Source organism: Acidocella sp. KAb 2-4 (assembly GCF_020567705.1).
In the GTDB taxonomy this organism is placed as follows: Bacteria; Pseudomonadota; Alphaproteobacteria; order Acetobacterales; family Acetobacteraceae; genus Acidocella.
In genome coordinates this window covers 54,524-110,508 of sequence record NZ_JAJDJU010000003.1, presented here as the reverse complement: position 1 = coordinate 110,508, position 55,985 = coordinate 54,524, and the positions used below count along the sequence as shown (strand labels likewise).

The window sequence follows — 55,985 nt, the reverse complement described above, 5'->3', positions numbered from 1 at the left end:
CACCTGGACAAACTACGCCGATAAGCGCCTCAATATCGGTGCGGTGCGGTAAAAAGCGCCGCCAGCGACCTCGGTCACAGGAAAAACAATGCGCGGAAACGTTCATTCGCTGATGCAATCGCGCCAGCCCCAGCCAGCCAAAGGCGCGCGCTGATGGCGGCAAGCCACAAGATTACCGTCGAGGGCGCTGGCGAGGCGACGTGCTATGAGGGCGAGCGCGCGCTCGTGGCGATGGAGCGTGCCCAGGGATTCGGCCGGTTGAAAAATCTGCCCTACCGGCTGCCGGTGGGGTGCCGGCGTGGCGGCTGCGGGGTGTGCCGGGTGCGCGTCACCGCTGGCGAATTCAAGGCGGACCCCATGAGCCGCGCCCATATTTCAGAGGCGGATGAAGCCGCGGGACTGGTTCTCTCCTGCGCCATCTACCCTCTGTCCGACATCGAACTGCGGATCGAGCCGCCGCATTTCGTCAAAAAGGCAAAAACGGCCGCAACAGAAAGTCAGGAGACAGCATAACAATGGCTATGACCGGAGTTTTACGTCCAGGGTTTGCGCAGGTGCGCGTGCTGGACATGGAGAAGTCGCTCGATCACTACATCAAGCGCATCGGCATGCATCACGTGACCACCGGCACCGATGGCCGCGTCTACCTGAAATGCGGCGATGAGTTCGACCATCACAGCTTGGTGCTGCGCAAGGCGGATCATGCCGGCATCGACGCTTTCGCCTTCAAGGTTGCCTCCGAGGCCGATCTCGACTCCTTTGAGAAGCGCGTGATCGCCTATGGCTACCCGGTGGACCATGTCGCGGCTGGCGAGCAGCCGGGCCTCGGCCGCCGCATCGGCTGGACCCTCTCCTCTGGCCACCGCATCGAGCTGTACGCGCATGCCGATCTGTCGGACCCGAAGCCGATGATCCACAACCCGGATGTGTGGACCGTGGAGCCGCACGGCATGGGCGCGCGCCGCATGGACCACTGCCTGCTTTACGGCCCGGACATCGAGAAGACGCTCGACTTCTTCGAGAAGGTTCTCGACTTCAAGTGCGCCGAGCGCGTGGACATGCCGGACGGCCTGCTGGCCATCTGGATGAGCTGCGGCATGAAGGCGCATGACATCGCCTTCGTGAAGCACCCGGAGCCGGGTAAGCTGCACCACGTCTCCTTCGAGCTGGAAAGCTGGGCGGATGTTGGCCATGCCGGCGATATCATCACTCGCTACGACATCTCGGTGGATATCGGGCCGACGCGCCACGGCATCACCCGCGGCCAGACGATCTATTTCTTCGATCCATCCGGCAACCGTTGCGAAGTGTTCGCCGGCGGTTATACCTATTACCCCGACAGCCCGACCCGCACCTGGGACGAAACCCAGATCGGCAAAGGTATATTCTATTATGAGCGCCAGCTGAACGCGGCGTTCCTCTCCGTCGTCACCTAACCCCCAACCAGCAGGCAGGTCATGAGCATTTCCCGCAGCATCCCCACCATTACCGCCGAGGCGGCGCTGAAGGCCGTCCTCGCGGCGCAGGACACCGCGAAGGCGCGCAACGTGCCCGTGGTGGCCGCGGTGGTCGATGCCGGCGGGCATCTCCTGGCCTGCCTGCGCGGCGACGGCGCCTTCGTGGCGTCGATCGACATCGCCCGCGATAAAGCCTGGACCGCCGCGATCTTCGGCGCCAGCACAGATCAACTCGCTTCCGGCCTGAGCCACAGCCAGGTGCTGCTGGACGGCATCGCCTCCCGCCCCAATGTCGTGCTGTTTGGCGGCGGCATGCCTGTCAGGCAGAACGGCACCGTGATCGGCGGCATCGGCGTGTCCGGCGGCTCTGAGGATGACGACCGCGCTTGCGCCGCCGCCGGTCTCGCCGCGCTCGGCCTCGCGCCTTAAAGTTTTCCGCCGCTGGCGTTGCGGCCGCGTCCAACGCCACAACCATCCGGCTTCGGCTCCGCTTCCGGCGTTACGCGCTGGGGCATGGTTTTTTCTTTTTTGCCACTCACTCGAGGATAGCAACATGAACGCTCCATCACATCCGCGCCGCTCGCTGGCTGAGAGCCCCGCCCGCCGCGACGCCGCGCATTTCATCAACGGCGAGTTCACCCAGGGCACGAGCGGCAAGAGCTACGACAATATTTGCCCGATCGACGGCTCGCGCATCGGCGCCGTTCCCGAGGCCGGCCAGGCCGAGGTGGATGCCGCGGTGAAGGCCGCGCGCGCCGCGCTGGACGGCCCGTGGGGCAAGCTCACCGTGGTCGAGCGCACCAACATGCTCGCCGCCGTCGCCGCCGAGATCAACAACCGCTTCGACGACTTCCTGGAGGCCGAGTGCCTGGACACCGGCAAGCCGATGTCGCTCGCCTCGCATATCGACATTCCGCGCGGCGCCGCCAACTTCACCATGTTCACGGACGTGGTGAAGACCGTCTCCACCGAGACCTTCCCGATGGCCACCCCAGACGGCAAGGGCGCGCTGAACTACGCGCTGCGCCGCCCGCGCGGCGTGATCGCCGTGATCTCGCCCTGGAACCTGCCGCTGCTGCTGATGACCTGGAAGGTCGGCCCGGCGCTGGCGCTCGGCAATACCGTGGTGGTCAAGCCCTCCGAATCCACCCCGCTCACCGCCACGCTGCTCGGCGAGGTGATGAACAAGGTTGGCGTGCCCAAGGGCGTGTATAACGTCGTCCACGGCTTCGGCGGCAACTCGGCCGGCCAGTTCCTCACCCAGCACCCGGGCGTCAACGGCGTGACCTTCACCGGCTCCACCAAGTCGGGTGAGCAGATCATGCTTGCCGCCTCGCATGGCATCCGTCCCGTCTCGCTGGAGCTGGGCGGCAAGAACCCCGGCATCGTGTTCGCTGATTGCGATATGGAGAAGGCGATCGAGGGCACCATGCGTTCGGCCTTCGCCAATTGCGGCCAGGTCTGCCTGGGTACAGAGCGTGTGTACGTGCAGCGCCCGATTTTCGATGAATTCGTCGCCCGCCTGAAGGCCGGCGCCGAGGCCATGAAGCTCGGCCGCCCCGAGGACCCCGCCACCGGCATGGGCCCGCTCATCCATGAGACCCACCGCAAGAAGGTGCTCTCCTACTACGCCAAGGCCGTCGAGGGCGGCGCCACGGTCGTCACCGGCGGCGGCGTGCCCGACATGCCCGCCGATCTGGCCGGCGGTTCCTGGGTGCAGCCGACCATCTGGACCGGCCTCGCGGACGATCACCCGGTGGTGACCGAGGAGATCTTTGGCCCGTGCTGCCATATCCGCCCGTTCGACACCGAGGAGGAGGTCATCCACCTCGCCAACAACACCCCGTATGGCTTGGCCGCGGCGGTATGGACGGAGAATGTCTCGCGCGCCCACCGCGTCGCCTCCAAGCTGGAGGTCGGCATTTGCTGGGTGAATTCCTGGTTCCTGCGCGACCTGCGCACCGCCTTCGGCGGCGCCAAGGCCTCGGGCATCGGGCGTGAGGGCGGCGTGCACTCGCTGGAGTTCTACACCGAAATGACCAATGTCTGCGTGAAACTCTAAGCGCCAGACCTTACCGAAGACTGGCGCTGATCCGCGCCGCGCAATTCTGCAGATGCGGCAGCAGCGCCAGTCTCATCAACTCCGCAGAGCGGGAGGAGACCGAAATGGCATACTCCACCCCGCCCTGCCGCCGCACTGGCACCGCCAGGCAAAAAAGATTGTCGTCGACCTCGGCCTCGTCCACCGCATAACCCCGTTCGCGGACCATTTGCAGCTCAGCGGCGAGCACCGCCGGATCGGTGATCGTCTTGCGAGTAAAAGGCACAAACGGCCCATTGGCGAGATAGGCGCTCTGCGCGGCCTCGCTCAAATAGGCGAGCAGCACCTTGCCGATGGCCGAGCTGTAGCCTTCAAGCTGATTGGTTTCCCGCGTCCAGATATCTGGCCCGGCCCCGCGTTCCTTCACCAGATAGGTGACCATGTCGTCCTCGAATACGCCCAGATGCGCGATCACGCCATGATCCAGAGCCAGTCTGCGCAGCACCGGACGGCTGGCCTCGATCACGGCCGCGCGCTCTTCCCCCCTTGCCAGCCTGGCGCCCGCCGCGTAACGCCCGCGCCCCGCGCGCGCCAAAAGCCCGGCCCGCACATATGCCGCCACCAGACGATGCGCCGTGGAGACCGGCACGCCCGCCCGGCGCGCGATCTCGGACAATGGCGCGCTGCCGCCCGCATCGAGCACCGCCAGAAACAATTCGATGCCCTTCTCGACGGCGCTGGCGCCCTGTCCTTCACTCGCCTCCATTTTCTCACCATATGGAAAACCAATGACATCGTAAATTGCAAATTCCGCCGCTGGGGGCGTAAACAGGCTTGGGCAAACCGCTACCAAGAAGACGCCCCAGGAAACCCGCATCTTCAACCCGAGCAGCGCTTTTGCCCAGTGGCTCACGGATTCGCCGCCACTGCCGCAACAAGCCGTAAGGTACCCGTATGACCCAGAGTACACCCGAAGCCATCCAAAAAGCCGCCGACGCGCTGCATGAGGCAGCGCGCAGCGGCACGCCCTCCACCCCGATCCGCACACTGCTGGCGGAAGGCGATGTCGAGGCCGCCTACGCGGTGCAGGCGATCAACACGCAGCGCGCGCTCGATGCCGGGCGGCGCTTGGTCGGACGCAAGATCGGCCTGACCTCGCTGGCCGTGCAGCGCCAGCTCGGCGTTGGCCAGCCGGATTACGGCATGCTATTCGCCGACATGGCGCGCGGCGACGCCGAAGAAGTGGCGCTCTCCGACGTGCTGCAGCCGAAAGTAGAGGCGGAGATCGCCTTCGTGCTCGGGCGCGACCTGGCCGAGCCGGAGTTGACGGCGGCGGATCTGTTCCGCGCCGTCGAATACGCCGTGCCGGCGGTCGAGATCGTCGGTTCGCGCGTCGCGAACTGGGATATCCGCATCACCGACACCATCGCCGACAACGCCTCGTCCGGCCTCTATGTGCTGGGCTCGCGCCCGGTGCGGCTGACCGATTTCGACCCGCGCATGTGCGGCATGGTGATGGAAAAAGCGGGCGAGCCGGTGTCGGTCGGCGCTGGCGCGGCCTGCCTGGGCTCGCCGCTCAACGCGGCGCTGTGGCTGGCCAAGGTGATGGCCCGTCTGGGCCGTCCCCTACTGGCGGGCGACACCATCCTCTCCGGCGCGCTGGGCCCGATGGTCTCGGTGCAGCCCGGTGATGTGTTCGACATTCGTATCGAAGGCCTGGGCGCGGTGCGCGCGGCCTTTGCAAAGGAGTAAATCATGGCAAAGATCAAAGCTGCGATCATTGGCTCGGGCAATATTGGCACCGACCTGATGATCAAGATCATGCGCAACTCCAAGAATTTGGAGATGGGCGCGATGGTCGGCATCGACCCGAACTCGGATGGCTTGGCGCGCGCCGCGCGCCTGGGCGTGCCGGTGACGCATGAGGGCATCGAGGGGCTGCGCAAGCTGCCGAACTATGCCGACATCAAGGTGGTGTTCGACGCGACCTCGGCCGGCGCCCATATCAAGAACAACGCGATCCTGCAGGCTGACGGCAAGAAGGTGATCGACCTCACCCCCGCCGCCATCGGCCCGTTCACCATCCCCGCGATCAACGGCGACGCTAACATCAGCGAGCCGAACGTGAACATGGTCACCTGCGGCGGCCAGGCCACAATTCCGATGGTTTACGCCGTGAAGCGCGCGGTGGAGCGGGTGGTCTATGGCGAGATCGTCGCCTCGATCTCCTCGAAATCCGCCGGCCCTGGCACGCGCGCCAATATCGACGAGTTCACCGAGACCACCTCGCACGCGATCGAGAAGCTCGGCGGCGCTGAGCGCGGCAAGGCGATCATCATCCTCAACCCGGCCGAACCGCCACTGATCATGCGCGACACCGTGTTCGTGCTGTCGCAGGGCGGCTCGCGCGAGGCGATCGAAGCCTCGGTGCTGGAGATGGAGAAGACCGTGCAGGCCTACGTGCCCGGCTACCGCCTGAAGCAGAAGGTGCAGTTCGAGAATATCGGCGACAACGCGCCGGTGCGCATTCCCGGCATCGGCTTCTGCACCGGTCTGAAGACCACGATCCTGCTCGAGGTCGAGGGCGCGGCCCATTACCTGCCCGCCTATGCCGGCAATCTCGACATCATGACCTCGGCCGCGCTGATCACCGCCGATCACTGGGCGGCGCGCGAACTGCTCAAGGAGGCTGCATAACATGGCACGTCCGAACAAGAACAAGCTGTATGTGCAGGACGTCACGCTGCGTGACGGCATGCACTCGATCCGCCACCAATATTCGCTGGATACGGTGACGGCGATCGCCCGCGCGCTGGACGCCGCGAAGGTCGACGCCATCGAGATCACGCATGGCGACGGTCTGACCGGCTCTACCTTCAACTACGGCTTCGGCGCGCATGACGACGCCGAGTGGATCGCCGCCGTGGCCAGCGTGTGCACGCACGCCATCCCGACCATCCTGCTGCTGCCGGGCATCGGCACCGTGCACGACCTGAAGATCGCCTATGAGGCGGGCGCGCGCTCGGTGCGCATCGCCACGCACTGCACCGAGGCGGATGTCTCGAAGCAGCATATCGAGGCGGCCCGCGGCCTGGGCATGGACACGGTCGGCTTCCTGATGATGGCGCACATGGCGCCAGTCGAGAAGCTGGTGGAGCAGGCCAAGCTGATGGAGTCCTACGGCGCCGAGTGCGTCTATGTGACCGATTCCGCCGGCGCCCTGCTGCCCGAGCAATATGCCGAGCGCGTGAGCGCGGTGCGCGCGGCGCTGAAGCCGGAGACCGAGATCGGCGTGCATACCCACCACAACCTGACGCTGGGCGTGGCCAACGCCGTGGCTGGCATCAAGGCCGGCGCGGTGCGCGTGGACGCCTCGCTGGCGGGCATGGGCGCGGGTGCGGGCAACGCCCCGCTGGAGGCGCTGATCGCGGTGCTCGACCGCTACGGCATCGAGAGCGGCTGTGATCTGTTCATGCTGATGGACGCGGCTGACGACCTCGTCCGCCCGCTGCAGGACCGCCCGGTGCGCGTGGACCGCGAGTCGCTCAGCCTCGGCTATGCGGGCGTGTACTCGTCCTTCCTGCGCCACGCCGAGAACGCCTCCAAGACCTACGGCGTCGATACCCGTGATATCCTGGCCGAGCTGGGCCGCCGCCGCATGGTCGGCGGGCAAGAGGATATGATCATCGACGTCGCCCTCGACATCCTTAAACAGCGTGGAGAAGCCGCATGAGCGCGAACCTTTCCGTCCTGGCGGCTATGCTGGACGATGCCGCCCGCAACGCCACCGAGGCAACCCAGCTAATCGAGACGCACCCAGATCTGACGATCGAGGACGCGTATGCGATCCAGCTGCTTAACGTGCAGCGCCGCTGGGCGCGCGGCGAGCGCCGGGCAGGCTACAAGATGGGCCTCACCTCGCGCGCCAAGATGCAGCAGGTGGGCGTGTCCGAGGTGATCTGGGGCCGCCTGACCGACGCCATGCGCCTGGAGGAGGGCGGCGTGCTCTCCCACCAGCGCTATGTGCACCCGCGCGTCGAGCCGGAGATTGCCTACATCATCGGCAAGCCGCTGGCGGGCGATGTGTCGGCGGCCGAGGCGCTGGCGGCGGTGGAAGCCGTCGCCCCGGCGCTGGAGATCATCGACAGCCGCTACAAGAACTTCAAGTTCTCGCTGCCCGACGTGATCGCCGACAACTCCTCCTCCTCGGGCTTCTATGTGGGCGCGTGGGCGAAGCCGGACACGGACGTGTCCAATCTCGGCATCGTCATGGAAGTGAACGGCCGCGCCGTGCAGGTTGGCAGCACCGCCGCCATCCTGGGCAACCCGATCCGCTCGCTGGTCTCGGCCGCCCGCCAGATCGGCCGCGCCGGCGAGAGCCTGATGCCGGGCGATATCGTACTTGCTGGTGGCGCCACCGCCGCGCATTCGCTCAGCGTTGGCGAGCACATCCGCACCGCGTTCCAGAATCTGGGCACGGTGTCGTTTACCGTGGGGGCCTGATCATGCCGATCGTCAACGTCACCATGATTGAGGGCCGCTCTGTCGAGCTGAAGGTGAAGATGGTCAAGGCCGTCACCGAGGCGATCGTCGAGAGCATCAACGCACCGCGCGAGTCCATCCGCGTCATCATCAACGAAGTGCCGGCCTGGCACTTCGCCGCTGGTGGCGAGGTTAAGGGCTTGCCAAAGTCATGAACCCCGAACTCGGGAAAAGCGTCAACGCGGGCGGCATCCTCACCAATTACCACGACCAGGGTGAGGGTTTCCCGGCGGTGCTGATCCACGGTTCCGGCCCAGGCGTCTCCGCCTGGGCCAATTGGCGCCTGAATATCGGGCCGCTGGCCGCGCAACGCCGCGTCATCGCGCCGGACATGGTGGGCTTCGGCTTCACCGAGCGTCCGGCCGGCGCGGTGTATGGCAAGGCGCTGTGGTTGCAGCACCTCGCCGATTTCCTCGATGCGCTCGGGCTGGACCAGGTTGATCTCGTCGGCAACTCCTTCGGCGGCGGGCTGGCCCTGGCTTTCGCCATCCGCCACCCGGCGCGCGTGCGCCGCCTGGTGCTGATGGGCAGTGTTGGCGTCAGCTTCCCCATCACGGCGGGGCTGGACGCGGTTTGGGGCTACCAGCCCTCGATCGAGACCATGCGCTCTCTGCTCGACATCTTCGCCTATGACCGCGCGCTGGTGAATGACGAGCTGGCGCAGCTGCGCTACCAGGCCTCCATCCGGCCGGGCTTCCAAGAGAGTTTCTCCGCCATGTTCCCGGCGCCGCGACAGGCTGGGGTCGATGGCCTTGCCTCCGCCGAGGAGGAGATCGCCAAGCTGCCGCACGAGGCGCTGGTCATCCATGGCCGCGAGGACCAGGTGATCCCGCCAGAGGCGAGCCTGCGGCTGTTCAATCTGCTGCCCAAGGCCGAGTTGCACATGTTCGGCCGCTGCGGGCATTGGACGCAGATCGAGCACACTGACCGTTTCAACCAACTCGTCAGCGAATTCCTGTAATCTGGTCCGGGGCTGAGGTCTTCACGGCGGAGCTCAGCCCCGCGCCGCTTTCTGCCTAAGGCGTTGAGCCTCGCTCCGTCTCCATAAAAATCGATTGATTCGATTATAATTTTCCATAAAAATCGATGTGTTTTTGCTTCCCGTAATGGTCCCGCCCTTACTATGCTGGGCCCGCCAAGATGAGCGCCGGTTTCGCCGGACGCTTGGCATGGGGAAGGAGAGATGCAATGAACGACACGGCGGCACAGCCTGGCAAATGCCCGGTGATGCATGGGGCTAATACCTCCATGGGCACCACCAACACGGAGTGGTGGCCGAAGGCTCTCAATCTGGACATCCTGCACCAGCACGACACCAAGACGAACCCGCTCGGCGGCGCGTTCGATTACCGCGAGGAACTGAAGAAGCTCGATATCGAGGCGCTAAAGAACGACGTCAAAGCCCTGATGACCGACAGCCAGGAGTGGTGGCCGGCGGATTGGGGCCATTATGGCGGGCTGATGATCCGCATGGCGTGGCATTCGGCCGGCACCTACCGCATCGCCGACGGCCGCGGCGGCGCCGGGCGCGGCAACCAGCGTTTCGCACCGATCAATTCCTGGCCCGACAACGTGAATCTCGACAAGGCGCGGCGCCTGCTGTGGCCGATCAAGCGGAAATACGGCAACAAGATCAGCTGGGCCGATCTGATCATCCTGGCCGGAACCATGGCCTATGAGTCGATGGGGCTGAAAACCTTCGGCTTCGGCTTCGGGCGCGAGGATATCTGGCACCCCGAGAAGGACACCTATTGGGGCTCGGAAAAGGAATGGCTCGCCCCCACCGGCAGCGAGGGCAGCCGCTATTCCGGCGAGCGCGATCTCGAAAACCCGCTGGCGGCGGTAATGATGGGGCTGATCTATGTGAACCCCGAAGGCGTGGACGGCAAACCCGACCCGCTGAAAACCGCGCATGATGTGCGCATCACCTTCGCGCGCATGGCGATGAACGATGAGGAAACCGTGGCGCTCACCGCGGGCGGCCACACCGTGGGCAAGGCGCATGGCAATGGCAAAGCCGCCAATCTCGGCCCGGCGCCCGAGGCGGCGGAGCTGGACGAGCAGGGCCTCGGCTGGGTCAACCACACCACGCGCGGCATTGGCCGCAACACCGTGACCAGCGGCATCGAGGGTGCCTGGACCACGCATCCGACCAAATGGGATAACGGCTATTTCCATCTGCTGCTGAATTACGAGTGGGAGCAGAAGCTGAGCCCCGCCGGCGCGCATCAATGGGAGCCGGTCAACATCAAGGAGGAAGACAAGCCCGTTGATGTCGAGGATCCCTCGATCCGCTACAACCCGATCATGACCGACGCCGACATGGCGCTGAAGATGGACCCGGAATACCGCAAGATTTCCGAGCGCTTCTACAAAGACCCCGCCTATTTCTCGGAAGTCTTCGCCCGCGCCTGGTTCAAGCTCACCCATCGCGACATGGGGCCGAAGGCGCGCTATGTCGGGCCGGATGTGCCGAAGGAAGATCTGATCTGGCAGGACCCGGTGCCCCCAGGGCCGACCAATTACGATATCGGCCATGTGAAGGCGCGGATCGCCGCCAGCGGACTGAGCATCGCCGAACTGGTCAGCACGGCGTGGGACAGCGCGCGCACCTTCCGCGGCTCCGACAAGCGCGGCGGCGCCAATGGTGCGCGCATCCGCCTAGCGCCGCAGAAGGACTGGGCGGGCAACGAGCCGCAGCGCCTGGCCAAGGTGCTGGCGGCGCTGGGGCCGATCGCCCACGCGGCGGGGGCAAGCCTGGCGGACGTGATCGTGCTCGCCGGCAATGTCGGCCTCGAGAAAGCCGCGCAAGCGGCCGGGTTCGATGTCAGCGTGCCATTCGCGCCGGGGCGCGGCGACGCCACGGACGAGATGACCGACGCGGACTCCTTCGACGTGCTGGAGCCGGTGCATGACGGCTACCGCAACTGGCTGAAGAAGGATTACGCCGTGCGGCCCGAGGAACTGATGCTCGACCGCACCCAGCTCATGGGCCTCACTGCCTGCGAGATGACCGTACTGGTGGGCGGCCTGCGCGTGCTTGGCGCCAATCATGGCGGCAGCAAGCACGGCGTGTTCACCGACCGCCCCGGCGCGCTGACGACCGATTTCTTCGTCAACCTCACCGACATGGCCTATACGTGGAAGCCCGCCGGCAACAACCTCTACGAGATCCGCGACCGCAAGAGCGGCGCGGTGAAGTGGACGGCCACGCGGGTCGATCTCGTATTCGGCTCCAACGCCATCCTGCGCGCCTATGCCGAGCTCTATGCGCAGGACGACGCCAAGGCGAAATTCGTGCATGATTTCGTCGCCGCCTGGACCAAGGTGATGAACGCCGATCGGTTCGATCTGAGCTGATCCAACCCGCAAGCGAAGACGCCGCCTCCGGCGCAACCGGGAGCGGCGTTTTTGTTGCTATATCGCTTCTAACAAAAACAAGCAAAAACGCATCACAAATCGGCAAATATGCATCGCTATTGCGTTGCAGAATCTTCCTCAAGCCATTGAAAAATAATAGCCAAACAAAGTGGCACGGGCATTGCAAGTCAGTCCTGCGTCTGGTGCGTAGCGAAGTCGGCGCGGTATGGCGGGAGGTTGCTCCCGCTCCCGCACGATGAAGCCGCAAGCCAGGAGGGAAGACTTCGCCGGGACCAGCGGCAAAAATGCTGGCTTGGCGGAGGCACGCTAGGCGCATGGCGTAATGCCGTGTGTTGTCAGTGTCACAAACGTTCAAGGGGGTTAAGTATGGAGCCACATAAGCACATAGATGCGATCCACGTCGCATCTGACGATGCGCAGCTGGCGGCGCTTGGGTATACCTCGAACTTCGACCGCACCATGTCGGTGTGGCAGAACTTCGCTTTGGGGTTCACCTATCTGTCGCCGGTGGTGGGCGTGTATTCGGTTTTCGCCTTCGGGCTGCAGGCCGGCGGGCCGCCGATGATCTGGTCTTACGTTATCGCCGGGCTTGGCCAATTCCTGGTCGCGCTGATCTTTGGTGAGGTTGTCTCGCAGTTTCCGATTTCGGGCGGGCTGTACCCCTGGGCGCGCCGCCTCGTGGGGCGCCGCTGGGCCTGGATGGCCGGGTGGATTTACGGCTGGGCGCTGTTCACCACCATCGCCGCCGTGGCATTGGGGGCGGGGCCGTTCCTCGCCACGCTGTTCGGCGTCAACGCCACACCGGCATTCACCACCATCGCGGCGCTGGTGCTGGTGGCGCTGACCACCGCCATCAACATGCGCGGCACCAAGCTGCTGGCGCAGGTGGCCATGTTCGGCTTCATCTGCGAGCTCGTGGGCGCCATTGTCGTCGGTGTCGACCTGCTCACCCTGCATCGCGCGCAGCCCCTCTCGGTGGTGTTCAACACCTTCAACATCCAGGGCACGGGTTCCTATTGGCCGGCGTTCCTTGCCTCGGCGCTGGTGGGTCTGTTCTGCTGCTACGGCTTCGAGGCCTGCGGCGACGTGGCCGAAGAAACCCCGAACCCGGGCGTGGAGATCCCCAAGGCGATGCGCATGACGATCTATGTCGGCGTCGGCGCCTCGATCTTCGTCTGCCTCGCGCTGATCATGTCGATCCCCAACATGGCCGACGTGATCTCGGGCAAGGAAGCCGACCCGATCGGCACCGTGCTGACCAGCGCCTTTGGTCCGCTCGGCGCCAAGGCGGTGATCGTCATCGTCATGGTCTCGTTCATCTCCTGCGCGCTCAGCCTGCAGGCCGCGGTGAGCCGCCTGCTCTACTCCTATGCGCGTGACGAGATGATCATCGGCAGCCGCTTCCTCTCGCGCATGGCCGAGAACGCGCACGTGCCGGAAGGCTCGCTGCTCATCGCTGGCCTCGCCCCCGCGGCGATCGTGGCGATTGGCTACTTCCTGCAAAACGCGCTGGCCACGGTGCTCAACTTCGCGGTCATCGGCATCTATCTGGCCTTCCAAATGGTGGTGGTGGCCGCGCTCGTCGCCCGCGCCCGCGGCTGGCAGCCCTCTGGCAAGTTCCGCCTCAATGGCTGGGCCTGGCTCGTGAACATCCTGGCCCTGGGCTATGGCGTTGCCGCCATCATCAACATGGCTTGGCCGCGCACGCCGTCAGAGGCGTGGTACCTCAACTGGTCCATGCCGCTCACCGTTGCCATCATCGGCGGCGCCGGCCTGCTCTACATGGTGCTCGGCCGCCCCTATCTGCGCGGCACCGCCCCTTACGGCGACGCTGCCAAACTGCACCTGCGCGCGGACTAGTTCCGCGCCTTTTCAGGCGCTTTCTAAAACTTTCCAAACTCACAGAACTGGATAAGCGAATGACGAACGAGGCCATGGCGGGGAAACCCGCCCTGGATCCCCGCGCGGCAAAGGTCTTTCACGTCGTGTTGCCAGACATCGACGGCGGCCTGCGCGAACGGCGGATCTCGCGGGAGACCTTTGAAACCAGCGTGCGCCGGGGCGGTAGTTTCTGCAACGTGCTGCATAAATGGGACGCCGCCGACAACGTGTTCGGCGCCGCCCCCTACCAGAGCGAGGAGGTGGCGGTCGACGAAACCTCCTACCGCCCCTACCCGTTCGAGCGCGACGCCGCCTGGGTGGTGAGCGATTTCAGCGGCCCCTCGGCCGCCACCAGCACCCGCAACGTGCTGATCCGCCAGATCGAGAAAGCCGCCAAGGCCGGGTTTACCGCACAGGCCGCCTTCGAGTTCGAGTGGCTGGTGTTTCAGGAAAACGCCGACACGCTGCGCCAGAAGGGCTATCAGGACCTGACCCCGTTCGCGGTGGATAACCGCTGCTGGGACACCCTCTCCGGCGCTATCAACGCGCCACTCATTCAAGCGCTTGAGGAAACGCTCGCCGAGGCGGACGTGACCACCGCCGGGCTCGGCATGGAGCTGGGCAAAGGCTGCCTGGAAGCCACGCTGCGCCATACCGACCCGCTGCGCGCGGCCGATGACGCGATGTTCTTCAAGGCCGCGACCAAGGCGTTCTTCCGTCAGCGCAACATGTCAGCCTGCTTCATGGCGCAGTCGGACGCGGCGGCGCCGGGCCTCTCGGGCCATATCCAGTTTTCGATGCTGGATTCGCAGGGCCACAACATCTTCGCGGCCGGGCCAGGCCAGCTCAGCGAGGCCGGGCGGCATTTCGTCGGCGGCGTGCTGAAGCTGCTGCCAGAGGCGCTGGCGCTACCCGCGCATACGGTCAACGCCTACCGGCGCATGACGCCCGGCAACTGGGCGCCGCGCACCGCCACTTGGAGCCTGGGCGGCTACACCACCGCCATCCGCGCGGTCACGGAACCGCTGGCCAATCCGCGCCTGGAGTTCCGCATTCCGGCGGCTGACGTCAATCCCTGGCTCGCGCTCAGCTTTTTCCTCGGCGCCGGGTTGTGGGGCATTGAAAACCGCATCGAGCCGCCCGCCCCGGTGCCGGCCACCGGCAATGAATCCGCCCTGCCCGGCCTCACCCCGTTGCCGCGCGATCTCTACAGCGCGGCGCAGGCTCTGGCCGCGAGCGAAACCGCGAAGACACTGTTCGGCGCGACCTTCGTGGACCGCTTCGTGGAGTCCCGGCTGTTCGAGGCCGAGGCGCTGCGTAAGGCCGTGAGTGTGGCCGAAAAATCCCGTTATTTCGAATCCGCTTAAGAAACACAAAGGAACTTCCAAATGGATGCCGTTACCCAGACCCATCGCTCCGATCTTGAGGCCTTTATCGCCGACCCGCTGCGCGCCGAGCGCGTGCGCCAGGTTGCCGCCAAAATCAAGGAACTTGGCATCGACCATGTGTATTACCAGTTCATCTCCGCCACCGGGCGCGTGATGGGCAAGGCCGTGCCCGCCCCGCACTGGGAGAGCATCGCCAACAAGGGCGTGCAGCTCTGGTACGGCGCGGTGGCCGATGTCTGCGCCGACCGCCGCGGCAATTATATCGGCTATCCCTCCAACGCCGCCGAGCTGGTGGCGCTGCCCGACCCCGAGACCTTCGTACAGCTGCCCTGGAACAAGCGCGTGGGCCGCGTGTTCTGCACGCTGTTCCGCCACCGCGAGGAGGATGTCGATGCCGGCGCCTTCCTGACCTCCGATTGCCGCGGCAATCTGCGGCGCATCCATGAGGCCTTCAAGGCCAAGCACGGCATGGAGCTGCGCGTGGGCTGCGAGCCGGAGATGATGTGGCTGAAGCGCGATGAAAACGGCAAGGCGAATGGCGGCGTCACCAAGCCCTACGCCTATCACATCGACCAGTTCGAGCAGCTCTCGCCGGTAATCATGCGCGTGCATGACTACGCCCGCGCCATGGGGCTGGACATGATTCAGGGCGACCATGAAGACGCGCCCGGCCAGCTCGAGCTCAACATCATGTACGACGACGTGCTGCGCAACGCCGACCGTCTCGTCACCTACCGCCAGATTTGCGCGCAGGTGGCGCGTGAGTTCAACCTGATCGCCACCTTCATGACCAAGCCGTTCATGGGCGTGTCGGCCAATGGCTGCCATCATAATGTCTCGCTGTGGTCGGCCGGCGAGAACAAGCTGAACCGGCTGGAACACGACGGCGCATTGCCGGGCATGGACGAGATGTTCAGCTATCGCAAGGGCGGCACCAACGAGTTCCTGCGCCCGACTGGCGAATGGATGCCGACGCAAACCGGCCTGCACTGCATCGGCGGCATGATCGAGCATCTGCCCGCGCTCACCGCGCTCGGCTCCTCCACCGTCAACTCCTATCGCCGCATGTCCGACCTCGGCTACTGGGCGCCGGTTTACGCCGATTGGGGCATGCAGAACCGCACCGTCGGCATCCGCGTCTCCGCCCCGGGGCGCGTGGAATACCGCGCGGTGGACAGCCTGGTGAACCCGTATCTGATGGGCGGCGCGCTGTTGAAGGCCTTCGATGACGGCCTGACCAATAAGCGCGACCCCGGCCAGCCGGAGCAGCGCAACATCTATGAGGCGATGGAAGCCGGCAAGCAGGTGAAGCGCCTGCCGACCGATCTCGGCGCCGCGCTCTCGGCGCTGGAGGCCGACGAGGTGATCATGAGCGCGCTGCCCGGCGACATGTCGCGCGTCTTCATGGAGCTCAAGCGCGACGAATGGGAGCGCTTCATCTCCACCGTCACCGAATGGGACTTCAACCGTTACCTGGAAGCGATCCCCTAAATCCCACGTTCCGGAGCGGCCCCGCCGCTCCGGTTTTTCCCCGCTCCTGCCTAAGAGGTTTGCCATGAGTGCCACATTGGATGCCGATTTCCTCAACGTCGCCGATCCCAGCTTCTCGATCCGCTCGCAGGCGGTGCGCGACGCGCGCGAACGCAACTGGTATGCGCGCACGCCCTATGGTCTGGCGATCCTGCGCTATAACGAGGTCAACGCCCTGATCAAGGACCCGCATCTGCGCCAGGGCAGCTACGCCTGGCCCGCGCACAACGATGTGAATAACGGCGCCTTCAAGACCTGGTGGGACAATATCCTGCTCAACAAGGAAGGCGCGGATCACATGCGCCTGCGCAAGCTGATCATGGCCGCCTTCACGCCCAAGCTGCTGAAGAACCTGACACCGCGCTTCGACGCGCTGGCCAATGAGCTGCTCGATGGCTACATCAACGAAGGCCGTTGCGAATTCATGGGCGATTTCTCCGAGCCCTACGCCACCCGCGTGATCTGCATGCTGCTCGGCACCCGTGCCGAGGATTGGCGGATGATCGCCGACTGGGCAACGCAGATGGGCATGGCGCTGGGCGTGAACTACAAGCGCGACCAGAAGATCGTGGACGCGGCGACCACCGCGATGTTCGATTATTCCCGCGAGATCATCCGCGAGCGCCGCACCAATCCAGGCGAGGATTTCCTCACCCAGCTCGTGCAAGCCTCCGACAATGACGGCGCGTTGAGCGATTCCGAGTTGCTCGACATCATCGTGCTCGCGATCTTCGGCGGCATCGACACCACCCGCAACCAGCTCGGCCTCGCCATCCAGACCTTCATCGACCATCCGGACCAGTGGGAGCTGCTGGCCAAGACCCCCGATCTTTCCGCCCAGGCGGTGGAAGAGGTGATGCGCGTACGCCCGACCGTAACCTGGGTGACGCGCGAGGCGGTGGAGGATTTCGAATTCCAGGGGCTGCCCATCAAGGCCGGCACCACCGTGCATCTCTTCTCGGAATCCGCTGGTTCCGACCCGCGCGTCGTCGAGAATCCGGGCTTCGACATCGCCGCGCGCCGGCCGCTGCATTTCGGCTTTGGCATGGGCGCGCATCACTGCCTCGGCCACGCCGTCGCCCGCTCCGACATGGCGGTGGTGCTGCGCGTGTGGCCAGCGCGCGTCACCAATCTGCGCAACGATGGCGATGCGGTGTGGCTGCCCGATAGCGGCAATACCGGGCCGCTCTCACTGCCCATCAAGTTCGACCGCCGCGCGGGGGTCGCCTGATGCGCAAACCCCGCCTCGCCTATATCGCGCAGTTCGCGCACCCGGGCTCTTATGATAAATCCAAATGGGTGCGCGTGCTGGGCGGCGATGATGAGACCATCGGCTTCAAGGCGCTGCTCGACTCTGCCGGGCTCGCTGAGGCCTTCGAATATGTCGGCGTCTCGGCGCATGAGGGCGAGGACATCTCGCTCGATTACGACGTGGCGGTACTCGGCGGCAGCTTCGCCTCGGTGCATGACGACTACCCCTGGCAGCGCGAGATCCAGAAATGGCTCGCCGCCTGGCGCCCGACCGGCAAGCCGCTGATGGGCATTTGCGGCGGGCACCAGCAAATGGCCGTGGTACTCGGCGGGCATGTCGGCAAGCGCCCCGAGGGGCCGGTGGTGGGCAGCCTGCCCGTCACCCGCACCGAAGCCGGGCGCGCACATTGGCTGTTCAACGGGTTCACCGAAGCTTCGCCCTTCTTCTTCGGCAATTTCGACCATGTAGACCTCGCCCCTCCAGGCGCCTCTATCCTCGCCTCGCGCCCCGGCCTGCCCTGCGCGGCGCTGGATTACGGCGGCAACTGGGTCTCCGTGCAATTCCACCCCGAGACGACCTGCGACCGCATGGCCACCTGCTGGGCCGAGATCGACCCGGAACAATCCCGGCGCTACAGTTTCATTCCCGATTGTCAGCGCATGGTGGAGAATTTCCTCCGGCACAGCCTGGAGACATTCACCCCCGCCTGATGCCTGGCGCGATGCCGGGTCGCCACCCGGCATTTTGCCGCGTATACTGAGCCAATGCCGCGAGGTGCTGTGTTGAGGAAGCGTCACGAGGAGAAACTGGTGGACCTGCCGGGCGGGGATGAGGTGGCAGAAGATCTGCTGATCGATATCATCGACACGGCGGGCCAGATCGGCTGGGTGAGCGCGACCCAGGCCGAGGCGCTCGGGATGACGCCCGAGGCGGCGGCGGGGCTGACGGTGGAAGCCTGCTACACCCCAGCCTCGGCCGAGGCGCTGCGCGAGCTGCTGGGCCGCTTCCTCCCCGAGGGCTTCGTGACCACGCTCGAACTCACCCTGCTTGGGCGCGGCGGGCGCGAACTGCGCACCCTCGCCCGCTGCCGCAAGCTCGCCCATGCCGGAGCGCCGCATTTCCGGCTGACCAAGATCCCTCTTGGCCATGTCGGCCAGACCTATGACGATTTGCAGGCCGACAACAAATTGTTCAGCCGCGTCATCGCCGACGCCTCGGAGGCGCATTGGTGCATCGAGTTCCTGGAGCCGGTGGACATCAACCGCCCGCGCGCCGAGGTGGTGGACCAGATCTTCGCCAACCGCTCGCTCTGGCGCATCGCCAACCCGGCCATGCAGGCTCTGTACCAGCTTCCCAGCAGCGCGGAATTCCGCGCCTTCGACGTGCGGCTCTACTGGCCGCGCACGCCCGAAAACGAAGCCTTCGTCGGCCAGATCATCGATTCCGACTACCGGATCGACGCCGCGATCTCCTCCGACCGGCGCTATGACGGCACCACGGTCAACCTCGAAAACGATGTCCGCGCCGAGATCCGCGAGAATTACCTCTACCGCATCTGGGGCAATTGCCGGCATGCCAATGGCGCGCATCTCGGCCAGCCAGGGCTGGGCGCGCTGTTTGACACCTTCCCCGACCCCGCCCTGCTGCTCGGCCCGCAGGGCCAGGTGCTCTGGCACAACGCGGCGTGCGACGCGCTGTTCCCCGCCTCCGGGCCGGGCGCGGCGGCGCTGCGGCGCATCCTCGCCCATGCCACCACGAGCCGGAAGCGGCGCAGCTGGGTGCTGCCTTCGGCGGGCGGGGTGCGGCGCGAATTCCTGGCCACCGCGCATCCGGCGCACGACCCCGCCCATGGCGCGGTAACGCTGCTGCTGCTGCAACCCGGCGCCAACGGGGGCTGATGACCAAACAGAATGAAATCAGCCCCTTCCGCCTCGGCATCCGCGGGCAGGAGGCGGTCTCGGAGGGGGCGATCACGGCGCTGCTGGAGACCCCTGCCTTCCGCGCCGTGGCCGGGCTGCTGCCCGACCCGTTGATCGTCGTTGATGCCGACGAGAACGTGGTGCTGCTCAACGGCGCGATGGAGCGCCTCGCCCGCATCACCTCCGCCGAGAGCGAGCGCCTGCCCTTCGCGCGGTTTCTGCGCCGCGCCGGGTGGGAGTTGCAGGAGAGCTTCGCCGCTGGCGGGCGCAGCGACGGCCGGGCGACGCTGACCGCGCAGGCCGACGGGCGCAGCCTGCCCGTGCTGCGCAAAATCCTCGCCGCCAACGATACCGCCACCGGCTATGTCGTCTACATCGTGCGCCCGCCCGAGGCGCCGGACGCCGCCCCGCGCGGCACGGGCAAAACCGGGCGCGGAGCCGAGGGACCGGAGCTGCTGTTCCCCGCCGCGCTGGAGGAGCAGGTGGAGCGCGCCGCGCGCGCCTATCGCCGGCGGGTGCGCATCCTGCTGCTCGGCGAATCCGGCGTCGGCAAAACCGCCATCGCCCGGCACATCCACAATCTCGCCGCCGGGCGCGATGCCCCTTTCGTGCATGTGAATTGCAGCTCGATTCCGGAAACCCTGTTCGAGTCAGAAATGTTTGGCTATGAGCGCGGCGCCTTCACCGGCGCGCTGCAGGCAGGCAAGCGCGGCTATATCGAGAGCGCCAAGGGCGGCACGCTGTTCCTCGACGAGGTCGGCGAGATCCCCCTCTCCTCCCAGGCGAAATTGCTGAAATTCCTTGAGGACAGCACGATCCAGCCGGTCGGCTCGGCGCTCAGCAAGCGCATCGAGACCACGGTCATCACCGCCACCAACCGCGACCTGCGCGGCATGATCGCGCAAGGCACGTTCCGGGGCGATCTGTTTTACCGCATCGCCACCTTCCCGGTGGCGATCCCGCCGCTGCGCGAACGGTCGGACAAGGAGGCGCTACTCGACGCCATCCTTGCGCGGGTGAATACCGGGCGGCGGCCACGGCTGAAGCTCTCGGCGGCCTGCCGCACGGCGCTGCTGGCGGCGGAGTTCCCCGGCAATGTGCGCGAACTCTCCAGCCTGATCGATTATCTGGACATCGTCGCCGATGAAATCGCGACGCCCGCGCATCTCGCCGCGGCGCTGCTCAGCACCGACGCACCGACGCCCCCCGGCCTCACGCCAGAGGCCGCAACCGGGCATCTGAAAGAGATGACGGCCATGTTCGAGGAGCGGGTGATCCGCGACGCGATCACCCGCCATGTCTCAAAACGCGAAGCGGCGCGGCATCTGGGCATCGACAGCGCGACGCTGATCCGCAAGCTGCGCCGCGGCGCCGAGGATTAATCCTCGGGCGCAATCACGGCGCGCAAATCGCTGCCCAGGCCATCGAGCTTGATCTGGCACGAGAGGCGCGAATTCGCCTGGCGGTGATCGGTGCCATCCAGCAGGTCGTTCTCATCATCGCTCATCGGCGCCAGCGGCGCGGCGCTGTCCACATACACATGGCAGGTGGCGCAGGAGCAGCTGCCCCCGCATAGGGCCTTGATGTCGTAAATGCCGTTATCACGGATGGCTTCCATCAGAGTCTGGCCAGGCGCGGCCTTCAGGTTGTGCACGGTGCCGGCGCGGTCGGTAACAATAATCTCGGGCAAAGGATCGTCCTCATTGGTTATGGATATGAATTTGTCCTGAAAAATTAGCAAACGCCATGCCAGCGCGAAACCCGCGCGCGGCGCGGCTTGCGCGCCCCCGCCGCTGCAAAAATGCAACGGATGCTGCAAAAAACGCCGCTCATGCGCGAGGGCGGAAGATCTTCATCACCTCATGCCCGATCTCGGCCGGCGTATATTTGCCCGGCCGGTACCAATGGCACAGGCTGTTGAGCTGAGTGAGCAGGCAGATGCGGTAGATCTTCGGGTCGATCTCCGCGGGCAGGTCCAGCGCCTGCACCAGCCGGTCGAACAGCGCCTCAAAATCGTCGCGCGTGGCGATGAGCTGGGCGCGCAGTTCCGGCGGCAACTGAAAAAACTCGTTCATCAGCGGCATCGTCACGGAGGCCGGATCAAGCTGCAACTCCGCCAGGGTGACGCTGGCCGCCTCCAGCCGCGCCCAGGGCGATTCCAGCCCGGCAATGGCGGCCTCGATCTTGTCCGCGGCGCGGCGCAGGGCGGTGTTATGGATCGCCACGAACAGCGCCTCTTTGGATTTGATGTGATGATACAGCGAACCGCCCAGCAGCCCCACCCGCTCACCGATATCGCGCACCGAGGTGCCGTGATAACCCCGCTCGGCAAATAGCGCGGCGGCGGCGTTATAGATGTCCTGCGCGCGCGGGCTCACCGGCGCGGCGGGGGCGGCGGGCTTGGGGGCGGCTTTTGGGCGCCGGCGCGGCGCGGGCTTGGCGGTCATCTTTCCGTTCATAATTCACCCCCTCCTCGCCGCCAAGCGCGCTCCCGCTTGACTGTAACGATCGTTTGATACATAGCCCCTTCCGGCCGCGGCCGGAAGAAGCGCGGCGCCGAAAATCCAGTCAGGAAATTCAGCAAGGAGGTCTCCGCCATGAGCTACACCCCGCCGATTGACGATCTGCGTTTTCTCCTCACCCAGGCGCTCGATATCAGCGAACTCACCCCGCTCTTCGCCGAGCAAGGCTTCGACACCGACCTCGCCCTCACCCTGCTGGAGGAAGCTGGGCGCTTCTGCGCCGCGGTGCTGGCGCCGCTCAACCTGCCTGGCGACGCCACCGGCGCCAAGCTGGAAAATGGCGAAGTCACCACCCCGCCGGGCTTCCCCGCGGCCTATGCCGCCTTTGCCGAGGGCGGCTGGTGCGGCCTTTCCGCCGCGCCCGCATATGGCGGCCAGGGCCTGCCGCGCACGCTGCAATTCCTGGTCGATGAGATGCTCTCCGGCGCCAATCTCTCCTTCGGCCTGTTCCCCGGCCTCACCCGCGGCGCCGTCGAGGCCATCGCCGCGCATGCCTCGGATGACCTGAAGCAAACCTGGCTGCCGAAGATGATCTCCGGCGAATGGACCGGCGCCATGGCGCTCACCGAGTCCAACGCGGGCACCGATCTCGGCCTGCTGCGCTCCAAGGCGGTGCCGAATGGCGATGGCAGCTACGCCGTCACCGGCACGAAAATCTTCATCTCCTCCGGCGACCATGATTTCGGCGGCAATGTCATCCATCTGGTGCTGGCCCGCCTGCCGGATGCCCCCGCCGGGGTGAAGGGCATCTCGCTGTTCCTGGTGCCGAAATTCCTGCTCAACGCCGATGGCGGCCTGGGCGCGCGCAACAGCTTCTCGGTCGGCGCGCTGGAGCACAAGATGGGCATCCACGCGCAGCCGACCTGCGTGATGAATTATGACGGCGCCACGGGCTGGCTGGTGGGCGAGCCGGGCCGCGGCCTGAACGCGATGTTCACCATGATGAACGCCGAGCGCTTATTCGTCGGCCTGCAGGGGCTGGGCATCGCCCACGCCGCCTATCTGAAGGCCGCCGCCTACGCCAAGGAGCGCCTGCAAGGCCGCGCCCCCGGCGCGGCGAGCGCCCCCGCCCCGATCATCGGCCATGCCGATGTGCGGCGCATGCTACTCTCCGTGCGCGGCTTCGTCGAGGCAGGGCGCGCCCTGGCGGTGTGGACCGCGATGCGCATGGACATCTCCGAGCACCACCCCGACGCCGCGACCCGCGCCAAGGCCGACGCGCTGGTCTCGCTGCTCACCCCGGTGATCAAGGCCGCCTTCACCGATTTCGGCTTCGAGGCCACGGTGATCGCGCAGCAAGTGTTCGGCGGGCACGGCTATGTGCATGAATGGGGCATGGAGCAATTCGTGCGCGATGCCCGCATCACCCAGATCTACGAAGGCACCAACGGCGTGCAGGCGCATGATCTGGTCGGGCGCAAGCTCGGCCTCGAAGACGGCAAGCTGGTGCATGAGTTCTTCGACATGGTCGCCGCCGATCTGGCGCAGAGCCGGAAAGCGGGCGGCCTCGACGACATCGTGGAGCCCGTGGAGCAGGCCCTGACACGGCTGCGCGCCACCACCACGTGGCTGCAAGGCCGCACCGCCGACGCCGCCGAAACCGGCGCCGCCGCCTGCGATTATCTGCGCATGTTCGCGCTGGTCTGCTTTGGCTGGATGTGGGCGCGCATGGCCGCCACCGCCAAGAGCGGCGGCGAGACGCCGCTGCACACCGCCAAGCTGGCGCTGGCGCGGGTCTTCGCCGGGCGGCTGTTGCCGCAGACCACGGCGCTGGAGGCCAGCATTGGCGATGGTGCCGCGCCGCTGATGCAGCTCCCCGTCGAGCTGTTTTAACACAGGCTTGCCACCGCCGAGAAATGGCGCTGAGCTGCGCCAACCCGGCGGCCAACCACAACAGAATATCGCCAAGGCCGCGCAGCCAGGGATGAGGGACCCCAAGATGAACGACGCCATGACCGCAATCTTCGAAACCGATCTCGACAAAAACCCGGCGAATTACGTACCGCTCTCGCCGCTCAGCTTCCTGCGCCGGGCGGAGCTGGTGTTCCCCGAAAAGCTCGCCGTCACGCATCACGACCGCCGCTACACCTACGCGGAATTCGCCGGGCGAGTCCGCAAATTCGCCAGCGCCATCGCCGCCGCCGGGGTCAAGCCCGGCGAGTGCGTGGCCGTGCTCTCGCCCAATGGCCCGGTGCCGCTGGAGGCGCATTACGCCGCGCCCCTGGCCGGCGCGGTGCTGTGCATGATCAACACGCTGCTCGACCCCTCGGCCATCGCCTTCATCCTGGAACACGCCGAGGCCAAGCTGTTCCTGGTCGACCGCGAATGGGCGCCCAAGGCCCAGGCCGCCTTGGCCGAGATCGGGCACGCCATCCCGGTGGTGGAAATCGCCGACGAGGCCGCGCCCGCCGGGCTGACCATGGGCGCGCCGGAATACGAGGACTGGATCGCCCCGCACGCCCCCGCCGATTGGGCGCTGCCCGATGATGAGTGGAAATCCATCGCGGTGAACTACACCTCCGGCACCACCGGCAACCCCAAGGGCGTGGTGTATTCGCATCGCGGCGCCTATCTCGGCGCGGTCGGCATCGCGCTCACCATGGGCCTCACCCGCAGCGCCAAATATCTGTGGACGCTGCCGATGTTCCATTGCTCGGGCTGGACGCTCACCTGGGCCGTCACCGCCGTTGGCGGCACCCATGTCTGCCTGCGCAAGGTCGAGGCCGGGGCGATCTTCGACCACATCGCCCGGCATGACGTGACACATATGTGCGGCGCGCCGATCGTGCTCGGCATGCTCATCAACGCCCCCGCCGCGCAGCGCAAACCGCTGCCGCATCGCGTGCTCGTCGCCACCGCCGGAGCGGCGCCGCCGAGCGCGATCATCGAGGGCACCGAGCGGCTGGGCTTCCGCGTGCATCACGTATACGGGCTGACCGAGGTCTACGGCCCGTCGGCCAATTGCGAGATCCAGCCGAGCTGGCCGGCGCTGGACGTGACCACGCGCGCCAAGCTGATGTCCCGCCAAGGCGTGCCCAACGCCACGCAGGAGGATCTCACCATCCTCGACCCCACCGGCAAGCCGGTGCCGATGGATGGCACGACGCTGGGCGAGCTGGCCTTCCGCGGCAATGTGGTGATGAAGGGCTATCTGAAAAACCCCAAGGCCACGGCTGAGGCGTTTCGCGACGGCTGGTTCCTCACCGGCGATCTCGGCGTGCTGCACCCCGATGGCTATGTCGAGATCAAGGACCGCTCGAAGGACATCATCATCTCCGGCGGCGAGAATATTTCCTCGCTGGAAGTGGAGGATGTGCTCTACCGCCACCCCGCAGTGCGCGAGGCCGCCGTGGTCGCCGCGCCCGACGAGAAATGGGGCGAGGTGCCGATGGCGGTGATCACACTGAAGGACGGCATGGAGGCGAGCGAGGCCGAACTCACCGCCTTCTGCCGCGAGCATCTCGCCGGCTTCAAGATCCCGAAGAAATATGTGTTTGGCGAGCTGCCGAAAACCTCCACCGGCAAGATCCAGAAACACCTGCTGCGCAAGCTGGCGCAGCCGCAATAAACCTCGCCGCGCGGCCGGGTCTTGGCGTGCCCGGCCGCGCTTGCCGCCCCCCCTCAGTTCGGTTACAGCCAATGCCAACGAAATTGGCTTGAGGGTTGGTTATGTCTGAAAATTCTGGACGCGCGGATGTGGTCATCGTTGGCGGCAGCCATGCCGGCGGCGAGTGCGCGTTCCGCCTCCGCCAGGGCGGGTTTACGGGTTCCATCGCGCTGCTGAGCAGCGAGAACGTGTTGCCTTATCACCGCCCGCCTCTGTCCAAGGCGTTTCTCTCGGGCGAGGTCACGGTCGACTCGCTGCTGCTGCGCGCCCCCGCCGCGTACGAAAAAGCCGGGATCGCCTGGCACCCCTCAACCACCGTCACCGCGATCGACCGCGCCGCCCACCGGCTGACCCTGCAAGACGGCGCCACGCTGGGCTACGGCAAGCTGGTGCTGGCCACTGGCGGGCGGGCCCGCCTGCTGCCCATTCCGGGCGGCGATCTGGCCGGGCTCTACACCATCCGCAGCATCGCCGATGTCGATGCGCTGCGCCCGGCCTTCACCGCCGGCAAGCGGCTGGTGATCGTCGGCGCCGGCTATATCGGGCTGGAAGTCGCGGCCGTGGCGATCAAGACCGGGCTCAGCGTCGATGTCGTGGAATTCGCCCCGCGCGTGCTGGCGCGCGTCGCCGGGCCGGAACTCTCCGCCTTCTACGAAAAAGCCCATGCCGCGCATGGGGTTAAATTCCACCTCAATACCGGGGTCGAGGCCTTCCTGCCCGCCGCCGGGGATGCGAGCCATGTCGGCGCCGTGCGCTGCGCGGGCGGGGCGGCGCTTCCGGCCGATCTCGTGCTGGTGGCCGCGGGGCTGGTGCCGAATGTGGAACTGGCCCAGGCCGCCGGGCTGGAAGTGAATAACGGCGTGGTGGTGGACGAATTCTGCCAGAGCTCCGACCCGGACATCCTGGCCATTGGCGATTGCGCCAATTTCCCCCTGCCCTTCACCGGCCAGCGCGCGCGGCTGGAATCAGTGCCCAACGCCACCGAGCACGCGCGCGTCGCCGCCTCGGTGCTCAACGGCGCCCCCTCGGCCTATAACGCCGTGCCGTGGTTCTGGTCGGACCAGTATAATCTCAAGCTGCAATCGGTCGGGCTGTCTCAGGGACACGACCAAGTGGTGCTGCGCGCCCCGCGCACGCCCGAAGGCTTCGTTGCCTTCTACCTCAAGGAGGGCCGCGTGATCGCCGCCGATTGCGTCAACGCCATCGCGGAATTCAACCAGGCCAAGCGCTTCGTCACCAACAAGCTGTCGCCCGCCCCCGCGCTGCTGGCTGACAGCGCGGTGGAGTTGAAATCGCTGAGCTGAGCGCCGCGGCTCAGGCCTTGATGCGTTCCATCCTGGCGTCGTGCAGCGGCGCCAGGTGCACATTGGCATGCACCCGCTCGCCCGCCACCTCCAGCTCATAGCCGCCCGAGAGCACGAAATCCTCGTCCAGCCCCGCCGGGTTGCGCACATAGCCGAGCCCGATCGGCTTACCCAGCGTGTGGCCAAACCCGCCCGAGGCGAGCCAGCCCACGCGCGCGCCATTGCGGTAGATGGTCTCGCGGCCGAGCAGGATGATCTCCGGCTCATCCACCGTGAAGGTGGCGAGCAGCTTCTTCACGCCGTCGCGCTTCTGCGCCTCCAGCGCCGCGCGGCCCAGGAAGGGCGTCGGCTTGCGCAGCTTCACCGCCCAGCCCAGCCCAGCTTCCAGCGGTGTGTAATCAGGGCCAATATCCGCCCCCCAGGCGCGATAGCCCTTCTCCAACCGCAGCGTCTCGATGGCCCGGTACCCGGCATTGGCGATGCCGAATTCCGCCCCGGCGGCCATCAGCGCCTCATACACCGTGGCGGCGAATTCGGTGGGGATGTGCAGTTCCCAGCCCAACTCGCCGACATAGGTCACGCGCAGCGCCAGCACCGGCGCCCCGGCCACGCACAGGCGGCGGCACTGCCCGAACGGGAACGCGGCATTGGAAACATCGTCGCTGGTCAGCTTCTCCAGCACATGCCGCGCAAGCGGCCCCATCAGGCTCAGCGTCGCGTTGGCTGAGGTCACATCCAGCAGATGCGCGTCCAGCCCCGCCGGGATGTTGCGGCGGATCCAATCCGCGTCATGCGTGGCGAAGCCAGTGCCGGTGACGATGTAGAATTCCGTCTCCGAGAGCCGCGCCACGGTGAGATCCGCCTCGATGCCGCCACGGCTGTTGAGCATCTGCGTATAGGTCAGGCTGCCTGGCTTCTTCGCCACGTCATTGGCGCAGATCCAGGAGAGCGCCGCCTCGGCATCGCGTCCCACCACCATGAATTTGGCGAAGGAGGTCTGGTCGAACACCCCCACACGCTCGCGCACCGCCTGATGCTCGCGCGCCACGGCGGTGAACCAGTTGGGGCGCTTATAGGTGTAGCGGTCCTCGGCCGCCTCGCCGGGGGCGGCGAACCAGTTCGGCCGCTCCCAGCCGAGCTTCTCGCCAAACACCGCCCCCTGGGCCTGGAGCGTGGCATAAAGCGGCGAGCGACGCAGCTTCCGCCCGGTGGTGAATTCCTCGGCCGGGTAGGCGATGGTGTAATGCCGCGCATAGGCTTGCAGCGTGCGCGCGCGCACCCATTCCACATCCTGATGGTTGCGCCCGAAGCGGCGGATATCCACCGGCCACAGATCATAAGGCGGCTCGCCGCCCGCGATCCACTCCGCCAGCACCTTGCCCGCGCCCCCGCCCGAGGCGATGCCGAACGCGTTGAACCCCGCCCCGACAAAAAACCCGCCCAGCTCCGGCGCCTCGCCCAGGATGAAATTGCCATCCGGCGTGAAACTCTCCGGCCCGTTGATAAGCTGCTTGACCCCGGCACTCTGCAAGGCCGGCACGCGGCCCATCGCCAATTCCATGATCGGCGTGAAATGGTCGAAATTGGAGTCGAGCAGCTGAAATTCGAAATTCCTGGGGAAGCCCTTTTGCGCCCAGGGAATCGGGTTCGGTTCATAGCCGCCCATCACCAGCCCGCCAACTTCCTCTTTGTAATAGGTCAGCCGGTCGGGGTCGCGCAGGGTCGGCAGATCCGGCGGCACGCCCTCGATCCGCTCGGTCACCATGTATTGGTGCTCCACTGAGACCAGCGGCACGTTCACGCCCGCCAGCCTGCCCAGTTCGCGCGCCCATTGCCCGGCGCAATTCACCGCCACCTCGCAGGCAACGCGCCCGCGATCGGTGAGCACCGCTACCACCCGGCCCTTCTCGATTTCGAAGCCAGTAACCTCGACATTTTCAAAAATCTTCGCCCCGGCCATGCGCGCGCCCCGCGCCAGGGATTGGGTGATGTCACTTGGATTGGCCTGGCCATCGGTGGGCAGAAACGCGGCGCCGATCACGTCATGCACGTCCATCAGCGGCCACAGCTTCTGCGCCTCCGACGGTGTGAGCAGATGCATCTCCAGCCCAAAGCTGCGCGCCGTGGTCGCCTGGCGCTTCACCTCGATCCAACGCTCCTCGTTACACGCCAGCCGTAACCCGCCATTCATCTTCCAGCCGGTGGCGAGGCCGGTCTCCGCCTCCAGCGTGCGGTAGAGCTTCACCGATTCGCCCAGCAACTGGGTGATATTGGCGCTGGTGCGCAACTGCCCCACCAGCCCGGCGGCGTGCCATGTGCTGCCCGAGGTGAGCTTGTGGCGCTCCAGCAGCACCACCTCCCAGCCCAGCTTGGCCAAATGATAGGCAGTGGAACAGCCGATGATCCCGCCGCCAATGATGACCGCGCGCGCCTGCGTTGGAAAATTCATCCCCCTACTCCCCTGAACCAGATACGACAGGATTCCTGCGCCGCGCCGGGCGCGGCGTCAATCGAAACCCACACAAAGCCACAAAGTCAACAGATCGCCACATTCGCCGCAAGGCCGCCAAGGCTGGTTTCCTTGTATTTGCTCTGCATATCCAGCCCGGTCTGGCGCATCGTCTCGATCACCGCGTCCAGCGACACGATATGCGTGCCATCGCCCTGCAAGGCGAGCGAGGCCGCCGCGATCGCCTTGATCGCGCCAAACGCGTTACGCTCGATGCAGGGCACCTGCACCAGCCCGCCAATCGGGTCGCAGGTCATGCCGAGATGATGCTCCATGGCGATCTCGGCGGCGTTCTCGATCTGCGCATTGCTGCCGCCCAGCGCCGCGCACAGCCCGGCCGCGGCCATGGCCGAAGCCGACCCCACCTCGCCCTGGCACCCCACCTCGGCGCCGGAAATCGAGGCATTATGCTTGATCAGCCCGCCAATGGCGGCAGCGGTCAGGAAGAAGGTCTGAATCCCCCCGCTGGTCGCGGTCTCGCAGAAATCGCGGTAATAGCGCAGCACGGCGGGGATCACCCCGGCCGCGCCATTGGTCGGCGCGGTCACCACGCGCCCACCCGCCGCATTCTCCTCATTTACCGCCATGGCGAAGGCCGACACGTAATCGAGATGCGTGTGCGGGATGAATTCATTCCCTTGGGCGCGCTGCTGCAACCCGGCGAAGATGCGGTGCGCGCGGCGCTTGACCTTGAGCCCGCCCGCCAGTTCGCCCTCATGGGCCAGGCCGCGCTCGATGCAGGCGAACATGGTGGCGGCGATATTGTCGATATAGGCCACTACCTCCGCGCTCGGGCGGCGCGCGCTCTCATTCGCCAGGGCCAACTCGGCAATGCTCAGCCCCGCCCGCGCCGCAGCACTCAACATGTCCGCCGCATTACCATATTGATAAGGCAGCGCCTGCTCCGTGGGCGACTCATCCGCCTCGCCCTCGCGCACCACGAAGCCGCCGCCGATCGAAAACCAGATTTGCGCGATGAGTTCGCGCCCCGCCTGATCATAGGCGGCGAAGCGCATGGCGTTGGTGTGGCGCGTGAATTGGGCTTCGCGGTCGAAGATCACATCCCGCGCCGGATCGAATTCAATCTCACGCCCGCCCGGCAGGCGTAGCCTGTGTGTCGCCACGATATCGGCGGCCAGCCGTGCCGCGTCGTCCGGGCCGATCGCATCAGGCCGGCATCCGGCAAGACCGAGCAACATCGCCCGGTCCGTGGCATGGCCCTTGCCGGTCCAGGCCAGTGAGCCATAGGCGGTGGCGGTCAGCCGCGCGACCTCCGCCTCCTGCCCACTCAGGGCCTGGAGGAACGCATTGGCCGCGCGCATCGGGCCGACCGTGTGCGAGGAAGACGGGCCGAGGCCGATCCGGAACAGATCAAGCAGCGAAATGGACGAGGCGGAGGCGGGCTGCATTAACACTCCTTTCGCCGTCATTTTCCGCGCGGCGATTATACGCGCGAGCATAAGACAGAACCGAAGCGCACACCATTACTATAATTCCACAGAGAACCTCACAATTTGTGGCTGATTGCGCCTTTAGCCACGTAATCCAAAGCATAAGGCGCGGTAGATCGACACCCCGCCAGGCCCCCACAACCGGCTCGCGTAAGATTTGGTTTATAAAATCTTAATTTTTACACGCTTAACAAGAAGGTTAAATAAATTTATTGACCATTTCTTGCTGTGGTTGTATTTGTTGCTCAAACGAGCGGAGGCTGATATGAAAATCCTATCTTTTGAGACAGCATCGAATAAAAAAGACCTCCTAACCGCTTTTCTGCGCTCGCGCCTGGCCATTGTCGATGAAACCAACGACGCCGAGGAGGCGCTCGATCTGGTGAAGTTCTACGATTACGATGCAATCCTGCTGCGCCTGTCCGAGGAACGTCTGGGCGACCTCGAAATCATCCGCAAACTGCGCATGGCGCGGGTGCGCGCGCCGGTCGTGGCCGTGGCCCGCACGTTGAACGAGGCGGCCCGCCTGCGCGTCTTGCAGGCCGGGGCTGACGATTTGATCGTCGACGCGCTCTCCCATGAAGAAGTGTTCATGAAGGTACAGAACCTGATCCGCCGCTCGCGCGGCTTCCAGGAGAACGCGCTGCGCATCGGCTCGGTCGAGATCAACATGAACGCCAAGAAGATCTACGCCAAAGGCCGCCCGGTGACGCTGACCAAGAAGGAGTACCAGATCGCGGAGATCCTGGCGCTGCGCAAAGGAGTGGTGCTGAGCAAGGAGGCGATCCTCGACCATCTTTACGGCGGGCTGGACGAGCCGAACCCGAAAATCATCGACGTCTTCATCTGCAAAATCCGTAAGAAGCTGCAGGCGCTGGGCGTAGACGATTTTATCGAGACGAATTGGGGCCGCGGCTACATGGTAGTGGATCACCGCCCCGAAGCCGCCCCGGCCGATGGCCACGCACGCAATGTCTCCGCGGCAATGGAGCCGCAGGCCCGCGCCATCGCATAATCACCGCCAGCCGCCCCTCCATCGGGAGAGTTATGCGGAGATAGCATAACAAAACCCTCGTTACTTGCCTTAAGCGAATTCTTGGCTCCCCTCGTATAGGGGCAGCATAGATGCATCGCACGTGCCGCGAACCCGGTTGCACCGGGTACAGCAACGACGAGACGCATCCTGGTTTGGTTGAATGGGTCCGCTTGGGCCACGATCGATTGGGAGACGCCGATGTTGCTGACGAAGTTCATGCAGCGGTTCATAACGATGCGAAGTCCGCGCATCCCCGCCTGAGCGCGCCGCGCCGCCGCTAGTTTCAGCGCGCGCCGTTATCTTCCCTGTTGTTTGCGAATAATCGCCCGGGCCATTGCCGTCCGCTGACGATTTGCGAGGATGATCCGTTATGAGCCTGCTTCAAAACCGCCCGCCTGTCGGGCCGCTGCACCGTCACATCTCGCTGCGCCCGGACGCGCAGCCCCTGCCCGATGTCGCCGGCATGGTGCAAACCCTGCGGCCGGAGGAGCCGCTGCACTGCATTCGCCCGGCGGTGATCAGCACCCATGCGCGCGCCTTTACCGCCGCCTTCAATGGCGATGCGCTGTATGCGGTGAAATGCAACCCCGAGCCCGCCGTGCTGCGCGCCTTGTGGGAGGGCGGGATCCGGCATTTCGACTGCGCCTCGATCTCCGAGGTGACGCTGGTGCGCCGTCTTTTCCCTGGCGCTGACATCCACTTCATGCATCCGGTAAAATCCCGCCGCGCCATCCGGGAGGCCTGGATCATCAACGGCGTGCGCGATTTCGTGCTCGACTCCGCCGACGAGCTGCAAAAGATCCTGGAAGAAACCGGCCGCGACGAGGCCGCCGCCGTGGCCGCGCGCCCGGGGCTGTTCGTGCGCCTGGCGCTGCCGGAGACCGGCGCCGCGATCAATCTCTCCAAGAAATTCGGCGCCGATGTTGAGACGGCGGCGGCGTTGCTGCGCGCGGCGCGCCCCCATGCCGGCCGGCTCGGCGTGGCCTTCCATGTCGGCTCGCAATGCACCAACCCGCAAGCCTGGGGCGAGGCTATGGCCCTGGCTGGCGAGGTCATCCGCGCCGCCGGCGTGCGCGTGGATGTCATCGATGTCGGCGGCGGCTTCCCCACCGCCTATCCCGATATCGCCCCGCCCCCGCTCGGCGCCTTCATGGCCGAGATCGACGCCGCTTTCGCCCGGCTCAACCTGCCCGGCGTGAAGCTCTGGGCCGAGCCGGGGCGCGCGCTGGTGGCGGGCGGCGCCTCGGTGGTGGTGCAGGTGCAGCTGCGCAAGGGCGGCATGCTCTACATCAACGATGGCGTCTACGGCGCGCTGGGCGATGCCGGGGCGCTCGGCTTCCGCTTTCCCGTCCGCCTGCTGCGCCACACCCCGCGCCTGGGCGCGCCGGATGAGATGTTCGGCTTCTTTGGCCCGAGCTGCGATTCACTCGATGTGATGCGCGGCCCGTTCATCCTCCCCGGTGACGTGGCCGAGGGCGACTGGATCGAGATCGGCCAGCTCGGCGCCTACGGCACCTGCCTGCGCACCGGCTTCAACGGGTTCGACCGCGCGGCTTTAGCCGAGGTCTCCGATGGCGCCATGCTGCAAACCGCGGGCTACGAGCCGGAAGATCTATGATCCGCCGGGCCGGGGCTTCCCGGCCCGCGCATTTTGCGGGAGGGTGGGCGCATGCTGCTCATCACCCGCATCATCCCCGACGCCGTCCTCGCCCGTGCCCGCGCGGAATACCAAACCCGCGAACTACGCCATACCGGGCCGTTCGATCCCGCCAGGCTGCTGAGCAACCTTGACGGCGTAACCGCCATCCTCTGCAACGCCTCGGACCGCTTTGACGCCGCGCTGATCAACGCCCTGCCTGCCGCGGTGAAGGTGATCGCCACCTACAGCGTCGGCGTCGAGCATATCGACCTGGATGCCGCCGCCGCACGGGGCATCGCCATCGCCAACACGCCCGACGTGCTCACCGACGCCACGGCCGAGCTGGCGCTGATGCTGATGCTGATGGCGGCCCGCCGCGCGGGTGAGGGCGAGCGCCTGCTGCGCGCCGGCCAATGGCCGGGCCTAACCCCCACCTTCCTGCTCGGGCGCGATGTGCATGCCAAGCGTCTCGGCATTTTCGGCATGGGGCGCATCGGCCGCGCGCTGGCACGCATGGCGCACGGGCTGAACATGGAAATCCATTACCACAACCGCACCCGCCTGCCCGCCGTGCTGGAAGAGGGCGCGATCTACCATGAAAGCGATGCGGACTTCCTCGGCGGCATCGATTTCCTGTCGCTCAACGCCCCCGGCGGCGCCGGCACGAAAGGCTGGCTGAACGCCGCGCGCATCGCCATGCTCCGACCCGGCGCGATCGTGGTGAATACCGGGCGCGGCAGCATCGTCGATGACGATGCGCTCATCGCCGCGCTGCGCAGCGGCCATGTCGCCGCCGCGGGGCTAGATGTGTTCAACAACGAACCCGCCCTGCATCCCGATTACCTGACGCTCGAAAACGCCGTGCTGATGCCGCATATCGGCTCGGCCACCGTAGAGACGCGCAACGCCATGGGCTTTCTGGCGCTGGATGGCATAGCTTCGGCGCTGCAGCGTTTTGATAAGGATCAATGAGCGCCGCCGCAGCCAAGCGCAAAGTTTCCGCGAATTCACCAAGACGCAAAGGAAGCCTGTCTACATGTCCATTCACCTCAAGGTTCTGTTCGCCCTCGCCAATGGGGAGCATGCCCGTTTCGTGCGGCCAACGGAGGAGGACAACACGCTGCATTCATCGAGCCGGGTCGTGCCTGAGGATGGCCATCCCGGCGCCGCCAGCCATACCCATGCGCAGGACAAGAACAAATTCGCCGCCTGGGTGGCGGAGCAGCTCAACCAGCATGTCTCCAGCTATGACGAGCTGGTGCTGGTCGCCCCCGCGCATACGCTGAGCGTGATCCGCGAGCATCTGAACAAGCAGGCCGCTGCCAAAGTGGTCGGCTCGGTGGACAAGGACCTCGCCAAGACCGCCGATGGCGAGTTGTGGCCGCATATCCGCCAATGGGTGCGCCCGGTGCACCGGCAGAAAGTGATCTAACGCCGCCGCGCCAACATCAGGCCGCCCCGCAACGGGCGGCCTTTTTTCTTGGCATTATTCGCGCCGCCAGACCGGCTCTTTCAATTTGTCGATGAATTTGTCATGCGCCGCCAGCTGCTCCGGCGCTGGCTGGATCAGCCGCGGCGTGCGCGTGGCGGGGGCGCTGTATTGCGCGAAGGCGAGGCTCTCCTCGGCCTCCAGTACCAGCCCGCGCTGCCGCCCGCCGGTGAGTTCCACATACACATCGGCCAGCAGCTTGCAGTCGAGCAGCGCGTTATGCGTGGTGCGGGCGGAGAGATCGATATCGAAGCGCCGGCACAGCGCGTCCAGGCTGTTGGGCATGCCGGGGAAGCGCTGCTTGGCCAGCACCAGCGTATCGACCATGCGCGCTTTGTCGAGCGGCTTGCGGCCGACGCGCTCCAACTCGGCCGAGATGAAGCCGAAATCAAACGGCGCGTTATGCGCGACGAGCGGTGAGTCGCCGAAGAATTTCAGCATCTCATCGGCCACGTCAACGAATTTCGGCTTACCCTCGACATGCGCGTTGGTGATGCCGTGCACGCGCGTGCTGTCAGAGGGGATGTCCCGCTCAGGGTCGAGCAGCGCGTAGAATTGCGCGCCGGTCGGCAAATCGTTGAACAGCTCGATGGCGGCGATCTCGATCACGCGGTCGCCGGTGAGCGGCTCGAAGCCGGTGGTTTCCGTGTCGAACAAAACAGACCGGCTCACAGTTTCAGCTCCTCGATGATGCGCGCCACCTGCGCCTGCGTGGCCTCCAGCGTGCCGCTCGTCTCCACCACGAAATCCGCGCGGCGCCGCTTTTCGGCATCGGGCATCTGGCGGGCGATGATCGCCTCGATCTGCGCGCGCGGCACGCCGCGGTTGAGCACCCGCGCGAGCTGCGTCTCCCGCGGGCAGGAGACGGTGATGATCTTGTCCACCCGCCCCTCGCCGCCAACCTCGAACAGCAGCGGAATGTCGAGCAGCACGGCGCGGCGCCCCGCACGCTCGGCCTTGGCGATGAACGCCCCCTCCATTGCCCGCACCAGCGGGTGCATGATCGCCTCCAGCCGCTTCATCGCCGCGTCATCGGCCAGCACCTGGGCGCGCAAGGCGGCGCGGTCCAGCACGCCATCCGCCACCACGCCGGGGAAGGCGGCGGCCAGCGCCGGGATCGCCGCGCCATGCGGGGCTTGCAATTCATGCACCGCCTCATCGGCATTGAAGGCGGAAATACCGCGCGCCGCGAACATCCCGGCCACGGTGGACTTGCCCATGCCGATGCCGCCGGTGAGGCCCAGCACCTTCATGCGGCGACAATCTGGTAAAGTTCCGCATCCACTTGCGGCGTCACGCCAAACCAAGCGGCGAAGCCCGGCACCGCCTGATGCAGCAACATCCCCAGCCCCTCCACCGGGCGCAGCCCACACGCCGCGGCGTGCTTCAGCAACGCTGTCTCCAGCGGGGCGTAAACGATATCCGCCACCGCCATCCCCGCGCTGGCACGGCCGAGATCCATCTCCAGGGGCGGGTTATGCACCATGCCGAGCGCGGTGGTGTTCACCAGCAGCGCGTAATCGGCCAGCGCGGCCGCGCGGCTGGCCCAGGGCAGCACCCGCGCCGGCGGCAGGGCGGCGGCCAGGGCTTCGGCGCGGTCTTGCGTGCGGTTGCACAGCGTCACCTCGGCTCCCGCCTCCTGCAAGGCAGCGGCAATCGCCCGTGCCGCCCCGCCCGCGCCCAGAATCAGCGCCGGTCCAGCCGCCGGATCCACCCCATGCGCGCGCAGATTGGCGACAAAGCCGTAACCATCGGTATTGCGCCCCTCGATGCCTTGCGGCGTGAACACCAGCGTGTTCACCGCCCCGGCGCGGCGCGCCGTCTCGTCCACATGATCGCACACCGCAAACGCGGCCTCCTTATGCGGAATGGTGACATTCGCCCCCGCGAACCCGGCCTGGGCCAGGGCGCGCACCACGGCGGGGAAATGCTCGGGCGCCACCGGCAGCGGCACATAGGCGCCGTCTATGCCGTGGCGCTCAAGCCAGGTGCCGTGGATGCGCGGGGAGCGGGAATGGGAAACCGGCCAGCCGATGACACCGGCCAACCGGGCGGAGCCGGTCAGGAGTCGCATGCGGGCACAGCACCACGGCGCCAGGCGCTTGCCAAGAGCAGCAGCAGCGCGACCGGCACCAGATGCGCGTATTGCGGCGCCCAAGGCAGCAGGCCGGGGGCGAACCAGGCGAGGAAGAACAGCACCGGCTCGCCGGGCGCAAAGCCGCTGCGCAACCGCTCCCGCACCAGCAGCGCCGTGGCCAGCGTGGTGATCAGCAGGTCGTATACATGCAGATACGGGCTGGCCAACGCCGAGAGGATCAGCAGCGCCGGGACCGAGCGCGTCTTCAGCCCCGCCAGCACCGCCGCCACACTCACCAGCCCCTGCGCCGCCATGGCTCCGCCCAGGCCCAGATAAGGCTTCACCACCGCGAACACGCTCACCAGCCCGCCCGCAAATTCCGGCGGCTGGCCGGTGAGCAGCACATTGCTCATCACCGGGCTGGTATAATGCATAAACCCCGCCCAGGCCGCCGGCCCAAACGCCCAGAGCGAGGCCGCCGCCAGCCCCGCCGCCGCCAGCGCCGCATACATGAATCCGATGGGCGCCCGGCGCAGCAGATAAAGCGGCAGCACCAGCCCAAGCTGCGGCTTGACTGTAGCCAGCCCAATGAGCGCCCCGCCCAGGCGCGGACGCGCGCCCAGCAGCAGCCCGCCACCGATCAGCGCCGTCATCAACTCGGCGTTCTGATGCTCCAGCACGCTTTCCAGCGTCGCCGGGGCCAGCAGCATGGCCGCCACAAACCACCAGCTCTGCCCGGCGAGGCGCAACACCAGGGCGAGCAGCGCCAGGCTGGCGGCATCAAAGCTCAACACCGCCGGCCATGGCGGCAACCCGGCGAACACGCTGGCGAGCAGCCCATAGGTCGGCGGGTAGCTCCACAGATGATAAGGCAGCTTGCCGTACAGCCCCTCCAGAAACGCTTGGTAGGCGGTATGGTCGAACAACACCGGCAACTGCCCGTGGCGGAGCAGAAACCCCCCGGCCCAGAAATCGAGCCCATCGCGCAGCGCCTTGCCCTGCAGGCCGTGGCGCACGCCCCAGATCACGGCCACCGCCTCGAACACCGACGGCAAGGCGCACAGCCCCACCAGAAGGCTGAGTTTAACACGGTGCTGGAATTGACTTTTTTCGGCCATATGCGCTTTATTCCGGGCTTTCCGACGCCTTGAAAGCACATCCATGATTTCCGCGCTAATGCCGAATTACAATCGGGCCGACATCTGCTTCGAACACGGCCAAGGGGCCTATCTGTTCGACGAGACCAGGCGCCGATACCTGGATTTCGGCGCGGGCATCGCCACCTCCTCGCTCGGGCACGGGCATCCGCATCTGGTGCGCGCAATCGCCGAGCAGGCGGCCAAGGTGATCCATGTCTCCAACCTCTACCGCGTGAAGCAGGCCGAGCGGCTTGCCGCGCGCTATGTCGCCGCAAGCTTCGCCGACAGCGTGTTCTTCTGCAATTCCGGCGCCGAGGCGAATGAGGGGCTGGTGAAGGCCATGCGCAAGACGCAGGCCGATGAGGGCCACCCCGAGCGCACCCGCGTGATCTGCTTCGAGGGCGCCTTCCACGGCCGCACCCTGGCGATGATCTCGGCCACCGGCAACCCGAAATATTTAGCCGGATTCGGCGAGCCCGTGCCGGGCTTCGACCATGTCCCGCTCAACGACATCGCCGCCGTGCGCGCCGCCATCACCCCGCAAACGGCGGGGATTCTGGTGGAGCCGATCCAGGGCGAGGGCGGCATCCGCGCCGTCAACCCCGGCTTCCTGCAAGCCCTGCGCGATCTGTGCGACGAGCACGGCCTGCTGCTCGGCTTCGACGAGGTGCAGACCGGCATGGGCCGCACCGGCAAGCTGTTCGCGCATGAATGGCATGGCGTGACGCCGGATGTGCTGTCTTCGGCCAAGGGCATTGGCGGCGGCTTCCCCATGGCGGCGGTGCTGGGCACCGAGCGCGTGGCCAAGGCGCTGGTGCCGGGCAGCCACGGCACCACCTATGGCGGCGGGCCGCTGGCCTGCGCGGCGGGCAACGCGGTGCTCGATGTGATCCTGGCCGATGGCTTCCTCGACCAGCTTACCGCCACAGCCGCCTTCCTGCGCGCCGGGCTGGAGGCGCTGGTGGTGGCGCATCCCGCCGTGTTCACCGAGGTGCGCGGCATGGGCCTGCTGCTCGGGCTGAAATGCACGCCGCCCAATGGCGAGGTGCAGGCCGCCGCCCTGACCCACGGCCTGCTCACCGTGGCGGCGGGCGACAACGTGCTGCGCCTGGCGCCGCCCCTGATCATCGGCCAGGCCGAATGCGAGGAGGCGCTGGCCCTGCTCGGCGAGGTCGCCGCGCAGCTGGCGGCCCAGGCGGGAGCAGCGGCGAAATGAGCGCGGCGATCGACCTCAAGGGCGGCGCGCCCCGGCATTTCCTCGACCTGCGGCATTTCTCCAGCGCCGAGCTGCGCGCCCTGCTCGACTCGGCGGCGGCGTTCAAGCGCAACCGCGGCAGCGGCAAGAAGCCGTTGGCTGGCAAGACATTGGCGATGATCTTCGAGAAACCCTCCACCCGCACGCGCGTCTCCTTCGAGGTCGCGGCGCGCGAGCTGGGTGGCGACGCCATCGTGCTCTCCTCGCGCGACATGCAAATCGGCCGCGGCGAGACCATCGCTGACACCGCCAACGTGCTCTCGCGCTTCGTGCATGGCATCATGCTGCGCACCGATTCCGCCGCCAAGCTGCACGAGTTGGCCCGGCACGCCGGCGTGCCGGTGATCAATGGCCTTACCGACCTCTCCCATCCCTGCCAGATCATGGCCGACATCCTCACCTTCGAGGAGCATCGCGGCCCGGTGGCGGGGCAAAAGATCGCCTGGGTGGGCGATGGCAATAATGTCGCCGCCTCGTTCATCGAGGCCGCGGCGCGCTTCAACTTCACCCTGCATCTGGCCTGCCCGGCCGGGTATTGGCCACGCGCCGAGGTGCTGGAATGGGCCAAGGCCGAGGGCGCGGATATCGAGATCAGCATCGACCCGGAACCGGCGGTGGAGGATGCGGCCTGCATCGTCACCGACACCTGGCTCTCAATGGCCGACAGCGAGGACGAAGCCGCCGCCCGCGCCGCCGCCTTCGCCCCCTATCAGGTGACGCCGGCGCTGATGGCCATGGCCGCGCCGGGTGCGATCTTCCAGCATTGCCTGCCCGCGCATCGCGGCGAGGAAGTGGCCGCCGAGGTGATCGACGGCCCGGCCTCGGTGGTGTTCGACGAGGCCGAGAACCGGCTGCACGCGCAGAAGGCGATCCTGGCCTGGAGCATGGGCTGACATTGTAAAGCAGGCGGGGCGGCTTATTTCCCATGCAGAGGAGAAACGCCATGTCCAAGCTGCTCGACAAAGCCGCCCTCGCCACCCTGCCCGGCAAATGGCATCTTGCCGCCGACGGCAAATCCATCCACCAGAATTTCACCTTCAAGAATTTCGCCGAAGCGTTTTCCTTCATCACGCATGTGGCGCTGCTGGCGGAAAAGGCCGATCATCACCCGGATTGGTCAAACAGCTACAACAAGGTGAGCATCACCCTGACCACCCATGATTCGGGGGGTGTGACCACCAAGGACATCGCGCTGGCCGAGGCGATCTCGCATTTCGTCTGGCTGCCGCAATAGCGGGGTTTATCCCCCCGGCATCACCGGCACCCAGCGCGGGCCCGGGTTGGTGCCATCCGCCGCGTTACCGCTGATCAGGAACACCGGCGGATTGCCGCCCAACGCCTTCAGCTTGGCTTGCAGCTCATCCGCCGCGGCCACGGTTTCGCCATTGAGCTGCTCGATCACATCGCCCGGCACGATGCCGGCCTTGGCCGCCGGGCCGCTGGCCGAGAGCACGCTCACCCCGTTATCCGCCGGTGTGACCGCAACACTCAGCCCCAGGCCGGGCAGAGCCACCGGGCCAGGGGCGGCGGGGGTAATGCTCTCATCCAGCGCCGGCGGCGGCACCCTGATGATGATCTGCGCCTGAGCCGGCGCGCCATCGCGCCAATAGCTGACCGCCACGCGCTGCCCAGCCGGGATCTCGGCGGTGCGGATCTGCAAGGCGCGCGGATTATCCACGCTCACCCCGGCCAGCTTGGTGATCACATCACCCACGCGCAGCGTGCCATCAGCCGGGCTGCCGGGCGAAACCTCACCGACCAGCGCGCCGCCTGGGCCCGGCAGATGCAGCGCCGCCTGCACCTGGGGGGTGACATCCTCACTGGCGACGCCGAGCCAGCCGCGGGTCATCGCGCCGTCATGCGCCAGCGCCTCGGCCACCGGCTCGGCCATGGCGGAGGGAATGGCGAAGCCCACGCCGTCCGAGGTGCCGTTGGGGGCGTAGATTGCGGAATTCACCCCCACCACCTGCCCCGCCATATTGAACATCGGCCCGCCGGAATTGCCCTTGTTGATGGCGGCATCGGTCTGGATCAGGTCGTCGAAATCGGTGTCGCCAATGTCACGGTGCAGGGCGCTCACGATGCCGGCCGAGTTGGAGCCAGGCAGGCCGAACGGGTTGCCCACGGCAAGCACCCAATCCCCGACACGCAATTTGCCGGAGTCGCCAAACGTCACATAAGGCAGCTTGTGCCCGGCATCGACTTTCAGCACCGCGAGATCGGCCGGTTTGTCCCGCCCCGCGATGGCGGCGGTGTAGACGGTGCCATCGGGGAAGGTAACGATGACCGTGTCGGCGCCGTTCACCACATGCTCATTGGTGAGGATGTACCCCGCCGGGTCAAACACGAAGCCGGAGCCTAGAGATTCGATCGTTTTTGGCGGCGGCACCACGGTGCCGGCGGTGTTGTCCGGCGTGTCCGCGGTGGTCTGCGGGCCGCTATCACCGCCATCGCCGCCGTTGTCGCCCCCATTATCACCACTATTATCGCCCGCCGGCGCCATGGCGGCGATGCTGACCACCGCGGGCATCACCTTGGCCGCGAGATCGGCCAAAGGCGGCGGCATATCAGCCGCGCGGGCAACGCCCCCGGCCAGGAGAAACAGCGCGCAGAGCGGGCGGGCGGAAAACGGCATGAGGCGAGTTTGCGGGCGGGGACCGATCTTCGCAAGAGGGGATTGGCGGGATATGTCTTGGCGCATGACCGAAGATGATATCCGCGCCGCGCTGGCGCCATTCAATCTCACCCGCCGCTTGGACGGGGTGCATGTGCGCGACGGGCTGGTGCAGGTGAGCCTGACCGCCACGCGCGAGGAAGCCGCCGGGCTGGAGCCGCTGCGCCGCGAGGTGGAGGCCGCCCTGCGCGCCCTGCCCGGCGTAAAATCGGCCGCCGTGGTGCTCACCGCCCATGCCGCGCCCCCCGCCCCGCCCACCGCCGAAACCGTGCTGCCGGGGGTGAAGCATGTCGTCGCCGTGGCCTCGGGCAAGGGCGGCGTCGGCAAATCCACCGTGGCCGTGAACCTCGCGGTGGCGCTGGCGCAGAGCGGGCTGAAGACCGGGCTGCTGGATGCCGATATCTACGGCCCCTCGCTGCCCAAGATGCTCGGGCTGACGCGCAAGCCCGAGGTGCGGGAGGGCCGGATGATCCCGCTGGAGGCCTGGGGCGTGCGGGTCATGTCCATCGGCTTCCTGGTGCCCGAGGATAAGGCGCTGATCTGGCGCGGACCGATGGTGATGGGCGCGCTCAACCAGATGCTCGGCCAGGCCGATTGGGGCGAGCTCGACGTGCTGGTGGTGGACATGCCGCCCGGCACCGGCGACGCCCAGCTCACCCTGGCGCAGAAGGCCAAGCCCGCCGGCGCGGTGATCGTCTCCACCCCGCAGGACATTGCGCTGCTGGACGCGCGCCGCGGCGTGCAGATGTTTGCGCAGGTTGGCGTGCCGGTGCTCGGCGTTGTCGAAAACATGTCGTATTTCTGCTGCCCGAATTGCGGCCACCGCTCGGATATCTTCGGCCATGGCGGCGCGCGGGCCGAGGCTGAGCGCCTGGGCGTGCCGTTCCTCGGCGAGATCCCGCTGCAACTGGCCATCCGCGAAGCGGGCGATGCCGGTGCCCCGGTGGTGGCCAGCCAGCCGCAGAGCCAAGTCGCCGAAGCATTCCGCGACCTCGCCGCGCAAGTGGCGCAGGCGCTGGCCGGCTGATGGCCGAAATCGGGTTCTACCACCTCACGCGGTCGGACGTGTTCACCGCCCTGCCCGCCCTGCTCGGGCGTACGTTGCAGGCGGGCGAGAAGGCGCTGGTGGTCTGCCCGGACGACGCGCTGCTGAAGGCGCTGGATGAACGGCTATGGACCTGCCACACCCCCGACTGGCTCCCCCATGGCACCGATAAAACGCCGCACCCCGAGTGGCAGCCGATCTTCCTCACCCTGCGCGGCGAGGACAACCCGGCGCACGCGGCCTTCCTGTTCCGCATCAACGGCGCCGGCGCCGAGGCCGAGGGCTTCAAGCGCGTGTTCGACCTGTTCGACGGCAATGACGGCGCCGCCGTCACCGCCGCGCGCGAACGCTGGCGCGCCGCCAAGGCGGGGGGCCACAACCTGACCTATTGGAAACAAGAAGACACGGGCTGGGTGAAGGCGGGGTAGGCAATCTTACGCCTCATGGAAACGAACGGAGAAAAAATGTATTTTTCGATCACCCCCATGGGTAACATGGGCAATCGGCTGTTGGAGTACATGGCCGCTCTAGCCGTCGCGCTCTATATCCCGGAAGCAGTCACCTATAACTGTCACCTGCCCGAGATCGGTTTGGCTTTCGATTCCGACCGGCATGAACACATGCTCGCCGATCAGGAAAACAGCCTAATTATCCATGACACGGACCTGACAGCCCCCGCAAAAACAGCAGATAACATTATCGCCTCCGGCAAAAAGAACATCGTATTTCGGGGCTATTTTCAACGGCATGATTTGTACGCAGAACCGGAATTTTATCGCGATCTGCTTTTCAAAAAACAACCTCTCGACATCGAACCGTTCAGCGACGACGATATCGTAATCAATATACGCGCCGGTGAAATCCTCACTGGCGGTGTCTACTGGTATCCCTTGGTCCCCGTAAATTTTTACCAGATGCTGGTCAAAACCACCGGCCGCCGCCCCGTCTTTCTCGGGCAGATTCAGGATTGCGCCTATATCCGAGCCATCCAAGCGGCGTTTCCTGAGGCGCGGTTCATTCCCAGTGGCGGCCCCCTGGCCGATTTCAACCGGTTGCTGCACGCAAAGCATCTCTGCATTACCGTAAGTACATTTTCCTGGCTGGCCGCCTGGCTCTCCGAAGCGGCTGAAATTCACTATCCGCTGCTGGGCTTCCTGCATCCGTTTTGTCTACCCAATCGCGCGCACGGCCTCGGCGGGATCGACCTCACACCGCTAGGTGATCCTCGATACCGTTATCATCTATTTCCTATACTCCTGGCCTCGGCAGAAGCCGATTATCTTAAGTTCACGCAATCGCTAAATCCCGTCACAGAAGCCATCTCGGATGATTGCGTGCGCCACATCTCACACAAAGCCCGCGAGCAATACAGTGACATCGACATAGCCAGCCATGAATCGTACCTGCGGCGGCACCCCGATGCAGCCTGGAGCATCAGCCGGGGGCAATGTGTTAGCGTGGCGCAGCACCACGAAAAAATTGGGAAGCTTCACGGCTACGATTTGTATGTTCTTCCGCCGCGCCCGCGTGCGAAAAATATCGCCTTGGGCAAGCCCGCGACGCAAAGTTCTGTTTGCGCGTGGTCGGTTGGAAAAACGCCAGAAACAGATGCGGCCGGTGCAGTAGACGGCACGATTGACGGAAAATATTCCTTCCACACAGATGTCGAAAATCATCCCTGGTGGCAGGTAGACCTCTCAAAATCATTAGAAATTTCGGAAATCTGGATATTCAACCGTATCGACAATCAGGTCGTCTCACATCGGGCGAACAGTCTTGCTATAGAAATTTCTGAAATGGAGGATGAATATTTCGAGGCCTTTCGCTACGAGTCCGATGCGCCATTTGGCGGGGCCGACGGTAAGCCTCTGATTTTCAAGCCCGCGCAGCCAATCCGCGGCCGTTTCGTGAGGGTAAAACTGCTAAAGCGGGACTTTCTACACCTGGAGCAGGTCGAAGTTTATGGGACCACTCCCCCATAATGACGGGGTCACAACTCACCCTTTCAGCCGAACCCCATGAAACCAGTATTGGGTTAATTTAATTTCCATCGCCGGACCGCCACGCTAAGCTTACCCTGAGGATGGGGTAAGACCCCGCGTGAGGAGGACGACAGCGATGATCACAATGCCACGGGATATCGTGCTGAGCGCGCTGCTGACAGGCATTGCCTTTCTCCCAGGCTGTGCGGAGCAGCCCCCACGCATGGCGGCGGCCCAGCCCATGGCCGTGCGTTTCTCGCTCGACACCCCGGTGTCGCGCATCGCCGCCGACCCGCGCGGCAAGGCGGTGCTGAGCCGCGACGTGCCGGGGCTGATGGCCAGCCGCAGCTACCCGCTGTTTGAGGATATGAGCCTGATGCAGATCGCCTCGTTCTCCGGCGGCAGGCTGCCGCAGAGCAAGCTAGACCAGGTGCAGGCCGATCTCGCGCTGCTGCCCGCCTGCGACCAGTTGGGGCAATAATACCTACCCACCCAATAACGGGCCGAAACCCATCCGGTGATGCGGCGTGGCGCCGCGGGCGATGATTGCCTCGCGGTGGATCTGGGCGGCATAGCCCGCATTCTTCTCCCAGCCATAATCCGGGTAGCGCGTGGCGAGGCGCTGCATCAGCCCGTCACGGGTTTGCTTGGCCAAAATCGACGCCGCCGCGATGGAGAGCGAAAGCGCGTCGCCCCCCACCAGCGTCGTGCAGGGCAGGCCGCAGCGCGGGTCGCGGTTGCCGTCCACCAGCACATGGCTCGGCGCCACCGGCAGCCGGGCGATGGCGCGGCGCATGGCCAGCATCGAGGCATGCAGAATGTTCAGCGCAAAAATCTCCCGCACCGAGGCCGCGCCCAGCGCCATTACCGCACCGCTCTCGCGCAGCGCCGCCAGCGCCCGCGCCCGCCGCGCGGCGGAGAGCTTCTTGGAATCATCGATCAGCCGGGCCAGCTCGTCGGGCAAGTCGGCGGGCAGGATCACCGCCGCCGCCACCACCGGCCCGGCCAGCGGGCCGCGCCCCACCTCGTCCACCCCGGCCACCAACCCGCCCAGGCGGCGCTCATGCGCGAGATCAGGCATCGCGGAATCCGGCGAAGAAATCGCTCAGCAGGGCGGCGCAATCAGCCTCGCGCACGCCGCCGATCACCTCCGGCTTATGGTGCGTGGTGGCGTGCGAAAACACGCGCGGCCCATGCTCCACCCCGCCCGATTTCGGGTCGTAAGCGCCAAACACCACCCGGCCGACGCGGAACGCCGCGATCGCCCCGGCGCACATGGCGCAGGGCTCCAGCGTCACCGTCAACGTGCAATCGGCCAGATATTTGCCGCCCCGCGCGGCGCGGGCGGCAGTGAGCACCAGCATCTCGGCATGGGCGGCGGGATCCTGCCCGGCCTCGGTGCGGTTGCCCGCCACGGCCAGCACCACACCGGCGGCGTCGGTCAGCACCGCGCCTACCGGCACCTCACCGGCTTCGGCGGCGCGGCGGGCTTCGCTGAGGGCTATCTCCATCGGGGTTTTCATCGCCGCGCAGATTTGCCTTCCATGGCGGCGCGGGTCTAGGTGCAAGGCATGAAAAAACGCCCTTTGATTGGTCTGACCCTGGATGCCGAACCCGCTGGCGGCTGGTCGAAATATCCGTGGTACGCGCTGCGGCAAAATTACACCGAGGCGGTGAACAGCCTCGGTGGGCTGGCCGTGGCCCTGCCGCACGACGCGGCGCTGGCCGATGCGTATCTCGACCGGCTGGACGGGTTGATCGTCACCGGCGGCGCGTTCGACGTGGACCCGGCCCTGTATGGCGAGACCGAGCGCCACCAGACCGTGGAGCTGAAGGCGGACCGCACCACCGCCGAGATGGCCTTTCTGCAAGGGGCGCTGCGGCGCGACATGCCCGTGCTGGGCATTTGCGGCGGGCAGCAATTGCTGGCCGTGGCGCTGGGCGGCACGCTGTTCCAGCATATCCCCGACGCCATCGCGGATGCGCTGGAGCATGAGCAGAAGACCAGCCATTACGAGCCGGGCCACACGGTGCAAATCACCCCCGGCACGCGGCTTTATGAGATCGTGGGCGCCACGATGCAGGTGAACACCTCGCACCATCAGGCCGTGCGCGCGCCAGGGCGCAGCGTGGTCAACGCCGTGGCGCCGGATGGGGTGATCGAGGGCATCGAAGATCCCGCGCGCAAATTCTGCATTGGCGTGCAATGGCACCCGGAATATTTCGTCGATCCGGGCGATACCGCGCTGTATCAAGCCTTCCTGGCGGCGTGCCATGACTGAGGCGGAGGACACCGCCCGCGGCGAGCGCATCGCCAAATTCCTCTCCCGCGCCGGGGTGGCCAGCCGCCGCGATGCCGAGGCGATGATCGCCGCCGGGCGCGTGCGGCTGAATAACGAGCCGGTGACGCAGCCCGCGACCTTCGTGAAACCCGGCGACATGGTGCTGGTGGACGGCAAGCCCGTGGACGCGCCGGAACGCACGCGGCTATGGCGCTACCACAAGCCCGACGGCCTGGTGACCACGCATAAGGACCCGGAAGGCCGCCCGACCGTGTTCGACAATCTGCCGCCCGGCATGCCGCGCGTGATCTCGGTGGGGCGGCTGGATCTCACCTCCGAGGGGCTGCTGCTGCTCACCAATGACGGTGCGCTCGCCCGCAAGCTGGAATTGCCCGCGATGGGCTGGCTGCGCCGCTACCGCGTGCGCGTGCATGGCGGCGTCGCTCCCGACAAGCTGAAGCGCCTGGCCGATGGCATGGTGGTGGAGGGCGTGAAATACGGGCCGATCGAGGCGCATATCGACTCCGTGCAGCGCTCCAACACCTGGCTCTCGATGAGCCTGCGCGAGGGCAAGAACCGCGAGATCCGCCGCGTGATGCAGGCGCTGGAACTGCCGGTCACGCGGCTGATCCGGGTCGCCTACGGGCCGTTCCAGCTCGGCACGCTGCCGCGCGGCTGCGCCGAGGAGGTGAACGGCAAGGTGCTGCGCGAACAGGTGCCGGGCCTGGAGAAGTGAGCGCGCCGCGCATCATCGCCGGGGCGTTCAAAGGCCGCAAACTCGCCGCGCCCGAGGGGGTGGAGACCCGCCCCACCAATGCCCGCGCCCGCCAGGCGGTGTTCGACATTCTGGCCCACGCCCCCTGGTGCGATCTGCGCGGGTCGACGGTGCTGGACGTCTTCGCAGGCACCGGCGCCTATGGGCTGGAGGCGCTCTCGCGCGGCGCCGCGCGGGTGGTGTTCTTCGAGCAGGCACCGGCCGCGCTCAAGGCGCTGCGCGCCAACATCGCCGCTTGTAAGGCCGGGAGCGTGGCCCGCGTGGTGGCGGGCGATGTGCTGGCCGCCCCGCCCGGCGAACCGCATGATCTGGTGTTCCTCGACCCGCCTTACGGGCACGATCTGGTGCCGCAGGCGCTGGCGGCGCTCACATCGCGCGGCTGGATCGCTCCCGGCGCGCTGATCGTGGCCGAGCTTGGCCCGGATGACGCGCTGGAGACGCCCGAACCATTGGCCGAGCGCGCCCACGGCAAGGCGCGGGTGAAGATCTGGCGCGCTAGCTGACCACTGGCAGCCGCGCCTCGGCGAGGCGCAGGAAATTACCGAAGATCGTCTGCGCCGCGCCATGCAGGGCGGGGAAATGCCGCGCCACCTCGGCCTGGATCTGCGCCAGCCCGCCCGGGCCGCGCACGCGCTCCAGCGCCGCCGCGTATTCCGGCAAATGCGCCCAATCCCCCGCCGTGCTGGTGGTCAGCTCCATGTGGAATTGCAGCCCGTACGCCGCCTCGCCCAGGCGGAAGGCCTGCACCGGGCAAGCCTCTGAGGCCGCCAGCCGCACCGCCCCGTCGGGCAGGCGCTTCACCTCCGCCCCATGCCATTGAAAGCAGGTGCACAGCGCCGACACGCCGTCGAAAATCGGGTCGGCCTGCACCGGCACATGGGCGATGCCCACTTCCGGCGCCCCTTCCATCGGGCCGACATGCCCGCCGCGCGCCTGCGCCAGCAGCTGGTGGCCAAGGCAGATGCCCAGATAAGGCCGCCCCGCCTCGGTCCAGGCGCGGATCGCGTCCATCTCCGCCAGCAGCCAGGGATGTTTATCGGTTTCCCACACATCCATCGGCCCGCCCATCACCAACAACGCGTCGAAGCCTTCCAGCGGCGGGATCACCCCGCCCTCATCCAGCTCCACCGCATGCATCTCGTGCCCCTCGCGGGCCATCACCGCGCGGAAACTGCCTGGATGCTCGGAAACCGCATGTTGAAACACCAGAATTCTCATTCGAATACGTCCTCCCCGCGCCGAGTATTGCCGCCGCCGAAAGTTGCGCAACCCTTACATTGAGCAGCGGTTAACAATTATCAGCTTTGATTGCCGCTGTATTTACCATCGGGGCGTGACCATGGACTACCTGCATTTCGGCGGATCGGCGGGGGTGACATTGGCGGCGCTGGGGCTGCTTGGCGCGGCGCTGGCGGCGATGCGGCTGGATAGCCTGGCCGCGCGGCGTCGCCAGCGAACGGAGGAAGCCGCGCACCGGCAATGGAGCCGGAGCCTCGCGGATGCGAGTTTCGACGGGCTGCTGGTGCACCGCCAGGGCGTGATCCTGATGATGAACCGCGCGCTGGTGCGCATGCTCGGCGTGCGCGAACGCGAATGGCTGGGACAGAGCTTCGCTACCCTGGCGCGGGACGATCAGGTGGCGGGCCTGCGCGCCGAGCTGGAAGCGCCACAGGCCGCGCCACAGGATTTCACCCTGCTGCGCGCCAACAAGACCGAGATGATCGTCGAACTCGCCAGCCAGTGCGTGGCGTTCGAGGGCCAGCCCGCGACCGCCACCGCGATCCGCGATGTCACCCAGCTGCGTGGTTATGAGGCCCATATCGCCCGGCTGACGCATTATGACGCGCTGACCGGCCTGCCCAATCGCGGCCTCTTCAACGAGCTGCTGCGCCGCGCCGTCGCTGAAACTGCACGCGGCCAGACGGGGCTGACGCTGATCCTGATGGATCTCGACAACTTCAAGGCGCAGAATCAGCTGCTCGGGCGGGGCGGGGGCGATGCGCTGCTGCAGATGCTCACCGCGCGCCTGAGCGCCATGCTGGGGCCGGACGATGCCCTGGCCCGGCTCAGCGGCGACAAATTCGCCGTGTTGCTCGGCGCGGGCGGACCGCCCAACCGCGGGCTCAGCCTCGGCGGGCAACTGCAAGCGGCCTGCGGCGAGCCTTTCATCGTCGAAGGCCGGCTGGCCAAGCTCAGCCTGTCGGTTGGGCTGGCCATGTACCCCGAGCACGCGGCAGATGGCGACGGCCTGCAACGCGCCGCCGAGCTGGCGCTGGAGCAGGCCAGGCTGGCTGGCGGCGGCGGGCTGCATCTCTACCGGCACGAGGACAGCGCCCCGCGGGCCGCCTGGGTCGCCGGGCCGGCCGAGGCCCCGGCGGATGATCTGCGCGGGGCGCTGGCGCGGGGAGAAATCCGACTGCTCTACCAGCCAATGTTCAGCTTGGCCGATCTGTCGCTCAGCGGGTTCGAGGCGCTGCCCCGCTGGCAGCACCCGGCGCGCGGCCTGCTCGGGCCGGAGGCGTTCACCCCGCTCGCCGAGGCCGCCGGACTCGCGGACGAGCTTTACTGCCAGCTCATCGAGCGCGCCTGCGCCGAGGCCATGGCCGTGGGGGCGCCGCGCATGGCGCTCAACCTGCTGCCGGCACGGGGCATCGGCGAGGCCCTGCCAGCGTGCCTCGCCGCCATCCTGCGCAAAACCGGGCTGCGGCCGGAGGTGCTGGAAATCGAGATGACCGAGGCGCTGCTCGCCAATCAGCCGGATCTGATCGCGCTGCTGCCTGGGCTGCGGAGCCTCGGCGTCGGCGTCGCGCTCGATGATTTCGGCACCGGCGCCTCCTCGCTCAACGCCGTATGCGGCCTGCCCTTGACCCGGCTGAAAATCGACCGCCGCCATATCGCCAAGCTGGGGCAGGACAAGAATGCCGACACCATGGTGAGCGCGACCCTCAGCCTCGCGGCAAATCTGCGCCTGGAAGTGACGGCGCTGGGGGTAGAGACTGAGTCCACCCTGACCCTGCTGCGCCGGGCGGGCTGCCACGCCGCACAGGGCAAGCTGCTGGGCGAGCCCGCCTCGCGCGCCGTGGCGAGGCCCGTGGTGCTGCGCGAGGCCGCCGCCGGTTAACCGGGACTCGCGTCATTGTGCTAGACGCGGCTCATGCCGCAGATCCGCCGCCTTGCCGAAACCACCGTCAACCGCATCGCCGCCGGCGAGGTGATCGAGCGCCCCGCCGCCGCCGTGAAGGAGCTGGTGGAGAATGCGCTGGATGCCGGGGCGCAGCGGATCGAGGTGATCCTGGCCGGGGGCGGCATCGAGCGCATCGAGATCATCGACGATGGCTGCGGCATCCCGCAGGGTGAACTGGCCTTGGCCATCGAGCGCCATGCCACCTCCAAACTCGCTGACGAAGCGCTGGTGCGCATCAGCACGCTCGGCTTCCGCGGCGAGGCCCTGCCCTCGATCGGCGCCGCCGCTAAGCTCACCCTGATCAGCCGCCCGGCCGGGCAGGATTCGGCGTATCGCATCAATGTCTCCGGCGGGGCGGTGAGCGAGATCGCCCCCGCGCCCGGCGTGAAGGGCACGCGCGCCATCGCCGAGGACCTGTTTTACGCCACCCCGGCGCGGCGCAAATTCCTGCGCTCGCCCAGGGCCGAGGCCGAAGCCGCCGAGCGTGCGGTGTGGCGGCTCGCCCTGGCGGCGCCGCACGTGGCGTTCCGGCTGGTCTCCGACGAGCGCGTGCTGTTCGACCTGCCCGGCCAGAGCGAGGCGGCACGGGTGGCGGCGCTGTTCGGGCGGGAGACCGCGGCCTCGCTGCTGGCGCTGGAGGCCGAGCGCGAGGATGTGCGCCTGAGCGGGCTGATCGGCCCGGCCAGCCTGTCACGCGCGACCATGGCGCTGCAAAGCTTCGTGGTGAACGGGCGGCCGGTGCAGGACCCGCTGCTGCGTCTCTCGCTGCGCCTCGCCTATCGCGATGTTTTGCCCTCGGGCCGGCATGCGGTGGCAGCGCTGCGCCTGACCCTGCCCGATGAAGCGCTGGACGTGAACGTGCATCCCGCCAAGACCGAACTGCGATTCGCCGATGCCAACGGCGTGCGCAGCCTGGTGATCGGCGCCATCACCCGCGCGCTGGAGCGCCCGGTGACCCTGGCCCTCGCCCCAGCCGCAGCGCCTGCCGCGCGGCCCGCTGCCCCGGCCATGCGGCTGCCCTTCGGCGCGCCGCCCCCGCCCTCGCCCGCCGCGCGCGGCTTTGCCGAGGCCGAACTGCGCCTCGCCACCCCGCCCGCCGCACGGCAATTCGCCATGCCAGAGGCACCGCCCCCGGCGGCGCATCCGCTCGGCGCCCCGCTGGCGCAGATCCTGGATACCTACATCCTCGCCGCCGCGCCCGATGGCGCGCTGGTGATCGTGGATCAGCACGCCGCACATGAGCGGCTGACCGAGGAGAGGCTGCGCGCCGAATTCACCGCCGGGCGGGTGGCCAGCCAGCCGCTGCTGGTGCCGGTGGTGGTGGATTTCCCGCCCATCGAGGCCGCACGGCTGCTGGCGGAAACCGACACCCTGGCCCGGCTGGGGCTGGAGATCGAAGCCTTCGGGCCAGGGGCGATTCTGGTGCGTTCCGTGCCCGCCGCGCTGAAGCATCCGGACGCCGCCGGGCTGCTGCGCGACCTCGCCGGGGAATTCGCCGAGGCCGAGGCGCCGCTGGCGCTGGAGGCGCGGCTGGATGCGGCACTGGCCCGGCTCGCCTGCCATCGCTCCATCCGCGCCGGGCGGCGGCTGGCACTGGAGGAAATGTCCGCCCTGCTGCGCGAGATGGAGGCGACACCGCGCGCCGCCACATGCAGCCATGGCCGCCCCACCTTTCTCAAGCTGTCACGCGCCGAACTCGAAACAATGTTTGGCCGCCGCGCCTGATACGCTCTTGCCCGGCGCGGAATCGGCGCGGCATGGTGGCACGAAAAGGAGCCCCGCATGAGCGAAACCGTGAGGAAATTGATCGAATCTTATTACGCCGCCTTCAACAATGGCGACATCGCGGCGATGGTGGCGCTGCTCACCGAGGATGTGCGCCACGACATCAACCAATCCGGCACCGAAACCGGCAAAACGGCGTTCACCGCCTTTCTGCACGAGATGAACCGCTGCTACCGCGAGCGGCTGACTGACATCGTGATCATGACCGAGCCGGGCGGCGCGCGCGCGGCGGCGGAATATGTGGTGCATGGCGAATATTTGCAGGCCGGGCATGGCATGCCGGAGGCGCATGGGCAGGCCTATGTGCTGCCGGGCGGCGCGTTCTTCACCATCCGCGGCGGAAGGATCGCGCGGGTGACGAATTACTATAATCTGCCGGACTGGCTGGCGCAGGTCGCGAAATAAGCCGCCGCCACCGGCGCAATAAAAAAGGCCGGGGAAATCCCCCGGCCTTTTCCGTTTTGGCTGACTGCCGGATTAGAACAGCAGGCCGGCTTCCAGCGTGCCGGTGAACTGGCCACGGCTGGTGCCGGTGTTGCCGTAACCGAATTCGTTACCCAGCGCATCCCGGTGGTGCAGCAGGTAGATGTAGCCAGCGTTGGCGCGGACATACAGATCCTTGTACTGCCAGGTCGGAGACAGGGCAGCACCGATCGCGGAGGCGTCGGGGCCGACAAACCAGCTGGCATTGTCAGCCGCAGAAGTATGCGAGTTGAAATACTCAACCCAGCCGCCCAGCGAGTACGGGGTGTTGGCAAAAGCGTAATCAGCCAGCACAGCCGCGCCGAAGGTCGAGGTCGGCTTCTGAATGCCAATCTGATGATCGGCCTTCGCCAGCTGGTACTGCACTTCCGGAATCAGGTTCAGGCTGCCGTTGGTGTAGCTGTAATAAGCACCGACCATCTGGTTGTTGGCGTACGCAGCACCCGCAGCCACCGTATTACCAAACGTACCCGTCGTGTAACCGCCATAAGCATAGGTGTTCAGACCCGTGCGGCCAAGATTACCGGCGTAATATACACTCAGGGTGTTGTTCGCGTTGAACTGGTAGCTGACCAGGGCCTGCAGGAAGTTGAACACGCCGGAGTCAACGCCGTCGCCAAACTCAACCGTGGCGCTCAGAGGGCCATTGGCATAGCTGGCGGAGACGCCGCGCGACTGGCTGTTCTCAACATAGAAGAGCGCGGTGGTCAGCTGGCTCGGGTTGTTCCAGGCCTGCAGCGACTCGTAGCCTTCCAGCGAGGCAAGCTGACCGACAGAGACAGTCACCGGCGAGTTCTGCGGGGCAATCGTAATATAGCCGGCATAGAGCGGGCCGGTGGTGAACACGTTGGTGCTGGTGTTGGGGATATGCCCCTTACGATCGGAACCCAGCGCGCCCAGCGTCTGCGACGAGGTGCTGCCAACCTCGATGGTGAACTGCAGCACGCCAGTGTTCTTCTGCAGTTCGATCAGCGCGTCGCCAATGTTGGCGCCAGTGGTCTGCAGGTTATTCGGCTGGTTGCTGACGACATAGCCATAACCGTTAACGCCGCCGCTCAGAGAAAGCTGGCCGAGCGGGCCGCCGTCGATATTGATAGCCTGCGGGCCGGTCATGGCCTGGGCGGCGTTGAGAGCCAGGAGAGACGACGCGGCGGCGAAGCCGAGCCCGAGAAGATGACGACGCATATTATAATGCCTCCTGTTTGCGCTAAATTTTGCGCCAGATTGAACGAAACCAGATGCCGTACGCCTCACGGAAGAGAACCGGGCAGCGAGACCGCATCAGTAGTCACGAGGCATTTTCTAACCGCCAAACCGCGGGTTGTTCTAGCTCAAAAGCGCAACCCCATAAACTTACAGCATTTGTGTGGCCCAAATGACACAAAAATGTCAGCAAATCAGCCTTGACGGGAGGCGTTCACCGCCTGCGCCACCAAAACCCCGAGAGCGCATGCCACAACGCACAGCGTCACCGAAGCCAGCGCGTAGGCCAAGGCCCGGCCGGCATGGCCGCTGCGCGCCAATTCCACAGTTTGCAGGCTGAATGAGGAAAAAGTGGTGAAGCCGCCGCAAATGCCGACGGTGACAAAGACCCGCGCCTCGAACGGCAAGGGCAACCGGCCATCCGCCCCGGCGATCAGGCCGAAGCAGCTGATCACGAAGGAGCCAATGATGTTGATGAGCAGTGTGCCCCAGGGAAAGGCCGCGCCAAGCGCCGCCACCATCGCATTGCCCAGGGCATAACGGGCGGCGCTGCCCAGAGCCCCGCCCAGCGCCACCCAGAGATAGGCGGCGATATCGTCCACGTTACTTCAGTTCGGACAACAGGCTCGGCTGCGCCTCGCCCGGCTCGTTGTGGTCGGTCAGCTCGATCGGGTAATCCCCGGTGAAGCAGGCGTCGCAGAAGGCGGGCGCGTTCGAGTCGCGCCCTGGCTTGCCCAGCGCCCGGTAAAGCCCGTCAATCGAGATGAAGGCGAGGCTGTCAGCGCCGATCACCCGGGCCATCTCCTCCACCGAGTTGCGGGCCGCGAGCAGCTTGCCGCGCTCGGGCGTATCGATGCCGTAGAAGCAGGAATGAGTGGTCGGCGGGCCGGCAATGCGCATATGCACCTCGGCCGCCCCGGCCTGGCGCATCATCTCCACGATTTTCTTGCTGGTGGTGCCGCGCACGATCGAGTCGTCCACCAGCACCACGCGCTTGCCCTCGATCATGGCGCGGTTGGCCGAGTGCTTGAGGCGCACACCCAGATGGCGGATCTGGTCGGTGGGCTCAATGAACGTACGGCCGACATAATGGTTGCGGATGATGCCCAACTCGAAGGCGAGGCCCGAGGCCTCAGCGAAGCCCATGGCGGCG

At 66.4% G+C, this 55,985-nt stretch carries 55 protein-coding genes (2 of these 55 running past the window's edge); 39 read left to right on the top strand and 16 right to left on the bottom strand.

What is annotated here, in order from left to right; all coding sequences use genetic code 11:
• The 5 genes from LI953_RS03640 to LI953_RS03620 all read left to right on the top strand — a co-directional run.
• On the top strand, positions 1 to 52 hold the end of the coding sequence (locus LI953_RS03640) for a hypothetical protein (protein ID WP_227074673.1). The gene continues 161 nt to the left of window position 1, outside the view; 52 of the gene's 213 nt are visible here — the last part of the coding sequence; its start codon lies off the left edge, out of view; the stop codon is at positions 50 to 52.
• A 101-nt stretch (positions 53 to 153) separates the two neighbouring features.
• Positions 154 to 513 carry a 2Fe-2S iron-sulfur cluster binding domain-containing protein gene (locus LI953_RS03635; protein WP_227074672.1) on the top strand — a complete coding sequence of 120 codons (360 nt, stop codon included), beginning with the start codon at positions 154 to 156 and terminating at the stop codon, positions 511 to 513.
• A 2-nt stretch (positions 514 to 515) separates the two neighbouring features.
• Positions 516 to 1,436, top strand: a complete 921-nt coding sequence (locus LI953_RS03630; RefSeq protein ID WP_227074671.1) for a catechol 2,3-dioxygenase — start codon at positions 516 to 518, stop codon at positions 1,434 to 1,436.
• Positions 1,437 to 1,457: 21 nt separating this feature from the next.
• Positions 1,458 to 1,886 (top strand): heme-binding protein, encoded by a 429-nt coding sequence (locus LI953_RS03625; protein ID WP_227074670.1) that lies wholly within the window; start codon positions 1,458 to 1,460, stop codon positions 1,884 to 1,886.
• 124 nt (positions 1,887 to 2,010) lie between these two features.
• Complete coding sequence (locus LI953_RS03620) at positions 2,011 to 3,519, top strand: 2-hydroxymuconic semialdehyde dehydrogenase (protein WP_227074669.1); 1,509 nt, start codon at positions 2,011 to 2,013, stop codon at positions 3,517 to 3,519.
• A 10-nt stretch (positions 3,520 to 3,529) separates the two neighbouring features.
• On the opposite strand, the gene LI953_RS03615 is transcribed toward LI953_RS03620, so the two are convergent.
• On the bottom strand, positions 3,530 to 4,264 hold the full coding sequence (locus LI953_RS03615; RefSeq protein ID WP_227074668.1) for an IclR family transcriptional regulator: 735 nt from the start codon (positions 4,262 to 4,264) through the stop codon (positions 3,530 to 3,532).
• A 188-nt stretch (positions 4,265 to 4,452) separates the two neighbouring features.
• Between LI953_RS03615 and LI953_RS03610 the strand changes: the two genes are divergently transcribed.
• The 14 genes from LI953_RS03610 to LI953_RS03545 all read left to right on the top strand — a co-directional run bounded on the left by LI953_RS03610 (position 4,453) and on the right by LI953_RS03545 (position 20,773).
• Positions 4,453 to 5,250, top strand: a complete 798-nt coding sequence (locus tag LI953_RS03610; RefSeq protein WP_227074667.1) for a 2-keto-4-pentenoate hydratase — start codon at positions 4,453 to 4,455, stop codon at positions 5,248 to 5,250.
• A complete protein-coding gene (locus tag LI953_RS03605; RefSeq protein WP_370635754.1) occupies positions 5,251 to 6,195 on the top strand; it encodes an acetaldehyde dehydrogenase (acetylating) in 945 nt (314 codons plus the stop codon).
• Between the two features lies 1 nt (position 6,196).
• Positions 6,197 to 7,231 (top strand): 4-hydroxy-2-oxovalerate aldolase, encoded by a 1,035-nt coding sequence (gene dmpG, locus LI953_RS03600; RefSeq protein ID WP_227074665.1) that lies wholly within the window; start codon positions 6,197 to 6,199, stop codon positions 7,229 to 7,231.
• Entirely contained in the window at positions 7,228 to 8,001 is a 774-nt protein-coding gene (locus LI953_RS03595) for a 2-keto-4-pentenoate hydratase (protein ID WP_227074664.1), read from the top strand. Before dmpG ends, LI953_RS03595 begins: the two co-directional genes overlap by 4 nt.
• A gap of 2 nt (positions 8,002 to 8,003) precedes the next feature.
• On the top strand, positions 8,004 to 8,195 hold the full coding sequence (locus LI953_RS03590) for a 2-hydroxymuconate tautomerase (protein WP_227074663.1): 192 nt from the start codon (positions 8,004 to 8,006) through the stop codon (positions 8,193 to 8,195).
• A complete protein-coding gene (locus tag LI953_RS03585; RefSeq protein ID WP_227074662.1) occupies positions 8,192 to 9,001 on the top strand; it encodes an alpha/beta fold hydrolase in 810 nt (269 codons plus the stop codon). The genes LI953_RS03590 and LI953_RS03585 overlap by 4 nt, the downstream gene beginning before the upstream one ends.
• A 227-nt stretch (positions 9,002 to 9,228) precedes the next feature.
• Complete coding sequence (katG, locus tag LI953_RS03580; protein WP_227074661.1) at positions 9,229 to 11,400, top strand: catalase/peroxidase HPI; 2,172 nt, start codon at positions 9,229 to 9,231, stop codon at positions 11,398 to 11,400.
• 387 nt (positions 11,401 to 11,787) lie between these two features.
• Positions 11,788 to 13,281, top strand: coding sequence for an APC family permease (locus LI953_RS03575; RefSeq protein ID WP_227074660.1), 1,494 nt, complete (start codon positions 11,788 to 11,790; stop codon positions 13,279 to 13,281).
• Positions 13,282 to 13,340: 59 nt separating this feature from the next.
• On the top strand, positions 13,341 to 14,669 hold the full coding sequence (locus LI953_RS03570; protein WP_227074659.1) for a glutamine synthetase: 1,329 nt from the start codon (positions 13,341 to 13,343) through the stop codon (positions 14,667 to 14,669).
• 21 nt (positions 14,670 to 14,690) lie between these two features.
• Complete coding sequence (locus LI953_RS03565; RefSeq protein ID WP_227074658.1) at positions 14,691 to 16,181, top strand: glutamine synthetase family protein; 1,491 nt, start codon at positions 14,691 to 14,693, stop codon at positions 16,179 to 16,181.
• A 64-nt stretch (positions 16,182 to 16,245) separates the two neighbouring features.
• Positions 16,246 to 17,451, top strand: coding sequence for a cytochrome P450 (locus tag LI953_RS03560; protein WP_227074657.1), 1,206 nt, complete (start codon positions 16,246 to 16,248; stop codon positions 17,449 to 17,451).
• Complete coding sequence (locus tag LI953_RS03555) at positions 17,451 to 18,182, top strand: type 1 glutamine amidotransferase (RefSeq protein ID WP_227074656.1); 732 nt, start codon at positions 17,451 to 17,453, stop codon at positions 18,180 to 18,182. Before LI953_RS03560 ends, LI953_RS03555 begins: the two co-directional genes overlap by 1 nt.
• Positions 18,183 to 18,254: 72 nt before the next feature.
• On the top strand, positions 18,255 to 19,370 hold the full coding sequence (locus tag LI953_RS03550) for a hypothetical protein (protein WP_227074655.1): 1,116 nt from the start codon (positions 18,255 to 18,257) through the stop codon (positions 19,368 to 19,370).
• A complete protein-coding gene (locus LI953_RS03545; RefSeq protein ID WP_227074654.1) occupies positions 19,370 to 20,773 on the top strand; it encodes a sigma 54-interacting transcriptional regulator in 1,404 nt (467 codons plus the stop codon). Before LI953_RS03550 ends, LI953_RS03545 begins: the two co-directional genes overlap by 1 nt.
• Here the strand turns inward: LI953_RS03545 and LI953_RS03540 are convergent.
• Together LI953_RS03540 and LI953_RS03535 are read right to left on the bottom strand one after the other, a co-directional pair.
• The gene (locus LI953_RS03540) at positions 20,770 to 21,081 is read right to left on the bottom strand and encodes a 2Fe-2S iron-sulfur cluster-binding protein (protein WP_227074653.1); all 312 of its coding nucleotides are present in this window, start codon (positions 21,079 to 21,081) and stop codon (positions 20,770 to 20,772) included. The genes LI953_RS03545 and LI953_RS03540 overlap by 4 nt on opposite strands.
• Positions 21,082 to 21,220: 139 nt before the next feature.
• Complete coding sequence (locus LI953_RS03535; protein WP_227074652.1) at positions 21,221 to 21,850, bottom strand: TetR/AcrR family transcriptional regulator; 630 nt, start codon at positions 21,848 to 21,850, stop codon at positions 21,221 to 21,223.
• A 138-nt stretch (positions 21,851 to 21,988) separates the two neighbouring features.
• Here LI953_RS03535 and LI953_RS03530 point away from each other — a divergent pair, with 138 nt between their 5' ends.
• From LI953_RS03530 to LI953_RS03520, 3 genes are all read left to right on the top strand, one after another.
• Positions 21,989 to 23,746, top strand: coding sequence for an acyl-CoA dehydrogenase (locus LI953_RS03530; protein ID WP_227074651.1), 1,758 nt, complete (start codon positions 21,989 to 21,991; stop codon positions 23,744 to 23,746).
• Positions 23,747 to 23,864: 118 nt separating this feature from the next.
• Positions 23,865 to 25,481 (top strand): AMP-binding protein, encoded by a 1,617-nt coding sequence (locus tag LI953_RS03525; protein ID WP_227074650.1) that lies wholly within the window; start codon positions 23,865 to 23,867, stop codon positions 25,479 to 25,481.
• A 101-nt stretch (positions 25,482 to 25,582) separates the two neighbouring features.
• On the top strand, positions 25,583 to 26,824 hold the full coding sequence (locus tag LI953_RS03520) for an NAD(P)/FAD-dependent oxidoreductase (RefSeq protein ID WP_227074649.1): 1,242 nt from the start codon (positions 25,583 to 25,585) through the stop codon (positions 26,822 to 26,824).
• A gap of 10 nt (positions 26,825 to 26,834) precedes the next feature.
• On the opposite strand, the gene LI953_RS03515 is transcribed toward LI953_RS03520, so the two are convergent.
• Both LI953_RS03515 and LI953_RS03510 read right to left on the bottom strand, forming a co-directional pair.
• Entirely contained in the window at positions 26,835 to 29,273 is a 2,439-nt protein-coding gene (locus LI953_RS03515) for an FAD-dependent oxidoreductase (protein ID WP_227074648.1), read from the bottom strand.
• An 86-nt stretch (positions 29,274 to 29,359) separates the two neighbouring features.
• Positions 29,360 to 30,742 carry an L-serine ammonia-lyase gene (locus tag LI953_RS03510; RefSeq protein WP_227074647.1) on the bottom strand — a complete coding sequence of 461 codons (1,383 nt, stop codon included), beginning with the start codon at positions 30,740 to 30,742 and terminating at the stop codon, positions 29,360 to 29,362.
• Positions 30,743 to 31,049: 307 nt separating this feature from the next.
• Between LI953_RS03510 and LI953_RS03505 the strand changes: the two genes are divergently transcribed.
• The 4 genes from LI953_RS03505 to LI953_RS03490 all read left to right on the top strand — a co-directional run bounded on the left by LI953_RS03505 (position 31,050) and on the right by LI953_RS03490 (position 34,891).
• Positions 31,050 to 31,799, top strand: coding sequence for a response regulator transcription factor (locus LI953_RS03505; RefSeq protein ID WP_227074646.1), 750 nt, complete (start codon positions 31,050 to 31,052; stop codon positions 31,797 to 31,799).
• Positions 31,800 to 32,190: 391 nt separating this feature from the next.
• A complete protein-coding gene (locus tag LI953_RS03500) occupies positions 32,191 to 33,438 on the top strand; it encodes a type III PLP-dependent enzyme (protein ID WP_227074645.1) in 1,248 nt (415 codons plus the stop codon).
• 51 nt (positions 33,439 to 33,489) lie between these two features.
• Complete coding sequence (locus LI953_RS03495) at positions 33,490 to 34,431, top strand: D-glycerate dehydrogenase (RefSeq protein WP_227074644.1); 942 nt, start codon at positions 33,490 to 33,492, stop codon at positions 34,429 to 34,431.
• 64 nt (positions 34,432 to 34,495) lie between these two features.
• Entirely contained in the window at positions 34,496 to 34,891 is a 396-nt protein-coding gene (locus tag LI953_RS03490; RefSeq protein ID WP_227074643.1) for a host attachment protein, read from the top strand.
• A gap of 54 nt (positions 34,892 to 34,945) precedes the next feature.
• Here the strand turns inward: LI953_RS03490 and dnaQ are convergent, their stop codons facing one another.
• From dnaQ to LI953_RS03470, 4 genes are read right to left on the bottom strand one after another with little or no spacing between them, the layout of a single operon-like run.
• Positions 34,946 to 35,620, bottom strand: a complete 675-nt coding sequence (gene dnaQ / locus LI953_RS03485) for a DNA polymerase III subunit epsilon (protein WP_227074642.1) — start codon at positions 35,618 to 35,620, stop codon at positions 34,946 to 34,948.
• A complete protein-coding gene (coaE, locus tag LI953_RS03480) occupies positions 35,617 to 36,201 on the bottom strand; it encodes a dephospho-CoA kinase (RefSeq protein ID WP_227074641.1) in 585 nt (194 codons plus the stop codon). The genes dnaQ and coaE overlap by 4 nt, the downstream gene beginning before the upstream one ends.
• Positions 36,198 to 37,022: a shikimate dehydrogenase gene (locus tag LI953_RS03475; RefSeq protein WP_227074640.1), complete on the bottom strand. Its 825-nt coding sequence runs from the start codon at positions 37,020 to 37,022 to the stop codon at positions 36,198 to 36,200. Before LI953_RS03475 ends, coaE begins: the two co-directional genes overlap by 4 nt.
• Positions 37,010 to 38,143 carry a glycosyltransferase 87 family protein gene (locus tag LI953_RS03470; protein ID WP_227074639.1) on the bottom strand — a complete coding sequence of 378 codons (1,134 nt, stop codon included), beginning with the start codon at positions 38,141 to 38,143 and terminating at the stop codon, positions 37,010 to 37,012. The genes LI953_RS03475 and LI953_RS03470 overlap by 13 nt, the downstream gene beginning before the upstream one ends.
• A 43-nt stretch (positions 38,144 to 38,186) precedes the next feature.
• Between LI953_RS03470 and LI953_RS03465 the strand changes: the two genes are divergently transcribed.
• The 3 genes from LI953_RS03465 to LI953_RS03455 are packed head-to-tail and all read left to right on the top strand — an operon-like array spanning position 38,187 to position 40,653.
• A complete protein-coding gene (locus LI953_RS03465; RefSeq protein ID WP_227074638.1) occupies positions 38,187 to 39,380 on the top strand; it encodes an aspartate aminotransferase family protein in 1,194 nt (397 codons plus the stop codon).
• Positions 39,377 to 40,312 (top strand): ornithine carbamoyltransferase, encoded by a 936-nt coding sequence (gene argF, locus LI953_RS03460; RefSeq protein WP_227074637.1) that lies wholly within the window; start codon positions 39,377 to 39,379, stop codon positions 40,310 to 40,312. The genes LI953_RS03465 and argF overlap by 4 nt, the downstream gene beginning before the upstream one ends.
• 50 nt (positions 40,313 to 40,362) lie before the next feature.
• Positions 40,363 to 40,653 carry a 4a-hydroxytetrahydrobiopterin dehydratase gene (locus tag LI953_RS03455; protein ID WP_227074636.1) on the top strand — a complete coding sequence of 97 codons (291 nt, stop codon included), beginning with the start codon at positions 40,363 to 40,365 and terminating at the stop codon, positions 40,651 to 40,653.
• 6 nt (positions 40,654 to 40,659) lie between these two features.
• Here the strand turns inward: LI953_RS03455 and LI953_RS03450 are convergent, their stop codons facing one another.
• On the bottom strand, positions 40,660 to 42,054 hold the full coding sequence (locus LI953_RS03450; RefSeq protein ID WP_227074635.1) for a trypsin-like peptidase domain-containing protein: 1,395 nt from the start codon (positions 42,052 to 42,054) through the stop codon (positions 40,660 to 40,662).
• A gap of 64 nt (positions 42,055 to 42,118) precedes the next feature.
• On the opposite strand from LI953_RS03450, the gene LI953_RS03445 reads away from it, so the two are divergent.
• The 4 genes from LI953_RS03445 to LI953_RS03430 all read left to right on the top strand — a co-directional run bounded on the left by LI953_RS03445 (position 42,119) and on the right by LI953_RS03430 (position 45,601).
• Positions 42,119 to 43,120, top strand: a complete 1,002-nt coding sequence (locus tag LI953_RS03445; protein WP_227074634.1) for an Mrp/NBP35 family ATP-binding protein — start codon at positions 42,119 to 42,121, stop codon at positions 43,118 to 43,120.
• Positions 43,120 to 43,566 carry a DNA polymerase III subunit chi gene (locus tag LI953_RS03440; RefSeq protein WP_227074633.1) on the top strand — a complete coding sequence of 149 codons (447 nt, stop codon included), beginning with the start codon at positions 43,120 to 43,122 and terminating at the stop codon, positions 43,564 to 43,566. Before LI953_RS03445 ends, LI953_RS03440 begins: the two co-directional genes overlap by 1 nt.
• A 36-nt stretch (positions 43,567 to 43,602) precedes the next feature.
• The gene (locus LI953_RS03435) at positions 43,603 to 45,120 is read left to right on the top strand and encodes a discoidin domain-containing protein (RefSeq protein ID WP_227074632.1); all 1,518 of its coding nucleotides are present in this window, start codon (positions 43,603 to 43,605) and stop codon (positions 45,118 to 45,120) included.
• A gap of 136 nt (positions 45,121 to 45,256) precedes the next feature.
• A complete protein-coding gene (locus tag LI953_RS03430; RefSeq protein ID WP_227074631.1) occupies positions 45,257 to 45,601 on the top strand; it encodes a hypothetical protein in 345 nt (114 codons plus the stop codon).
• A 3-nt stretch (positions 45,602 to 45,604) separates the two neighbouring features.
• Here LI953_RS03430 and LI953_RS03425 read toward each other — a convergent pair whose 3' ends face one another.
• Together LI953_RS03425 and LI953_RS03420 are read right to left on the bottom strand one after the other, a co-directional pair.
• The gene (locus LI953_RS03425; protein ID WP_227074630.1) at positions 45,605 to 46,201 is read right to left on the bottom strand and encodes a ribonuclease HII; all 597 of its coding nucleotides are present in this window, start codon (positions 46,199 to 46,201) and stop codon (positions 45,605 to 45,607) included.
• On the bottom strand, positions 46,194 to 46,631 hold the full coding sequence (locus LI953_RS03420) for a nucleoside deaminase (protein ID WP_227074629.1): 438 nt from the start codon (positions 46,629 to 46,631) through the stop codon (positions 46,194 to 46,196). The genes LI953_RS03425 and LI953_RS03420 overlap by 8 nt, the downstream gene beginning before the upstream one ends.
• Positions 46,632 to 46,691: 60 nt before the next feature.
• Here LI953_RS03420 and LI953_RS03415 point away from each other — a divergent pair, with 60 nt between their 5' ends.
• From LI953_RS03415 to rsmD, 3 genes are read left to right on the top strand one after another with little or no spacing between them, the layout of a single operon-like run.
• Positions 46,692 to 47,402 (top strand): gamma-glutamyl-gamma-aminobutyrate hydrolase family protein, encoded by a 711-nt coding sequence (locus LI953_RS03415; protein ID WP_227074628.1) that lies wholly within the window; start codon positions 46,692 to 46,694, stop codon positions 47,400 to 47,402.
• On the top strand, positions 47,395 to 48,138 hold the full coding sequence (locus LI953_RS03410) for a pseudouridine synthase (RefSeq protein ID WP_227074627.1): 744 nt from the start codon (positions 47,395 to 47,397) through the stop codon (positions 48,136 to 48,138). Before LI953_RS03415 ends, LI953_RS03410 begins: the two co-directional genes overlap by 8 nt.
• On the top strand, positions 48,135 to 48,680 hold the full coding sequence (gene rsmD / locus LI953_RS03405; RefSeq protein ID WP_227074626.1) for a 16S rRNA (guanine(966)-N(2))-methyltransferase RsmD: 546 nt from the start codon (positions 48,135 to 48,137) through the stop codon (positions 48,678 to 48,680). Before LI953_RS03410 ends, rsmD begins: the two co-directional genes overlap by 4 nt.
• On the opposite strand, the gene LI953_RS03400 is transcribed toward rsmD, so the two are convergent.
• The gene (locus tag LI953_RS03400) at positions 48,673 to 49,395 is read right to left on the bottom strand and encodes a type 1 glutamine amidotransferase (RefSeq protein WP_227074625.1); all 723 of its coding nucleotides are present in this window, start codon (positions 49,393 to 49,395) and stop codon (positions 48,673 to 48,675) included. The two genes, rsmD and LI953_RS03400, sit on opposite strands and share 8 nt — an antisense overlap.
• Positions 49,396 to 49,516: 121 nt before the next feature.
• Here LI953_RS03400 and LI953_RS03395 point away from each other — a divergent pair, with 121 nt between their 5' ends.
• Genes LI953_RS03395 through LI953_RS03385 form a run of 3 tightly spaced genes read left to right on the top strand, consistent with a single transcriptional unit; the run spans position 49,517 to position 53,551 of the window.
• Positions 49,517 to 51,298, top strand: coding sequence for a bifunctional diguanylate cyclase/phosphodiesterase (locus LI953_RS03395; RefSeq protein ID WP_227074624.1), 1,782 nt, complete (start codon positions 49,517 to 49,519; stop codon positions 51,296 to 51,298).
• A gap of 33 nt (positions 51,299 to 51,331) precedes the next feature.
• The gene (mutL, locus tag LI953_RS03390; protein WP_227074623.1) at positions 51,332 to 53,086 is read left to right on the top strand and encodes a DNA mismatch repair endonuclease MutL; all 1,755 of its coding nucleotides are present in this window, start codon (positions 51,332 to 51,334) and stop codon (positions 53,084 to 53,086) included.
• A 57-nt stretch (positions 53,087 to 53,143) separates the two neighbouring features.
• Positions 53,144 to 53,551 (top strand): ketosteroid isomerase-related protein, encoded by a 408-nt coding sequence (locus LI953_RS03385; protein WP_227074622.1) that lies wholly within the window; start codon positions 53,144 to 53,146, stop codon positions 53,549 to 53,551.
• A gap of 72 nt (positions 53,552 to 53,623) precedes the next feature.
• Here the strand turns inward: LI953_RS03385 and LI953_RS03380 are convergent, their stop codons facing one another.
• From LI953_RS03380 to purF, 3 genes are all read right to left on the bottom strand, one after another.
• Positions 53,624 to 54,814 (bottom strand): outer membrane beta-barrel protein, encoded by a 1,191-nt coding sequence (locus tag LI953_RS03380; RefSeq protein WP_227074621.1) that lies wholly within the window; start codon positions 54,812 to 54,814, stop codon positions 53,624 to 53,626.
• A gap of 212 nt (positions 54,815 to 55,026) precedes the next feature.
• A complete protein-coding gene (crcB, locus tag LI953_RS03375; RefSeq protein WP_370635753.1) occupies positions 55,027 to 55,425 on the bottom strand; it encodes a fluoride efflux transporter CrcB in 399 nt (132 codons plus the stop codon).
• A gap of 10 nt (positions 55,426 to 55,435) precedes the next feature.
• On the bottom strand, positions 55,436 to 55,985 hold the 3' end of the coding sequence (gene purF / locus LI953_RS03370; RefSeq protein WP_227074619.1) for an amidophosphoribosyltransferase. The gene runs 902 nt beyond the window's last position; only the last 550 of its 1,452 coding nucleotides appear in the window; the start codon falls outside the window, past its right edge — the gene reads right to left on this strand; the stop codon is at positions 55,436 to 55,438.

Coding starts and splice junctions, on each gene's coding strand:
- LI953_RS03635 (WP_227074672.1), top strand. CDS start 154: ATGGCGGCAAGCCACAAGATTACCGTCGAGGGCGCTGGCGAGGCGACG.
- LI953_RS03630 (WP_227074671.1), top strand. CDS start 516: ATGGCTATGACCGGAGTTTTACGTCCAGGGTTTGCGCAGGTGCGCGTG.
- LI953_RS03625 (WP_227074670.1), top strand. CDS start 1,458: ATGAGCATTTCCCGCAGCATCCCCACCATTACCGCCGAGGCGGCGCTG.
- LI953_RS03620 (WP_227074669.1), top strand. CDS start 2,011: ATGAACGCTCCATCACATCCGCGCCGCTCGCTGGCTGAGAGCCCCGCC.
- LI953_RS03615 (WP_227074668.1), bottom strand. CDS start 4,264: ATGGAGGCGAGTGAAGGACAGGGCGCCAGCGCCGTCGAGAAGGGCATC.
- LI953_RS03610 (WP_227074667.1), top strand. CDS start 4,453: ATGACCCAGAGTACACCCGAAGCCATCCAAAAAGCCGCCGACGCGCTG.
- dmpG (WP_227074665.1), top strand. CDS start 6,197: ATGGCACGTCCGAACAAGAACAAGCTGTATGTGCAGGACGTCACGCTG.
- LI953_RS03595 (WP_227074664.1), top strand. CDS start 7,228: ATGAGCGCGAACCTTTCCGTCCTGGCGGCTATGCTGGACGATGCCGCC.
- LI953_RS03590 (WP_227074663.1), top strand. CDS start 8,004: ATGCCGATCGTCAACGTCACCATGATTGAGGGCCGCTCTGTCGAGCTG.
- LI953_RS03585 (WP_227074662.1), top strand. CDS start 8,192: ATGAACCCCGAACTCGGGAAAAGCGTCAACGCGGGCGGCATCCTCACC.
- katG (WP_227074661.1), top strand. CDS start 9,229: ATGAACGACACGGCGGCACAGCCTGGCAAATGCCCGGTGATGCATGGG.
- LI953_RS03575 (WP_227074660.1), top strand. CDS start 11,788: ATGGAGCCACATAAGCACATAGATGCGATCCACGTCGCATCTGACGAT.
- LI953_RS03570 (WP_227074659.1), top strand. CDS start 13,341: ATGACGAACGAGGCCATGGCGGGGAAACCCGCCCTGGATCCCCGCGCG.
- LI953_RS03565 (WP_227074658.1), top strand. CDS start 14,691: ATGGATGCCGTTACCCAGACCCATCGCTCCGATCTTGAGGCCTTTATC.
- LI953_RS03560 (WP_227074657.1), top strand. CDS start 16,246: ATGAGTGCCACATTGGATGCCGATTTCCTCAACGTCGCCGATCCCAGC.
- LI953_RS03555 (WP_227074656.1), top strand. CDS start 17,451: ATGCGCAAACCCCGCCTCGCCTATATCGCGCAGTTCGCGCACCCGGGC.
- LI953_RS03545 (WP_227074654.1), top strand. CDS start 19,370: ATGACCAAACAGAATGAAATCAGCCCCTTCCGCCTCGGCATCCGCGGG.
- LI953_RS03535 (WP_227074652.1), bottom strand. CDS start 21,850: ATGAACGGAAAGATGACCGCCAAGCCCGCGCCGCGCCGGCGCCCAAAA.
- LI953_RS03530 (WP_227074651.1), top strand. CDS start 21,989: ATGAGCTACACCCCGCCGATTGACGATCTGCGTTTTCTCCTCACCCAG.
- LI953_RS03525 (WP_227074650.1), top strand. CDS start 23,865: ATGACCGCAATCTTCGAAACCGATCTCGACAAAAACCCGGCGAATTAC.
- LI953_RS03520 (WP_227074649.1), top strand. CDS start 25,583: ATGTCTGAAAATTCTGGACGCGCGGATGTGGTCATCGTTGGCGGCAGC.
- LI953_RS03515 (WP_227074648.1), bottom strand. CDS start 29,273: ATGAATTTTCCAACGCAGGCGCGCGCGGTCATCATTGGCGGCGGGATC.
- LI953_RS03510 (WP_227074647.1), bottom strand. CDS start 30,742: ATGCAGCCCGCCTCCGCCTCGTCCATTTCGCTGCTTGATCTGTTCCGG.
- LI953_RS03505 (WP_227074646.1), top strand. CDS start 31,050: ATGAAAATCCTATCTTTTGAGACAGCATCGAATAAAAAAGACCTCCTA.
- LI953_RS03500 (WP_227074645.1), top strand. CDS start 32,191: ATGAGCCTGCTTCAAAACCGCCCGCCTGTCGGGCCGCTGCACCGTCAC.
- LI953_RS03495 (WP_227074644.1), top strand. CDS start 33,490: ATGCTGCTCATCACCCGCATCATCCCCGACGCCGTCCTCGCCCGTGCC.
- LI953_RS03490 (WP_227074643.1), top strand. CDS start 34,496: ATGTCCATTCACCTCAAGGTTCTGTTCGCCCTCGCCAATGGGGAGCAT.
- coaE (WP_227074641.1), bottom strand. CDS start 36,201: ATGAAGGTGCTGGGCCTCACCGGCGGCATCGGCATGGGCAAGTCCACC.
- LI953_RS03475 (WP_227074640.1), bottom strand. CDS start 37,022: ATGCGACTCCTGACCGGCTCCGCCCGGTTGGCCGGTGTCATCGGCTGG.
- LI953_RS03470 (WP_227074639.1), bottom strand. CDS start 38,143: ATGGCCGAAAAAAGTCAATTCCAGCACCGTGTTAAACTCAGCCTTCTG.
- LI953_RS03465 (WP_227074638.1), top strand. CDS start 38,187: ATGATTTCCGCGCTAATGCCGAATTACAATCGGGCCGACATCTGCTTC.
- argF (WP_227074637.1), top strand. CDS start 39,377: ATGAGCGCGGCGATCGACCTCAAGGGCGGCGCGCCCCGGCATTTCCTC.
- LI953_RS03455 (WP_227074636.1), top strand. CDS start 40,363: ATGTCCAAGCTGCTCGACAAAGCCGCCCTCGCCACCCTGCCCGGCAAA.
- LI953_RS03450 (WP_227074635.1), bottom strand. CDS start 42,054: ATGCCGTTTTCCGCCCGCCCGCTCTGCGCGCTGTTTCTCCTGGCCGGG.
- LI953_RS03445 (WP_227074634.1), top strand. CDS start 42,119: ATGACCGAAGATGATATCCGCGCCGCGCTGGCGCCATTCAATCTCACC.
- LI953_RS03440 (WP_227074633.1), top strand. CDS start 43,120: ATGGCCGAAATCGGGTTCTACCACCTCACGCGGTCGGACGTGTTCACC.
- LI953_RS03435 (WP_227074632.1), top strand. CDS start 43,603: ATGTATTTTTCGATCACCCCCATGGGTAACATGGGCAATCGGCTGTTG.
- LI953_RS03430 (WP_227074631.1), top strand. CDS start 45,257: ATGATCACAATGCCACGGGATATCGTGCTGAGCGCGCTGCTGACAGGC.
- LI953_RS03425 (WP_227074630.1), bottom strand. CDS start 46,201: ATGCCTGATCTCGCGCATGAGCGCCGCCTGGGCGGGTTGGTGGCCGGG.
- LI953_RS03420 (WP_227074629.1), bottom strand. CDS start 46,631: ATGGAGATAGCCCTCAGCGAAGCCCGCCGCGCCGCCGAAGCCGGTGAG.
- LI953_RS03415 (WP_227074628.1), top strand. CDS start 46,692: ATGAAAAAACGCCCTTTGATTGGTCTGACCCTGGATGCCGAACCCGCT.
- LI953_RS03410 (WP_227074627.1), top strand. CDS start 47,395: ATGACTGAGGCGGAGGACACCGCCCGCGGCGAGCGCATCGCCAAATTC.
- LI953_RS03400 (WP_227074625.1), bottom strand. CDS start 49,395: ATGAGAATTCTGGTGTTTCAACATGCGGTTTCCGAGCATCCAGGCAGT.
- LI953_RS03395 (WP_227074624.1), top strand. CDS start 49,517: ATGGACTACCTGCATTTCGGCGGATCGGCGGGGGTGACATTGGCGGCG.
- mutL (WP_227074623.1), top strand. CDS start 51,332: ATGCCGCAGATCCGCCGCCTTGCCGAAACCACCGTCAACCGCATCGCC.
- LI953_RS03385 (WP_227074622.1), top strand. CDS start 53,144: ATGAGCGAAACCGTGAGGAAATTGATCGAATCTTATTACGCCGCCTTC.
- LI953_RS03380 (WP_227074621.1), bottom strand. CDS start 54,814: ATGCGTCGTCATCTTCTCGGGCTCGGCTTCGCCGCCGCGTCGTCTCTC.